The 57,068-nt window shown below is 63.6% G+C and carries 53 protein-coding genes (1 of these 53 only partly in view); 32 read left to right on the top strand and 21 right to left on the bottom strand.

What is annotated here, in order from left to right:
• The first annotated feature begins 22 nt into the window (after positions 1-22).
• The 3 genes from IVB50_RS39535 to IVB50_RS39525 all read left to right on the top strand — a co-directional run bounded on the left by IVB50_RS39535 (position 23) and on the right by IVB50_RS39525 (position 2,134).
• Positions 23-772, top strand: coding sequence for a sulfite exporter TauE/SafE family protein (locus IVB50_RS39535; protein WP_018458517.1), 750 nt, complete (start codon positions 23-25; stop codon positions 770-772).
• 238 nt (positions 773-1,010) lie between these two features.
• Positions 1,011-1,604, top strand: coding sequence for a hypothetical protein (locus tag IVB50_RS39530; RefSeq protein ID WP_039800453.1), 594 nt, complete (start codon positions 1,011-1,013; stop codon positions 1,602-1,604).
• Positions 1,605-1,633: 29 nt separating this feature from the next.
• Positions 1,634-2,134 (top strand): heme-binding protein, encoded by a 501-nt coding sequence (locus IVB50_RS39525; RefSeq protein WP_026233603.1) that lies wholly within the window; start codon positions 1,634-1,636, stop codon positions 2,132-2,134.
• A 113-nt stretch (positions 2,135-2,247) separates the two neighbouring features.
• Here IVB50_RS39525 and IVB50_RS39520 read toward each other — a convergent pair whose 3' ends face one another.
• The gene (locus IVB50_RS39520; RefSeq protein WP_083926524.1) at positions 2,248-2,508 is read right to left on the bottom strand and encodes a DUF1127 domain-containing protein; all 261 of its coding nucleotides are present in this window, start codon (positions 2,506-2,508) and stop codon (positions 2,248-2,250) included.
• Between the two features lie 408 nt (positions 2,509-2,916).
• On the opposite strand from IVB50_RS39520, the gene IVB50_RS39515 reads away from it, so the two are divergent.
• The 3 genes from IVB50_RS39515 to IVB50_RS39505 all read left to right on the top strand — a co-directional run bounded on the left by IVB50_RS39515 (position 2,917) and on the right by IVB50_RS39505 (position 5,963).
• Positions 2,917-4,878 (top strand): PAS domain-containing sensor histidine kinase, encoded by a 1,962-nt coding sequence (locus IVB50_RS39515; RefSeq protein WP_247300173.1) that lies wholly within the window; start codon positions 2,917-2,919, stop codon positions 4,876-4,878.
• A gap of 236 nt (positions 4,879-5,114) precedes the next feature.
• Entirely contained in the window at positions 5,115-5,303 is a 189-nt protein-coding gene (locus IVB50_RS39510; protein ID WP_018458521.1) for a hypothetical protein, read from the top strand.
• A 264-nt stretch (positions 5,304-5,567) separates the two neighbouring features.
• On the top strand, positions 5,568-5,963 hold the full coding sequence (locus IVB50_RS39505; RefSeq protein WP_085352290.1) for a response regulator: 396 nt from the start codon (positions 5,568-5,570) through the stop codon (positions 5,961-5,963).
• A gap of 36 nt (positions 5,964-5,999) precedes the next feature.
• Here IVB50_RS39505 and IVB50_RS39500 read toward each other — a convergent pair whose 3' ends face one another.
• From IVB50_RS39500 to IVB50_RS39490, 3 genes are all read right to left on the bottom strand, one after another.
• The gene (locus IVB50_RS39500; RefSeq protein WP_026233604.1) at positions 6,000-6,194 is read right to left on the bottom strand and encodes a hypothetical protein; all 195 of its coding nucleotides are present in this window, start codon (positions 6,192-6,194) and stop codon (positions 6,000-6,002) included.
• Positions 6,195-6,851: 657 nt separating this feature from the next.
• The gene (rnk, locus tag IVB50_RS39495; protein ID WP_039800433.1) at positions 6,852-7,265 is read right to left on the bottom strand and encodes a nucleoside diphosphate kinase regulator; all 414 of its coding nucleotides are present in this window, start codon (positions 7,263-7,265) and stop codon (positions 6,852-6,854) included.
• Between the two features lie 9 nt (positions 7,266-7,274).
• Entirely contained in the window at positions 7,275-7,766 is a 492-nt protein-coding gene (locus IVB50_RS39490; protein ID WP_018458525.1) for a GreA/GreB family elongation factor, read from the bottom strand.
• A gap of 478 nt (positions 7,767-8,244) precedes the next feature.
• Between IVB50_RS39490 and IVB50_RS39485 the strand changes: the two genes are divergently transcribed.
• The 9 genes from IVB50_RS39485 (at position 8,245) to IVB50_RS39450 (ending at position 16,257) form a co-directional block, all read left to right on the top strand.
• Entirely contained in the window at positions 8,245-8,400 is a 156-nt protein-coding gene (locus IVB50_RS39485) for a hypothetical protein (RefSeq protein WP_018458526.1), read from the top strand.
• A 163-nt stretch (positions 8,401-8,563) separates the two neighbouring features.
• Positions 8,564-11,485 carry a monovalent cation/H+ antiporter subunit A gene (locus IVB50_RS39480; RefSeq protein ID WP_247300171.1) on the top strand — a complete coding sequence of 974 codons (2,922 nt, stop codon included), beginning with the start codon at positions 8,564-8,566 and terminating at the stop codon, positions 11,483-11,485.
• Positions 11,485-11,826: a Na+/H+ antiporter subunit C gene (locus tag IVB50_RS39475; protein ID WP_018458528.1), complete on the top strand. Its 342-nt coding sequence runs from the start codon at positions 11,485-11,487 to the stop codon at positions 11,824-11,826. Before IVB50_RS39480 ends, IVB50_RS39475 begins: the two co-directional genes overlap by 1 nt.
• Positions 11,823-13,454: a monovalent cation/H+ antiporter subunit D gene (locus IVB50_RS39470; protein WP_018458529.1), complete on the top strand. Its 1,632-nt coding sequence runs from the start codon at positions 11,823-11,825 to the stop codon at positions 13,452-13,454. Before IVB50_RS39475 ends, IVB50_RS39470 begins: the two co-directional genes overlap by 4 nt.
• Positions 13,451-13,939 carry a Na+/H+ antiporter subunit E gene (locus IVB50_RS39465; RefSeq protein WP_018458530.1) on the top strand — a complete coding sequence of 163 codons (489 nt, stop codon included), beginning with the start codon at positions 13,451-13,453 and terminating at the stop codon, positions 13,937-13,939. Before IVB50_RS39470 ends, IVB50_RS39465 begins: the two co-directional genes overlap by 4 nt.
• Complete coding sequence (locus IVB50_RS39460; protein WP_018458531.1) at positions 13,936-14,217, top strand: K+/H+ antiporter subunit F; 282 nt, start codon at positions 13,936-13,938, stop codon at positions 14,215-14,217. Before IVB50_RS39465 ends, IVB50_RS39460 begins: the two co-directional genes overlap by 4 nt.
• Positions 14,214-14,564 carry a monovalent cation/H(+) antiporter subunit G gene (gene mnhG / locus IVB50_RS39455; RefSeq protein WP_018458532.1) on the top strand — a complete coding sequence of 117 codons (351 nt, stop codon included), beginning with the start codon at positions 14,214-14,216 and terminating at the stop codon, positions 14,562-14,564. The genes IVB50_RS39460 and mnhG overlap by 4 nt, the downstream gene beginning before the upstream one ends.
• A 408-nt stretch (positions 14,565-14,972) precedes the next feature.
• Positions 14,973-15,101 carry a hypothetical protein gene (locus tag IVB50_RS42520; RefSeq protein WP_018458533.1) on the top strand — a complete coding sequence of 43 codons (129 nt, stop codon included), beginning with the start codon at positions 14,973-14,975 and terminating at the stop codon, positions 15,099-15,101.
• A 253-nt stretch (positions 15,102-15,354) separates the two neighbouring features.
• On the top strand, positions 15,355-16,257 hold the full coding sequence (locus IVB50_RS39450; RefSeq protein WP_018458534.1) for a universal stress protein: 903 nt from the start codon (positions 15,355-15,357) through the stop codon (positions 16,255-16,257).
• Between the two features lie 81 nt (positions 16,258-16,338).
• Here the strand turns inward: IVB50_RS39450 and IVB50_RS39445 are convergent, their stop codons facing one another.
• From IVB50_RS39445 to IVB50_RS39430, 4 genes are all read right to left on the bottom strand, one after another.
• Entirely contained in the window at positions 16,339-16,515 is a 177-nt protein-coding gene (locus tag IVB50_RS39445) for a hypothetical protein (protein ID WP_018458535.1), read from the bottom strand.
• A 424-nt stretch (positions 16,516-16,939) separates the two neighbouring features.
• Positions 16,940-17,524: a DUF1254 domain-containing protein gene (locus IVB50_RS39440; RefSeq protein WP_018458536.1), complete on the bottom strand. Its 585-nt coding sequence runs from the start codon at positions 17,522-17,524 to the stop codon at positions 16,940-16,942.
• Complete coding sequence (locus IVB50_RS39435; RefSeq protein ID WP_018458537.1) at positions 17,521-18,099, bottom strand: DUF1214 domain-containing protein; 579 nt, start codon at positions 18,097-18,099, stop codon at positions 17,521-17,523. Before IVB50_RS39435 ends, IVB50_RS39440 begins: the two co-directional genes overlap by 4 nt.
• Positions 18,100-18,107: 8 nt before the next feature.
• A complete protein-coding gene (locus IVB50_RS39430; RefSeq protein ID WP_085352296.1) occupies positions 18,108-20,396 on the bottom strand; it encodes a PBP1A family penicillin-binding protein in 2,289 nt (762 codons plus the stop codon).
• A gap of 295 nt (positions 20,397-20,691) precedes the next feature.
• Here IVB50_RS39430 and IVB50_RS39425 point away from each other — a divergent pair, with 295 nt between their 5' ends.
• A complete protein-coding gene (locus IVB50_RS39425) occupies positions 20,692-21,207 on the top strand; it encodes a YcgN family cysteine cluster protein (RefSeq protein WP_026233606.1) in 516 nt (171 codons plus the stop codon).
• A gap of 155 nt (positions 21,208-21,362) precedes the next feature.
• Positions 21,363-22,943, top strand: coding sequence for an MDR family MFS transporter (locus IVB50_RS39420; RefSeq protein WP_018458540.1), 1,581 nt, complete (start codon positions 21,363-21,365; stop codon positions 22,941-22,943).
• A gap of 6 nt (positions 22,944-22,949) precedes the next feature.
• On the opposite strand, the gene IVB50_RS39415 is transcribed toward IVB50_RS39420, so the two are convergent.
• The 3 genes from IVB50_RS39415 to IVB50_RS39405 all read right to left on the bottom strand — a co-directional run bounded on the left by IVB50_RS39415 (position 22,950) and on the right by IVB50_RS39405 (position 27,835).
• Positions 22,950-25,451 (bottom strand): GAF domain-containing protein, encoded by a 2,502-nt coding sequence (locus IVB50_RS39415; RefSeq protein ID WP_018458541.1) that lies wholly within the window; start codon positions 25,449-25,451, stop codon positions 22,950-22,952.
• Positions 25,452-25,565: 114 nt separating this feature from the next.
• Positions 25,566-27,200 (bottom strand): thiamine pyrophosphate-requiring protein, encoded by a 1,635-nt coding sequence (locus IVB50_RS39410; protein WP_018458542.1) that lies wholly within the window; start codon positions 27,198-27,200, stop codon positions 25,566-25,568.
• A gap of 215 nt (positions 27,201-27,415) precedes the next feature.
• Entirely contained in the window at positions 27,416-27,835 is a 420-nt protein-coding gene (locus IVB50_RS39405) for a hypothetical protein (RefSeq protein WP_026233607.1), read from the bottom strand.
• A 198-nt stretch (positions 27,836-28,033) separates the two neighbouring features.
• On the opposite strand from IVB50_RS39405, the gene IVB50_RS39400 reads away from it, so the two are divergent.
• Complete coding sequence (locus IVB50_RS39400; RefSeq protein WP_247300169.1) at positions 28,034-29,479, top strand: hypothetical protein; 1,446 nt, start codon at positions 28,034-28,036, stop codon at positions 29,477-29,479.
• Position 29,480: 1 nt separating this feature from the next.
• Here IVB50_RS39400 and IVB50_RS39395 read toward each other — a convergent pair whose 3' ends face one another.
• The 7 genes from IVB50_RS39395 to IVB50_RS39365 form a co-directional block, all read right to left on the bottom strand.
• The gene (locus IVB50_RS39395; RefSeq protein WP_018458546.1) at positions 29,481-30,164 is read right to left on the bottom strand and encodes a class I SAM-dependent methyltransferase; all 684 of its coding nucleotides are present in this window, start codon (positions 30,162-30,164) and stop codon (positions 29,481-29,483) included.
• Positions 30,165-30,172: 8 nt separating this feature from the next.
• Complete coding sequence (locus IVB50_RS42855) at positions 30,173-31,168, bottom strand: glycosyltransferase family 2 protein (protein WP_018458547.1); 996 nt, start codon at positions 31,166-31,168, stop codon at positions 30,173-30,175.
• Positions 31,169-31,343: 175 nt separating this feature from the next.
• A complete protein-coding gene (locus tag IVB50_RS39385) occupies positions 31,344-32,906 on the bottom strand; it encodes a hypothetical protein (RefSeq protein WP_018458548.1) in 1,563 nt (520 codons plus the stop codon).
• A 185-nt stretch (positions 32,907-33,091) separates the two neighbouring features.
• Complete coding sequence (locus IVB50_RS39380; protein ID WP_018458549.1) at positions 33,092-33,256, bottom strand: Flp family type IVb pilin; 165 nt, start codon at positions 33,254-33,256, stop codon at positions 33,092-33,094.
• A gap of 192 nt (positions 33,257-33,448) precedes the next feature.
• On the bottom strand, positions 33,449-33,631 hold the full coding sequence (locus tag IVB50_RS39375; protein WP_018458550.1) for a hypothetical protein: 183 nt from the start codon (positions 33,629-33,631) through the stop codon (positions 33,449-33,451).
• A 169-nt stretch (positions 33,632-33,800) separates the two neighbouring features.
• Positions 33,801-34,037 carry a hypothetical protein gene (locus IVB50_RS39370; RefSeq protein WP_018458551.1) on the bottom strand — a complete coding sequence of 79 codons (237 nt, stop codon included), beginning with the start codon at positions 34,035-34,037 and terminating at the stop codon, positions 33,801-33,803.
• A gap of 57 nt (positions 34,038-34,094) precedes the next feature.
• Positions 34,095-35,078: a Ku protein gene (locus tag IVB50_RS39365; RefSeq protein WP_018458552.1), complete on the bottom strand. Its 984-nt coding sequence runs from the start codon at positions 35,076-35,078 to the stop codon at positions 34,095-34,097.
• Between the two features lie 233 nt (positions 35,079-35,311).
• On the opposite strand from IVB50_RS39365, the gene IVB50_RS39360 reads away from it, so the two are divergent.
• From IVB50_RS39360 to IVB50_RS39295, 14 genes are all read left to right on the top strand, one after another.
• Positions 35,312-35,467, top strand: a complete 156-nt coding sequence (locus IVB50_RS39360; protein ID WP_007593402.1) for a hypothetical protein — start codon at positions 35,312-35,314, stop codon at positions 35,465-35,467.
• A gap of 231 nt (positions 35,468-35,698) precedes the next feature.
• Entirely contained in the window at positions 35,699-36,370 is a 672-nt protein-coding gene (locus IVB50_RS39355; protein WP_018458554.1) for a response regulator transcription factor, read from the top strand.
• 121 nt (positions 36,371-36,491) lie between these two features.
• Entirely contained in the window at positions 36,492-37,868 is a 1,377-nt protein-coding gene (locus tag IVB50_RS39350) for a sensor histidine kinase (RefSeq protein ID WP_018458555.1), read from the top strand.
• Between the two features lie 158 nt (positions 37,869-38,026).
• Positions 38,027-39,427, top strand: a complete 1,401-nt coding sequence (locus IVB50_RS39345) for a hypothetical protein (RefSeq protein WP_018458556.1) — start codon at positions 38,027-38,029, stop codon at positions 39,425-39,427.
• 100 nt (positions 39,428-39,527) lie between these two features.
• Positions 39,528-39,797 carry a hypothetical protein gene (locus IVB50_RS39340; protein ID WP_007593394.1) on the top strand — a complete coding sequence of 90 codons (270 nt, stop codon included), beginning with the start codon at positions 39,528-39,530 and terminating at the stop codon, positions 39,795-39,797.
• A gap of 131 nt (positions 39,798-39,928) precedes the next feature.
• Positions 39,929-41,044, top strand: a complete 1,116-nt coding sequence (gene ccmI / locus IVB50_RS39335; protein WP_026233608.1) for a c-type cytochrome biogenesis protein CcmI — start codon at positions 39,929-39,931, stop codon at positions 41,042-41,044.
• 37 nt (positions 41,045-41,081) lie between these two features.
• On the top strand, positions 41,082-41,591 hold the full coding sequence (gene ccmE, locus IVB50_RS39330; RefSeq protein ID WP_026233609.1) for a cytochrome c maturation protein CcmE: 510 nt from the start codon (positions 41,082-41,084) through the stop codon (positions 41,589-41,591).
• Positions 41,588-43,570 (top strand): heme lyase CcmF/NrfE family subunit, encoded by a 1,983-nt coding sequence (locus IVB50_RS39325; protein WP_018458559.1) that lies wholly within the window; start codon positions 41,588-41,590, stop codon positions 43,568-43,570. Before ccmE ends, IVB50_RS39325 begins: the two co-directional genes overlap by 4 nt.
• Positions 43,571-43,574: 4 nt before the next feature.
• On the top strand, positions 43,575-44,057 hold the full coding sequence (locus IVB50_RS39320) for a cytochrome c-type biogenesis protein (protein ID WP_026233610.1): 483 nt from the start codon (positions 43,575-43,577) through the stop codon (positions 44,055-44,057).
• A 233-nt stretch (positions 44,058-44,290) separates the two neighbouring features.
• Positions 44,291-45,874 carry a Do family serine endopeptidase gene (locus IVB50_RS39315; RefSeq protein WP_018458561.1) on the top strand — a complete coding sequence of 528 codons (1,584 nt, stop codon included), beginning with the start codon at positions 44,291-44,293 and terminating at the stop codon, positions 45,872-45,874.
• A gap of 283 nt (positions 45,875-46,157) precedes the next feature.
• Positions 46,158-46,838: a response regulator transcription factor gene (locus tag IVB50_RS39310; protein WP_035969420.1), complete on the top strand. Its 681-nt coding sequence runs from the start codon at positions 46,158-46,160 to the stop codon at positions 46,836-46,838.
• Complete coding sequence (locus IVB50_RS39305) at positions 46,822-48,276, top strand: ATP-binding protein (protein WP_018458562.1); 1,455 nt, start codon at positions 46,822-46,824, stop codon at positions 48,274-48,276. Before IVB50_RS39310 ends, IVB50_RS39305 begins: the two co-directional genes overlap by 17 nt.
• Positions 48,273-51,263 carry a bifunctional [glutamine synthetase] adenylyltransferase/[glutamine synthetase]-adenylyl-L-tyrosine phosphorylase gene (locus IVB50_RS39300; protein WP_247300167.1) on the top strand — a complete coding sequence of 997 codons (2,991 nt, stop codon included), beginning with the start codon at positions 48,273-48,275 and terminating at the stop codon, positions 51,261-51,263. The genes IVB50_RS39305 and IVB50_RS39300 overlap by 4 nt, the downstream gene beginning before the upstream one ends.
• Before the next feature lie 152 nt (positions 51,264-51,415).
• Positions 51,416-52,309: a LysR family transcriptional regulator gene (locus tag IVB50_RS39295; protein ID WP_018458564.1), complete on the top strand. Its 894-nt coding sequence runs from the start codon at positions 51,416-51,418 to the stop codon at positions 52,307-52,309.
• 3 nt (positions 52,310-52,312) lie between these two features.
• On the opposite strand, the gene IVB50_RS39290 is transcribed toward IVB50_RS39295, so the two are convergent.
• The 3 genes from IVB50_RS39290 to IVB50_RS39280 all read right to left on the bottom strand — a co-directional run.
• Complete coding sequence (locus IVB50_RS39290; RefSeq protein WP_018458565.1) at positions 52,313-54,643, bottom strand: PAS domain-containing sensor histidine kinase; 2,331 nt, start codon at positions 54,641-54,643, stop codon at positions 52,313-52,315.
• 227 nt (positions 54,644-54,870) lie between these two features.
• On the bottom strand, positions 54,871-56,244 hold the full coding sequence (locus tag IVB50_RS39285) for a cation-efflux pump (RefSeq protein ID WP_085362399.1): 1,374 nt from the start codon (positions 56,242-56,244) through the stop codon (positions 54,871-54,873).
• A 214-nt stretch (positions 56,245-56,458) separates the two neighbouring features.
• Positions 56,459-57,068, bottom strand: the 3' portion of a protein-coding gene (locus IVB50_RS39280) for a zinc-binding dehydrogenase (protein ID WP_018458567.1). 359 nt of this gene lie beyond the right edge of the window; the window shows 610 of its 969 coding nt (coding positions 360-969); the start codon falls outside the window, past its right edge; its stop codon occupies positions 56,459-56,461.

Raw genomic sequence — 57,068 nt, 5'->3', positions numbered from 1 at the left:
ACCTCGATCCGGGGACGATCATATGGACGCACTTGGCTTCGCTATCTTTGCTCTTGCCGCCCTTGCCGGTGGCTTCGTCAGCGGCTTCTCTGGCTTCGCGATGGGCCTGGTCGTCTCTGGTGTCTGGCTGCACATCATCACGCCGATCCAGACCGCCACTTTGATCGCGGGGTACGGTCTGCTCACCCAAGGCTACGGCATTTATAGGCTGCGACATGTCCTGGATCTGCGCAAGGCATGGCCTCTCGCGCTTGGAACAGTCATCGGCATTCCGATTGGCGTTGAAATTCTCGTCTATCTCAATCCCCTCTATCTGAGGTTCGGAGTCGGTGTGTTGTTGATGATTTACTCCATTTACGGCTTGGCGCGCCCTGTGTTCGCGCCCATGAGAATCGGCACCGGAGCAGACATCGCAATAGGCATCTCGAATGGGATGCTTGGCGGGTTGACGGGGCTCGGCGGCGTGATCTCCACGATATCGTGCCAATGGCGCGGTTGGCCGAAGGATTTGCAGCGGGCCGTGTTTCAGCCGGTGCTGTTCATCGCCTTCGTGGTCATCTCCTTGTCCCAGGCAGCGGCCGGCTCCATTACCAGGGAAACACTGGTGCTGTACGCGTTGGGCGTTCCCTTCATGGTCGCCGGCCTTTGGTCCGGCTTCAAGATGTTCGGGACCATCCAGGACGAGACCTTTCGCAAGGCTGTGTTGGCACTGTTGCTGTTGGCGGGGCTCTCGCTGGTCGTCTCGACCCTCCCTTTTTCTGCTGATCGATAAGGGCATCATGCTATTGAAGCGACTGGGCGCCATCGCCATCCCGAACGGACTGAACAGCGATTTCGATCACGCCGCGTTCGATCCGAAGACGCGCCGCGTCTTCACGGGGGCCTCCTCGCATTCTCCGATGAGTGATGAGTGCAGATCGAGCGCGGCAGGCCGCGCGCGAATTCAATCTTCTGCATGGGCCAGGCTTGCGCTGCCATCCATGCTGGCTTTGTTGATGGGAGGAAATGCCATGGCCGAGACCCTGAATTTCGACAGCGCTGCTGTCGGAACTTCGCCCGACGGGTGGACTTTGACGATGACCGGCAAGGGACAGCCGAAATGGACCGTCGAGGCCGAGGCTACGGCGCCAAGCAAGCCGAACGTTCTCAAGCAATCCGGACGGGCGACGTTTCCCCTCGCCATCAAGCGCGATACGTCCATCCGTGACGGCTTCGTCGAGGTGAAATTCAAGGCCGTTGCCGGCTCCGAGGATCGCGCCGCGGGAGTCATTTGGCGTGCGAAGGATGCCGACAATTACTACGTGGTCCGGGCTAACGCGCTGGAGGACAATGTCGTTCTCTACAAGACGATCAATGGCGTTCGAATGTCGCTCGAGATCGTGGGTCGCAGAGGCGGCTATGGCGTCAGCGCGCCGGTGTCGTCCGGGCAATGGCACCTGCTGCGCTGCGACTTTGCAGGAAGTCGGTTCAAGGTGAGCTATGACGGAAAGCAATTGTTCGAGGTGGAAGACGCCACCATTCCGGACGCGGGCATGATCGGCCTGTGGACCAAGGCAGATAGCGTGACCCTGTTCGATGATCTGACATATGGTGAGAGCAAATAGGCCTTTGGTCACCTATGCCGGAGATTGCCATGAACGTTCGATGCCTGTCGGTCGCGACGGCCCTGCTGATTGCGTCCATCTGCCCAGTACGGGCGGAGGAAGGTCTGGTCGCCTACAAATCGCTCGGTCCAGAACTGGCGCTCGATCTTGCGCGCGCTGCGTTGGCGAACTGCCGCACCCGTGGATACCAGGTTGCAGTTGCCGTCGTCGATCGCTTCGGCGTCACGCAAGTGATGTTGCGCGATCGCTTTGCAGGCCCTCACACGCCCTCGACGGCAGCAGGCAAGGCGTGGACAGCAGCCTCGTTCAAGACCAGCACGACCGAGCTCAATGCGATCAGCCAGCCGGGGATGATGCAGGCGGGCATTCGCAACCTTCCCGGAGCGGTCGTCATTGCCGGAGGACTGATCGTTGAAGCCGGCGGCTCCCTGGTCGGAGCGGTCGGCGTGTCCGGCGCGCCGGGCGGTGACGCGGACGAAGCGTGCGCGAAAGCCGGAATTGATGCCATACGCGACAAGCTAGACTTCTGAGAAGACGTCAAGATCGCGGTCAAAAAGTCCTTCGGCCTTTCACGAGCCTGGCGGCCGTCTGATCCACAGGGACAAGCAGACGCGCCGCCTTCGCACGCGCAGGTGTGGGGCGCTCACCGACAGGAATCGACAATATCCGATTTGTCGCGCCAACCTGAGAAGTAACACCGTCGAGCTTCCCCAACGATTGTTCTCGACAAGCCGATGTCCGCGAGAAGCCGGTCATCCAGTTCGAGAAGCTCGTCGTATTGGCGGCGCCGTGTGATGCCGTCCAGCAGCGCGAGCGTGAGTTTCCAGAACCATGCAGGGCTTGGAGAAGGAACGAAGGCTGCGCTGGATGTGCCGATTGAGCCAGTGGTGCTGTCGCAAGACATGTTTCACCTCCATAATGGAGCGAAACAACGCTTGGCTCGAAAGCTGGTCGGGCGGTTGTGTTTGACCCGATGGCCTTTTCTATCATGCTCGTCTCTGCCGCACAAGCGATCCGCTGATCTGGAAGCTGGAGGCGTCGCTGGAGTGCCGGTCATGCTGAAAGGAACGTTCGGCGCCGCCCGTCCACTGGATCAAGCTGACCGCAACGCGAAGCATCACACCCTGCAAATGAGTGTATCCGACCGAGGAGCACTGATCGGAGCGCCGCCTGATGGTTAAGATCCTCGCTCCCTCAGTGGTGCAACTGAGATCCAGATTCCGACAGAGGCATGCAACGCACGAAGCAGCACCACGGAACAATAAAAAGACTTCGCGGTTAAACGGTCTCCCCCGACACCGGAGTCGACCATTTGCAAGCCCATCAGTCAAAACTTGACGGGATCGACGATACTGCGCGCCTTCAACTGCTCATCGACGCAATCGTTGATTACGCCATCTACATGATCGACCTCGACGGCACAGTCCGCAGCTGGAACTCCGGTGCCCAGCGGTTGAAGGGCTACTCGCCCGACGAAATCATCGGCAAGTCGTTCGCATCCTTCTATACGCCAGATGATCGCACCAATGGGCTTCCAGAGCGCGCCTTGAGCGTCGCAGCACGAGAAGGCCGCTTCAGCGCCGAAGGATGGAGAGTCCGCAAGGACGGAAGCCGTTTCTGGGCATCGGTCATCATCGATGCCGTCCGCAATCAAGCCGGCGAAGTGATCGGCTTCGCCAAGGTCACGCGAGATGTTACCGAACGTCAGGAAGCCCATGAAGAGCTTCTCAATAGTGAGCGGCGCTATCGCCAGCTAATCGAGGCCGTGGTCGATTACGCGATCTTTCAGCTCGACCCACTGGGCAACGTGACAACCTGGAATCCCGGAGCAGAGCGGATCAAGGGCTACGCGCCGCCGGAGATCATCGGTCAGCATTTTAGCGCTTTTTACACGCCCGAAGACATCGAACTCGGTGTGCCCAAGCGTGCGCTTTCAGAGGCGGCGGAGCATGGTCGCTTCGAGGCGGAAGGCTGGCGTTTGCGAAAAGACGGCTCCCGCTTCTGGGCGTCGGTCATCATCGATCGCATCACGGACGAGGCCGGAAACATCGTCGGGTTTGCCAAAGTCACGCGCGACGTTACGGACCGGAAGCGCGCCGAGGACGAGCTCAAGCACGTTCAGGAGCAACTCGCCGCATCCCAAAAGCTGGAAGCGGTGGGGCAACTCAGCGGTGGCATCGCGCACGACTTCAACAATCTGCTCATGATCGTCCTTGGCAATCTCGAAACAGCTGAGCGGCACGCCAAGGCGCCCGGAGCCAATCTGAACCGGGCGCTCGCAAACGCGAAGCGCGGCGCACAGAGAGCCGCGGCGTTAACCAGTCGCTTGTTGGCATTTTCGCGCCGACAAGCGCTCGATCCCAAGCCAATCAACGTAAACAACTACGTCAATGGCCTGCAGGAATTCCTTCAGCGCACGCTCGGAGAGCGCATCGAAGTCCAGACCGTCGGAAGTGCGGGTCTTTGGGAAATCGAAGCCGACGCCAATCATCTGGAGTCAGCCATCGTCAACCTGGCAATCAACGCTCGTGACGCCATGCCCGACGGCGGAAAGCTGACTTTGGAAGCAGCCAACATCTCCGCCGACGATGATTACTGCCGGCTCAATCCTGAACTGGCGCCCGGTCAGTACGTCGCCATTTGCGTGACTGACACCGGAGGCGGAATGTCGCGCGACGTTCTCAGTCACGCTTTTGAGCCCTTCTTTACGACAAAGGAGCCGGGCCACGGCACCGGCCTTGGCCTGAGCCAGGTCTACGGCTTCGTCAAGCAATCCGGAGGCCACGCAAAAATCTACAGCGAGGTGGGGCAGGGCACCACCATCAAGATGTACTTTCCGCGCTTCTCCGGAAGCACACGGCCCGAAGAAATCGCACCTGAGGAAATTGCCGAGGGTGAGCTATCCGAGACCGTTCTCGTCGTCGAGGACGATGAGGATCTGCGCGTCTATATTTCTGACGTCCTGCGGGATCTCAACTATCGCGTCCTCTCGGCCCGCAGCGCTCAGGCCGCTCTGACCATTCTCCTGCAAGACGACTCGAAGGTGGACCTTCTTCTCACTGACGTGGTCATGCCGGGGATCAATGGTCGCGAACTCGGCAGGCGCGCGCATCAAATTAGACCGGGACTGAAGATCCTGTACATGACGGGCTATTCGCGTAATGCCGTGGTCCATCAGGGAAGGCTTGATGAAGGTGTCAACCTGCTGGAGAAGCCAATCTCGCAAGCAAAACTGGCGCTGAAGGTGCGAGAGATTCTGGATCAGTTTGAATGACCAGGGTCTGACCAGCGGTACTATCCTGACCGCTGGCCGGCGGCGGCCACCGTAGCACCGTCCGTTCTCTGGGGCCTTAGCCGTCATCCCTTCCCTGACTGCCTGGTGCCTCAACGGGCACCAGGATTCCCATACTGCGCTCACCCTGAGGGAGTGGATCGGTAGCCGGACTTCCCCGCTTGACCTTTTTTCGCGCCGTGAGATTTTTAAGGGTCCGAAAAAAGCCGGGGGCGGCGATGAAACTGTTGAACGAATACCTGGAGCGTGCCGTCGGTCTGGAGAAATTGGCGGCGGGCGAGCAGGATTCGACCTTCAAAACTCAGCTGTTGAACCAGGCCGCGGCTTACAGAAAGCTGGCGGCAAAGCGCGCCTTGGAATACGGACTGCCGCCACCAAGCCCGCCAGAAGACCCGCCGCAGCCCTGAGAGAGTTAAAAGATCGATCTGGATCAGGGCCGCCTGCGGCCGTGCGGCTGGTCAGCGAGGGCGACGAGGCCCGGTGACGCATCCTCCAAGAGTATGTCGCGGGCTTTCGCGAATTGATCGGGAAGTTGCGCAAGAAGCTGCACTCCCGAAGTCGAGCTGACATCCGTTGGGCGGGGGACCCTTGCTCCCTGTGTTCAAAATGGAACATAACTCTTTATCGCGAGTTCCTTCCCGATCGCACAGCGGGGTGCGCAGGGGGCCAGCATGCAAGGGACGGGAGTTACTATCCTCGTCGTCGAAGACGAACAGCTTATCCGCGACATGGTGGCCGACGCATTGTCAGATGGCGGCTTTGAAGCCGAAGTCGCCGTCAGCGGGGAGGATGCAGTTAGTCTTCTGCAGGGCAACCAAACCAAGTATCGCGCACTCGTTACCGATATAAATTTGTTCGGAAAGCTCGATGGCTGGCAAGTCGGCCATCGCGCCAGGGAGCTAAATCCGGACATCTCTGTGATTTACATGACAGGCGCGGCGGCCGATCAATGGCCCGCCCACGGCGTGCCCAACAGCATCTTGCTGACCAAGCCATTTGCACCTGCGCAAATCGTGACCGCCGTAGCTCAACTTCTGAATACCGGAACTCCGCCCGCTCAGTCCTGAGGGGAGTGGACGAAGCCTTCTCCGACCGAGGCAGCCTTAGTTCTTCGTCAAGGGCTTGGGCGGCTCTTCGGCCATGGCCTCGACATCAATGGCAGGAAGCTCGCCAGTGCGGTCTTTCAGGTCTGCCGCACGCTGGACCAAGCCAGCAGCGACCGTGGGATTTTTTGTTGTTTTTGCCATGCGCAGCAATGCCGCTGCGGCCTCACGGGCGAACTGATTTAAGCGCGACACGGTTGGACATCCGACACTTAGCTGACGTGGAATGATTCAAGGGTCGAATATTCGTTCCGAATTCGGCTTAAAAATGCGCGCACGACACAAGAAGGGCTTCAGCTCGGGGCTGGGCCAGCTGAGGTCCTTCGTGTGTCGGCACCACGTTATTGGAGCGCGGTTCCGAACGATGCCCAACTAAAGAGGTGGTTCTTGGTTCCCGGTTATCAGCCCAAATTTCGAGAAAAAAACGGGCCCCAGCTCGCGGGGCTATTGGGGGGCATGGAGCTGGGGCCACTCGGGGTCGCCCTTGGGGAAGGGCATCGGGAAAACTTGGCAATCGCAGGAATGTTCCTGTCTTTTCCAAAGAGCGAGTGTGTAGATCAACCGCACGGCCGCGACTTGAGACGTCCTCGTGAAGGACTTCATGACCCCCTGAGCCCCGGTCCTCCGGGGACACACCGCGTTGCAAACTCGCTATGATGGATCGAAGCCGCGCAGAGTCGTTGGGCGACCAGTCCTGCAATAGTGAGAGGCGCGGTGATCCACAGCGCTACGAAACCAAGGCGTGTGCGCTGTCGAATTCATACGAAAGGGCCAGATCCGGGCGCGACGCCCCCGGGACTACGCGCCCACATCGCAAGACGGCGATGCTCGGTCTGACTTAACGTACGTGCCTTATTCGGACACAGCGAGAACGGTCAGGCCCCTGGTGCGCTTGTGGGGCGTCTCGAAGTCGATCCGCTGCCCCGGCGATAGGCCGATCAAAGCCGCTCCAACAGGCGTCAGGACCGAAATCCGACTGAGCTCGATGTTTGCCTCATGCGGATAGACCAGCACGATCTCTCGGCTCGCACCCGTCTCGTCATCGCGATAGGTCACTTTCGATCCCATCCTGATCACGCCTCGCAAGTTGTTCTCGTCCGTCACCGTGGCACGTTCCATCTCTCGAGCCAGAAAATGGGCCACTCGCGGAAACAGATCCATGCTCGAATTGGCCAAGGAACTGAGGCGCCGTGATTCGTCCTCAGTAATCTTGATCGGCGGCAACGCCGACTGTTCTCGCCGGCTCTCAGCTTCGAAATTGCGCATTGGTCGCTCCTATGCTGCAGTTGGTCCGGGGTCGTCATCGAACGGGTTGCCTGACCGCGTCGGCCCTCTCCGGAAGAATGGGACGACCTTTGAATCCGATGGGGTCAGGCTTTGGACCCTGACGACATTCAGACATCCGGCGACGAAGTACGGCATCTGATCGCCGACCCGCAGTCCGATCAAAGCTGTACCCAGCGGGGTCAACACCGAAATGCAGGCGGGATCCGACCAGCACTCCTCGGGCCAGACCAGTTGCACGGTGCGACGCGGAACGCCCCAATTCGTGCAATGGGTGACCCATGATCCGATCGTCACGAAAGGACGGACGTTGTCCGTTTCGTCCGCGACGATATCGGCGCGGTTGATTTCGCCCATGAGGAATATCCCGTCCAAATCTCCTTTTTGGACGGCGAGGCGGGCGAGCTGTTCGAGCCGCGGATAGTCTGATGAGGTCAGTGCGATTTTCGGAAGAGGCAGCACGGCGCACTCCTTCTGCTTCAAGACGACCTCTCGAGTGGAGGTCACGAAAGCTGGAAAAGAGCCCGGACGGCGCGAACACCGTCCGGCTAACCGCCTGCTTGGAGGCGGCCGGCGTGAAGAGCAAAACGCGCGGTGCGCGCATCAATGTCGATGTCATAAGCCATGTTGCTCTGACTATAGTGGTTCATTTCCCTGGAAACATTGCGACGAAACCGCACAGCACCTGTACACGCGAAATATCGAGAGGAGACAAGGAGCGTCATTGAAGTGAGACATCGAACAATCACGCGGGTCTACCCAGCTGCGCAAGAACGTGCGTCGAAGATTACATCGCGTGGGATGGACAGGCTGACGTTGCTGCAGGCGAACGCTCTTGTCGCACCGGTAGGCCCCGGGCGGCGGTTTGACGTGAATGTGAGCCGTAGTTCTACAGAACCATTATTATAGTCGGCATCGATCGCTTGCACCTGGCGATGGAACACTGAACGGGCGCCATGACATGCGATACCGCTTCGAGGTCAGCCCAGCTGAGGACACCGAGCCGGTCGAGATGAGTGGCTGGCGGGGGATCGCGCTCTGCGGATTCTGTGCGTTGCTGGGCGCTCTCGCCGCCGTCGTTGCCGCCGCGACTGGCACCCTTCCACACTGGATCTGAACCGCTCGATCGCGGAGCCAGTGTCCGCGGGAATGGCGGTTTCCGGCCAAACCATCACAATGGCGCTAAAATCTAGCAGTGGAGATATCGATCCGCCTCGGCTAAGCAATTGAGGATCAGCGAAAGCATCTCTCCACCTCGCAGCCTGGGGCAATGAACGCAAATGTTCCTGCTTGCCGTTCTCGTCCTTCCTTTCGCGGGAAGCTTTATTGCGGCACTCTTGCGGGTCAATGCACGCAACGCTGAGGCATGGCTCGCTGGAGCGGTCGCACTTACAGCTTTTTGCCTCATCGGCGCGGCTTATCCGAACGTGACGAATGGTGGCGTTGTCGGGTGGCGAACGGACTGGGTCGCTGAACTTGGACTCGCATTTGTGCTGAGGCTTGACGGGTTCGCATGGGCCTTCGCCATGCTGATCACCGGCATCGGTTTTCTGGTGGTGCTGTATGCCCGGTACTACATGTCACCCAGTGATCCCGTTCCGCGGTTCTTCTCCCTGCTGCTCGCCTTCATGGGAGCAATGCTGGGAATCGTGCTCTCCGGCAACCTGCTCCAACTGGTTTTTTTCTGGGAGCTGACCAGTCTCTTTTCATTCCTGCTGATCAGTTACTGGCACCACAACGCGGCGGCGAGAGACGGCGCGCGGATGGCGCTGGTGATCACGTCGACGGGTGGGCTTTGCCTCTTCGCCGGCGTGCTGCTCATCGGGCACATCGTCGGCAGCTATGACCTGGAGCAGGTGCTGGCTTCCGGAAACGCGATCCGTTCGCACGCGCTTTATGTCCCCGCACTCGTTCTGATCCTTCTCGGCGCTCTCACAAAAAGCGCCCAGTTCCCGTTTCATTTCTGGCTGCCGCACGCGATGGCCGCTCCAACTCCCGTTTCAGCTTATCTCCATTCGGCAACAATGGTGAAGGCCGGAGTGTTCCTTCTAGCGCGGCTCTGGCCGGCAATGGGTGGAACGAATGAATGGCTGTGGCTGGTGGGCTCGATCGGCCTGATCACGTTTTTTCTGGGCGCCTTTCTCGCCGTGTTCCAGCAGGATCTGAAGGGGCTATTGGCCTACTCGACGATCAGCCATCTCGGATTGATCACGCTTTTGACCGGACTCGATACCCCATTCGGACAGATCGCGGCGATTTTCCATATCATGAACCACGCGACCTTCAAGGCATCGCTGTTCATGGCGGCCGGCATCATCGATCACGAAACCGGCACGCGCGACATCCGCCGCCTTAGCGGGCTATGGGCCTTCATGCCGATTACGGCGACGCTGGCCATGGTGGCTGCCGCGGCAATGGCGGGAGTGCCGTTGCTGAATGGTTTTCTGTCGAAGGAAATGTTTTTTGCCGAGACGATCGAGGTCCATGACAATTCCCTCGTCGATCAGGCGCTGCCGTACATCGTCACTCTCGCCAGCACGTTCACGGTTGCCTATTCGCTGCGCTTCATTCGCGACGTGTTCTTCGGCCCGGCTCCAACCGGCTTGCCACGCGTTCCACATGAGCCGCCCCTGTTGATGCGACTTCCGGCCGAACTGCTCGTGCTGGCATGCCTCATCGTCGGTGTCGCGCCGGCTCTCACAGTGGCGCCGATCCTCGATACGGCTGCCCGGGCGGTTCTCGGCTCCGCGATGCCGGAGTACAGCCTTCGTCTCTGGCACGGAATTACGCCTGAACTTCTGATGAGCATCGTAGCGATGGCCGGTGGGTTGGGCGTCTACGTCATGCTGCGCTCCTACCTGCTCGCGCATGAGGGACCGCCCTTGCTCGGTCGCATCAATGGCAAGCGGATCTTTGACTGGGTGTTGGTGACATTGTCCTGGCGGTTTGCGCGATGGCTCGCCACCAATCTCGGCACGAGGCGTCTCCAACCACAATTGAGACTGTTGGCTGGCGTGGCGTTCGTCGCTGCTCTGCTGCCCCTCTACGCCCGCGGCCTCTCGCTGACGGGACCGTCAAGGAGGGAATTCGACCTCGTCTTTGGACTACTCTGGGTGGTGGGCGTTGGCTGCGCGGTGGCGGCCGCGGTCCAGGCCAAATTTCATCGGGTGGTGGCGCTGATACTGCTCGGGACCGCGGGTCTCGTCACCTGCGTCAGCTTCGTCTGGTTATCCGCTCCCGATGTCGCGCTGACGCAGATCGTCGTTGAGACGGTTACGACGGTTCTCCTGTTGCTCGGCTTGCGGTGGCTGCCGAAACGCATCGCGCGACCAGGCCCGGCAGAGGCGCCCGACAGCATTCGGTGGCACCGCGTTCGCGATTTCTCCATCGCGCTCCTCGCCGGGCTCGGTTTGGGCACGCTTGCGCTGGCGGCCATGCAGCTCCCGGACAACCACAGCATTTCGCGATACTTCGTGGAAAACGCCTACACGAAGGGGGGCGGAACCAACGTGGTGAACGTCATCCTGGTGGATTTTCGCGGGTTCGATACGCTCGGCGAGATCACCGTGCTTGCGGTCGTCGCACTGACCGTCTTTGCGCTTTTGCGCCGTTTCCGTCCGGCCCCCGAAAGCATTCCCGTTCCCGAACAGCAGCATGCCCAGGATGCCCACGACGAGGCTCATCCCGATCGACAGAAGGGCGACACTGCCAAAGACACGCTTGCTACCGCGGCATTGATGATGGGGCTGCTGTTTCCCGTGATCGGCGTCGTGGCCATTTTCCTTCTCTTGCGCGGGCACGACCTTCCGGGCGGCGGCTTCATCGCCGGCATCGCCATGGCAACAGCATTCATCCTGCAGTATATGGCTCGCGGCACGGTGTGGGTGGAAGCTCGTCTTCACGTCATGCCGGTGCGTTGGATGGGTTTCGGCCTCTTGCTGGCAGGGTGTGCGGGAGCTGCCGCCTGCGTTTTCGGACACCCCTTCCTGACCTCGTACTTTGCATATGCCGAACTGCCTCTGCTCGGTCGCGTCCCCACGGCCAGCGCTCTTCTCTTCGATATCGGTGTGTTCTCGCTCGTCGTCGGCGCCACGGTATTGATGCTCATCGCAATCGCGCATCAATCGCTGCGTCGCTATGGCGTGCCGCTCCAGGCGGGGCAACGCGCGCACGATGAGCGAGCGAAAGAGGAGTTGGTGTAATGGAGCTTAGCCTGGCCATCGGCATAGGTGCGCTTACGGCGTCCGGAGTGTGGCTGATCCTCAGGCCGCGCACGTTTCAAGTCATCATCGGGCTTTCGTTGCTCTCTTACGCCGTCAATCTCTTCATCGTGGCCATGGGACGGGTGCGGACGGGAGCGCCGGTGCTGATCGCAAAGGAGATCGGGGATGCAACGAAACATGCTGACCCGCTACCACAGGCGCTCGTACTGACTGCAATCGTCATCAGTTTTGCGACGACGGCGTTGTTCCTTGTCGTTCTCCTCGCGTCGCGCGGCCTGGCTCGCACCGATCACGTCGATGGTCAGGAGCCCGAGGCGTGAGCGGAATCGCAAATCTCGTCGTTGCGCCTATCGTCCTGCCCCTGCTTGCCGGCGCAGGCATGCTGCTCTTGAATGGAGAGCGGCACCGCAACATCGTGGCTGCGGTCAATGTCGCCGCAACGGTTGCACTCGTTTGCGTCGCGGTGATCTTGCTCGGAATGTCTGATTCGGGTCACCCCGGAATCAGGGAAGTCTATCGCCTGGGCGATTGGCCTGCTCCGTTCGGAATTGTCCTCGTTCTCGATCGGCTCTCCGCGCTCATGCTGCTCCTGACCAGCATCCTGGCGTTGGCGTCGGTTGTGTTCTCTCTTGCCCGTTGGCACCGGACAGGCGCGCATTTTCATCCGCTCTTTCAATTTCTGTTGATGGGCCTCAATGGTGCCTTCCTGACCGGCGATCTCTTCAACCTGTTTGTCTTCTTCGAGTTGTTGCTGGCCGCTTCGTACGGACTTCTGCTGCATGGTTCCGGTCTTGCACGGGTGAAGGCCGGGTTGCACTACATCGTCGTGAATCTGGTCGCGTCTCTATTGTTCCTGATCGGGGTCAGCCTGATCTATGGCGTCACCGGGACGCTCAATATGGCGGACCTCTCGGCGCGGATACCTGCAATCGCTGCGGAGAGCCGCGGTTTGCTCGAAGCAGGCGCCGGCATGCTGGCCGTGGCCTTCCTGCTCAAGGCCGGCATGTGGCCTCTGTGTTTCTGGCTGCCGACGGCCTACGCATCTGCGAGTCCACCGGTGGCGTCGATCTTTGCGATCATGACCAAGGTCGGCGTATATATCATCCTGCGTCTATCGCTGTTGCTTTTCGGTGAGGGCAGCGGCGCGTCAGCGGGCTTCGGCAGTGACTGGCTGTTGTGGGGCGGGGTGGCGACGATCGCCTTCGGAGCAATCGGCACATTGGCATCCCAGGACACCGCCCGTCTCGGCGGCTTTTCGGTGCTCGTATCCTCCGGAACCGTGCTGGCAGCCACCGGGACCGGGCAAGTCAGTGTCGCCGGCGGAGCACTGTTTTACCTGGTCAGCTCGACTCTCGGCATCAGCGCGTTCTTCCTTCTGGCCGAACTCATCGAGCGCGGCCGCGAACCCGGAGCTGACGTGATCGCCGTCACGCGAGAAGCTTACGGAGAAGACCACGGTGCGGACGATACCGAAGAGGAAGTCGGCATGGCCATTGTGGCCACGATGGGATTGCTCGGCGTCGCCTTTATCGGATGCGCCCTGGTCATCGCCGGGCTTCCGCCGCTGTCGGGGTTCATAGCCAAATTCGCGCTGCTGACGGCGGCGCTTCATCCTTCAGACATGCATCCGGGCGGTGCCGTTCCCGGCAGTGGATGGGCGCTCCTGTTGGCGCTCCTCGTGTCCAGTTTTGCGGCGTTGGTCGCGCTGACCCGAGCAGGTATCCGCTCCTTCTGGGCCTCGCCAGATCGCACCGTGCCGCGTGTGCGCCTGATCGAAATGGCGCCCATCATGTTCCTGTTGATCATTTGCGCGACCCAGACAGTGCTCGCCGGTCCGGTGATGCGTTTCATGCAGGCAACGGCGCAATCGCTGCACGCCCCGGCGGGCTACGTCAGCGACGTCCTGGAGATCAGCGTCCAAGGCAGCCGAAAGGCGGGTGGCGAATGACGCGATTCCTGCCCTTTCCGCGGGTGAGCTTCTGTCTTCTCGCATTGTGGCTGCTGCTCAATCAAGCAGTCACGGTCGGACATGTCCTCCTCGGTTGTGTGATCGCGCTCGTCGGCGGGCGGATCCTCACCGTGCTGGAGCTGCCAAGCACGCACGTCAGGCGACCCGGCGTCCTTCTCCGCCTGTTGGGATTGGTAGCGATTGATATCATCCGCTCCAACTTGGCGGTTGGCCGGATCATTCTCGGCTTTGGGCGCCGGCAGCGAAAATCCGGGTTCGTGAACATTCCGCTCGACATGCGCAATCCCTACGGACTGGCCATGTTGGCTTGCATCATCACCTCGACGCCCGGAACGCTGTGGGTGAATTTCGATGCACAGAAGGGCTTGTTGATGATCCATGTTCTCGACCTGGTTGATGAAGCCGAGTGGATCCGCACGATCAAGCAGCGCTACGAACGCCATCTGCTGGAGATATTCGAATGAGCCAGCTCTTGCTGATCTACGCGCTTGTCGCCGCACAGGTACTTCTGGTGTTGGCTATCGGCTGTGGCGCGGCTCGCATCTTTCGGGGGCCGCGAGCACAGGATCGCGTTCTGGGTTTCGACACGCTGTCCGTGAACGCGATGTTATTGCTTCTGACGTTCGGGATTCGATCCGGCGAAACGCTCTATTTCGAGGCGGCTCTGGCCATGGCCCTCTTCGGTTTTGTTGGTACGGTTGCGCTAGCGAAGTTTCTGCTGCGCGGCGAGGTGATGGAATGAACGGCATCGAACACCTGCCGCCCTGGGCTGCGGCTCTCACGGCATTTCTCCTTCTTGTCGGCGCCGCCGCCACACTGGTCGGTTCGCTGGGCCTTTTGCGGTTCGGCACATTCTACGAGCGGGTCCACGCGCCGACGCTCGGGACAACGCTGGGCACCGTATTCATTGCAGCTGCTTCAATCGTTTGCTTTTCGGTACTTCAGAGCAGGCCCGTGCTGCACGAAATCCTGATCATCGGGCTTGGCGTGGTAACCACGCCTATTGCGCTGACCGTATTGGTGGGCGCAGCGCGATTTCGCGATACCGCCGAAAAGAGTGCGCAAGTTCGCGGACCAGAGGGCAATTAGCGCGAGACGCGCGATTTTTTGGTTCCTTGACCGGCCAGTCGGTCAATCCAGGCTAAATGTCGCATTTGATTTCCTGCATCGCATGCCCACCTCTAAGTACATGATGCATGACGCTGAGTAGTAGGCGAGTTCGCCGAAGTCTTTGCATGTTGGCCGCCTGATCGGAGGCAATCAGCCCCGAACTCAGTCCATGCCGCGTTCGCGAGGGCTGGAAGCTCGGTGCCCGGCAGAGCGAGCAATGCACATGCCGCTCGCAAGCGAGCCGCACCGCAAACAGAGGCAGTGATGACTACAACGCTACGACGCCGGATTTATAGGACCCAGCTGCAGATCCGCCGGTAACCCGGACGATTCAGATCGTCCGGGATGGTACCTCAACATTTCTGCAACCAAAGCCGGGAGTTTCTCATGTCGGTGTTCTTCGCGCTGCTCGTCCTGACCTCATGGGTCATGTTCATCTGGATTTCAGATCCCGATGGCTTCCGCGAGGCATTCGCTCGCCGCCGAGCGCCAATTCCTCACGATCCTAAAAGGTGACGTTGGGAGGTTCACCTCCGTCACCGCGTACAACAGTTGCTTATGAGCGAGAAAGATATCGTGCGCCGCATGTTCGCGGGGCGCGATGCTTGGTTGCTTCTCGGCTCCAGATCGTCGGTCCAGGCCAAACCGGACGAACGAAGCTGGCAGGCAACAGCGTCATAGGCCCTCCGCAAGGCAACCGAATTGCCGCGCTGGTCGAGCTTGGCAGGCCATCGGGCCGGCGGCCGTTCGCAATTGTAAGGATTCTGACATGAATATCGTCGCTGCGACAGATTTCTCGACGCGGTCCAATCGCGCTTTGCGGCAGGCCGGCCTCCTGGCGCGCTCCCCTGATGCAACTCTGCACCTTGTTCATGTCGTCGACGAGGATCAGCCAGCCGAGCTGATCCGCATCGAAGAGCGTGAGGCACAGCGGGTGCTGGTTGAGCAGATCGCATCCATGCCGGAGCTGCAAAACGTTCAGTGCTACCCGATCGTGGTCAAGGGCCATCCCTTTGACGGGATATTGCGAGCGGCTGCAGCAGCCGACGCGGATCTCGTTGTAATGGGAGCCCATCGTAAGCAGTTTCTGCGCGACATCTTCACAGGCACCACAATCGAGCGTGTAATTCGCGGAGGAAGGTATCCGGTTCTGATGGTGAACAACGAGGCGCAGCGGCGCTATGAACGCGCTCTGGTGCCGGTCGATATGTCGGATACATCCGCCGATGCAATCCGCGTGGGGCTGTCCACCGGACTCTTGACACAGGGCGCAACAACGATCCTTCACGCCTTCTCGCCGATGACGAAAGCGCGATTGGTCCGCTCCGGTGCGAGCGCGGCCGTCATCAGCGGATATGTCGATAGCGAGCGTCTGAAGGCAACGGAGGAGCTGACGAAGTTTCTGGTGGCGAACAAGCTCGGCACGCAACGATGGTCTCTCCAGGTCGGCGAGGGCGGGCCCATGCAGGTCATCACCCGTGCTGTTTCGGAGAGGCAGCCTGACATGCTGGTGATGGGGACGCACGGGCGATCTGGATTGGTTCGGGCCTTGATCGGGAGCGTAACGGAAGAAGTCCTGCGTTCGTTGAGTGTGGACGTTCTCGTTGTTCCTCCCGCCGGCTCTGAACGCACAATGTCAAATCCGCTGATCGGCACCGACCCGAAGGCGTGACGCGTACCGCGGCTCATCGCTCGCCGGCGAACCCTTCTTTCCGCGAGACCACGGCTCCCGCTCTGTCGGCTGATCGATAGACTAGCGGCGCCGTCGTTCGCTGTCGCGCGCAGCCGGCTTTGCTGCTTGTGGTTTGGTTGAGCCCCGCGTGATCTTCAGCGGATCGCTGGCCGGAAAGGTTTGCTGCAATTGCCGGTCCAATTCCTCGTCGAGTTCCCGCTTCTCCCGCTGCTTCGATGTTTCGTCATGCTTTGGCATTGCTCAATCTCCGCGTTTAGCACTTGGTGACCGGCCGTCCGTGATCGGGAACAGTTGACGCCAAACCGAGCGGAATTGAGGATTTGGAATCAGCACGGATCTTGAAGTAACAGACCGGTGCTCGGGACATCAGCGTCGCTAGTCCCGCCCCCACGGGGGACAATAGTGTTTCTCGATCATGGCACCTGCGCTCCGGCATGAAAAAACCCGCGGCGGATTGCTCCGCGCGGGTGAACTTTCGATGATGCCATTCTGCCAGTGTTTTGCCCGACGTGTCAAAGCTGAACAGCACGACGGGCAGGGATGTATCGGTTCGGCAAACGCCTAGTTGGTGCAATCAAAATGGCTAATGATTTCAATACCCCCGCTACTGTGCATGGGGTTGTTTTTCGTTTTTTTGTTTTTGCGCCGCCGAAGCCGCACCTCAGCGCCGTCCGCGCGGTGCTTCCGCCTTGGCCGGCGGCTCGGTCTGCGGTCCGCAGCTCGCGGCAGCGAGGGTTGACTGCGCTTGCGGCATCAGGCCGGGCTCGGGGGCGAGCGCCTTCATCACGATCAGGCCGGTGGTGCTGGGGGAATCGATGATCAGGCGGTCGGCGGCGGTGATCTCTTCGTCTTCGGGCAGCTCGTTGTGCTGCGGCTCGGTCATCAGGTCGAGCTCGATCACCTTCTTGCCGGCCGAGCGGTCGTTGATGGCGTAGTAGGCGATCTCGTTGCGGGTGTAGAACGACACCGACGTGTAGGCCTGGCTGACGGGGACCGTCAGCTTGATCGGCCCGTTCGACAGATCGTAGCGGCAGATCGCGAGCGCAAAGGCCGGGTCCATGAACGGCATCGGCGAGGTCTGCGGATCGGCGAGCGGAAGCTGCGTGACGGCGTTGAGTTTCGTCATCGGCGTCAGCCGCGAATAGGCGTCCTGGGTCGCGATCCGCGGCAACGCCAGCACGCTGACGAGATGGACCACGAGGCCCAGCACCACGCCGGCAACGATGGTGAACAACAGCCGGATCATGAGCAGCCCGCCGTCGTGATCGTGGGCATCGGCGCGTCGCGCTGGGTGCGCGTGGCAACGCCGACCGGGGTGTCGTAGAGCCGCAGCATCAGCGTGTAGCGTTCGATGCCGCCAGTCGGCAGCCAGTTGCCGGCGCGCGAGCGCGAGGCGATGCGGATCTCGAACGAGCCGTCGGACTGCCGCACGATCTCCTGGCTGGTGAAGCCGTAGCGCTGCAGCGAATTGGGAACGAGATGACCCTTGCGGTCATAGAGCGTCAGCGTCCAGAACCGTGCCGGCGGTGTCACGCCGGAGACCACGACGTCGCAGCGGCCGTCGAGCACCTTCTTCTTGTCGTCGGCGGTGGCGGTGAAGGCGACGCCGTCGCCGGTGCCGATAGGCAGCTCGCCGTTGCGCACGATGGTGGCGCGCGAATAGGGATCGACGTCGGCGGTGCCGGTGCGCGGACGCGCGGTCCAGGGGCCGATGGTCAGCGCGCCGATCTCGGTGCCGCGCGTCGTCGTCATCCAGGTCGCGCCGACGCCCACCACGGTTGCGAGCAGAAGGGCCGTCAATGTGATCAGGATCAGCCGCACTTGTTCGGTCAGTTCTTGCGCGGGGCGGATGCGTTCGCATTCTCTTCCGCATAGTTCTGCGGGAAGGCGAGCGCGCTCGTGGACGATGCCGGTTTGGCTTGCTTGGGGTCGGTGGCGGCCGCTTTGGCCGCGGTCCTGGCCGCGTCATCCAGCAGCTTCTCGACGCGCACCAAAACGTCGGCGCCGCGCTTGGTCAATACGGGCGGCGGACCGGGCTTGGTCTCCAGCACCTTCGGCGCCGCATTGGCCTGTGCGTTGGTGATCCGCTCGGGCGGCAGCTTCTGGCCCATGCCGATACCGGCGATCTCCCGGACCTCGACGCCCTGATGCGCCGCGAGCATGATGTCGTGCCAGGTCTGCGCCGGCAGCGAGCCGCCGGTCATGCGGTTGGTCGGCGAATAGTCGTCATTGCCGTACCAGACCGCGCAGGTGAAATTGCCGGTGTAGCCGACGAACCAGGCGTCGCGATACGCATTCGTCGTGCCGGTCTTGCCCGCGGTCGGAATGCCGTCGAGGGCTGCGCGGCGCGCGGTGCCTTCGCTGACGACGTGGCTCATCATGCCGGCCATGTCGGCGGCTACGGAGGCGGGAATCGCCTGGCGCGGCTTCGGCCCGTCGCGGTCCCAGCGCCAGACCGGATCGCCCGCGCCGGTGCGCACTTCCAGCACGGAATGCGGCGTCACTGCCTTGCCGCGGTTGGGGAAAGTCGCGTACGCCACCGCGTGCTCGAGCACGGTGACTTCGTCCGAGCCGATCGGCAGCGACGGCGTGTCGGGCAGCGGTGCCTTGAGGCCGAAGCGGCGCGCGACCTCGACGATCTTGGCGCGGCCGATCTTGGCCGGGTTCGGCGCCTTCGGCTGCTCCTTCTGGCCGATCGCGATCGACAGCTTGACGGGTACAACGTTGATCGAGCGCGTGATCGCCTGCGTCAGTGTCACCGCGCCGGAATAGGAATGGCCATAGTTCTGCGGGCACCAATTGCCGATGCAGACCGGGCCGTCGACCACGATCGAATTCGGCGTGAAGCCGTTGAGGAGCGCGGTGGTGTAGACGTAAGGCTTGAACGACGAGCCCGGCTGGCGATAGGCGTCGGTGGCGCGGTTGAACTGGCTGGCGCCGTAGTCGCGGCCGCCGACCATGGCGCGGATGCCGCCGTCGAGATCGGAGACGACGGTCGCGGCCTGCGTCGCGTGATAGTCGCGGCCGAACTGGCGCAGCTGGTTCTCGACCGCGTCCTCCGCCGCCTTCTGCACGTTGGTGTCGATCGCGAGCCGGACCACGAAGACGCGCTCAGTGTAGGATTTCGGGAAGGTGTCGACCAGCTTGCGCATCTCGTCGAAGGCGTAGTCGAGATAATAATTCGGCGACGCCTCGTAGCGGCGGTCGACCGCGAAGGCGGGGTTGCGGCGGGCGCCGAACACCTGGCCCTCGGTCATGAAGCCGGCGTCGACGAGATTGTCGAGAACGACATTGGCGCGGGCGCGGGCGGCGGGCAGGTTGATGTGGGGCGCGTATTTGGTCGGCGCCTTGAACAGGCCGGCGAGCATCGCGGCTTCGGCGAGCGTCACGTCACGTGCCGACTTGTTGAAGTAGAAATGCGCGGCGCCGTCGACGCCGAAGGTGCCGCCGCCCATATAGGCGCGGTCGAGATACAGTTTGAGGATCTCGTTCTTGGTCAGGCGCCATTCCAGCCAGACCGCGAGGAAGGCTTCGTTGACCTTGCGCTCGATGGTGCGCTCGTTGCTCAGGAACAGGTTCTTGGCGAGCTGCTGGGTGATCGAAGAGCCGCCCTGGCGGACGCCGCCGGCCTGGGCGTTGGTGACGAGCGCGCGCGCGGTGCCGGCGATGTCGATGCCGAAATGCTCGTAGAAGCGGCGGTCCTCGGTCGCGAGCGTCGCCTTGATCAGCACGTCCGGAAAATCTTCCAACGGGATCGAATCGTTGTGCTTGATGCCGCGGCTGCCGATCGGGTTGCCGTAGCGGTCGAGGAAGGTCACCGCGAGGTCGGACTTCTTCAGCCAGTCCTCGTCCGCGGTCTCGCGGAAGGCGGGGATGGCGAGGGTCAGCATCACAACCAGGCCGCCGAGGCCCAGCGTCGCGGCCTCCGACAGCGGCTCGATGAACACCCAGCGCTTCCAACGCCCGACATAGAAGCGGTCCATGAAGGTCGAGTAGCGCTCGTAGAGCTCGCGGATGCCCTTGGCCGAGGAGAACAGCGAGGAGTCGATGCGCGCATCGAGGTCCAGGAAGAAATTCCGGATCCGGGCCTTCCAATGCGGTGGTATGATCTGGCGCACCTAGAACCCTTGCGGCTTGGTTCGAAAGCGTTCAAGCACCCGGCCGGGGGCGGCATCGAGACGTCTTGCGGGAGTGTTGCGGCAAACCCAAGGCGCCCGGCCAGCGACGGTGGGGACTCGCTGTTCCTTCTAGCCGAGCAGGGCCTATAAACCAATGGTCACGCTTGCGATTTTGAACAACAGGCCTAATTGACCCCGGTTCATTACGGGCCTCACGCGGGCGTTGCTTGCAGCCCCACGGCCGCACGCCCTAGATGGCACCAACCGTAGCTCTTTCGAACTTTTGTTGAGGCGCATGACCGCAGCTCCCAAACGACCTTCAGGCCAGGAAGGATTCTTCTGGAAAACCAAGACGTTGGAAGAGATGTCGGGGCCCGAATGGGAGAGCCTGTGCGACGGCTGCGGCCGCTGCTGCCTGAACAAGCTCGAGGAAGATGGCACCGGCGACATCTATTTCACCCATGTCGGCTGCAAGCTGCTCGATGGGGTGACCTGCGGCTGCAAGGACTACGCGAATCGTTCCGACAAGGTTCCGGACTGCGTCCGCCTGACCCCGGCCAATGTCCGCACCCTGAACTGGCTGCCGCCGAGCTGCGGCTACAAGCTTGTTGCGGAAGGCCGCGACCTCTATTGGTGGCATCCCCTGGTGTCAGGCGATCCCGACACCGTGCATGACGCGGGCGTCTCCGTACGCGGACGGGTCGAAGGCAGCGAGGTCGAGATTCCGGACGATGAGCTCGAGAACCACATCGTGCAGTGGCCGGCGCAGCTGCCAAAACGGGCGCGCCTGAAGCGACGTCCGAAGGACTGATCCGCCGCACCAGGTAGATCACGTCCTCGCGATGGCCGTGGGGTGGGATGCTCCCATGCGCCGCGGTGCCTGCCTGAGAAGAACTTTGCTGTCTACATTGACTGCATAGAACGAATCCTTCGCGGTGTTGCGCCGCCTCATGGCTTCCGGTCGAGATGAACAAGTTCGAGCGGCAGAGCAGTTCTGCCGACACCCAGACATTGCCCGACGACATCGCCGAGGAATTGTCGCGCCTTCCGAGCGAGGTCTTGAGCGTCGATGACGCTCCTTCGCTCGCGCCGCCGGCGCCGCTGTCGCAGGACGAGGTCCGCACCATCGTCATCAGCCTGATGTTGACGATGTTCCTGGCCGCACTGGACCAGACCATCGTCGCCACCGCGCTGCCGACCATCGGACGCCAGTTCCACGACGTCTCCAATCTCTCCTGGGTCATCACCGCCTATCTGCTCGCCTCGACCGCGGTCGCGCCGGTTTTCGGCACGCTCAGCGACATCTACGGGCGCCGTGTGATGATCATCATCTCGCTCAGCCTGTTCGTCGCGGGCTCGGTGCTGTGCGCGATCGCTCCGAACCTGCCGATGCTGATTCTTGCACGCGGTCTCCAGGGACTGGGTGGCGGCGGCATCATGCCGGTGGTGCAGACCGTGATCTCCGACGTCGTGAGCCCACGCGAGCGCGGCCAGTATCAAGCCTATTTCTCCAGCGTCTGGATGGTCGGCGGCATTCTCGGCCCGGTCATCGGCGGCGTGTTCGCCGAGCATCTGCACTGGTCGATGATCTTCTGGATCAATGTGCCGCTCGCGGCGGCGGCGATCGCGTTGCTGCTGCCCAGGATGAAGAAGATTCCGGTGTTCCACCGCAAGCGCAAGGTCGACTGGATCGGCGGCGTGCTGCTGATGGCCTCTGCCGTCGTCTTCATGCTGGTGCTGACCTGGGGGGGCACGCGCTTCCCGTGGCTCTCGCCCACCGTGCTTGCGATGGTGGGCGGCGCTGTAGCGCTCGCGGTCACCTTCGTGTGGCACGCGCGCCGGGCGGAAGAGCCGTTCCTGCCGCTGCCGCTGCTCGGAGGATCGGTTGTGCCGTTCGGGCTGACGGCCGGCGGTTGCGCGCTCGGTGCGATCACGGGCCTCACGGTGCAGCTGCCGCTCTATTACGAGGCGGTCTATCACCTCAGCGCCAGCGAAGCGGGCCTCGCGCTGATTCCGCTCGCGGCGGTCTCGACCTGCGGCGCGGCCATCGCTGGTCGCACCATGGCGCGGGCCAAGCACTACAAGCGGGTCGCCATCGTAGGAACGTCCTGGGCAGCGCTGTGCGGCCTCGGCCTCACGTTGACGACGTTGCCGCTCTGGGCGCTGCTGACGCTGATGGCTGCGTTTGCGCTTGGCCTCGGCACCACCTTTCCGGTCTGCGTCGTCTCGGTGCAGAATTCGGTCGCCCGTCCGCAGGTCGGCACCATCACGGGCGCGTTGAACTTCTTCCGCTCGCTTATGTCCTCGTTCACGGTTGCGGCGTTCGCGGCCATCCTGCTCATCGCGCTCGGTGCCGACGTTCCGCTCGCCGGCGAGCATCACGGCGCCGTCAATGCGATCCCCGCGGACGACATGCGGCATGCGTTCCGCTACGTCTTCGGCGCCGCCACCGCGCTGATGGCTGGCGCCGCGCTCTGCCTGATCATGATGGAGGAGCGGCCGCTGGCCGGTCCGTCCACGACGCAACCCGTCGAGATGGCGGAATAAGAACCGCTAGCCGCGGCGTCCGTCCGGAAAGCTGCTGCTTCGCGGCAATCGAATCGTGAACTCGGTGAACGCGCCGGGCTCCGTCGCGACGTCGATTGTGCCGCCGTGCTGCTTCACCACGATATCGTGGCTCATCGACAATCCGAGGCCGGTGCCTTCGCCGGCCGGCTTGGTGGTGAAGAACGGATCGAACATCTTTTCCTTCACCTCGTGCGGAATGCCGGTGCCATTGTCGCGGATGCGGATCTCGATACTGTCGCCCCGGTCGCGTGTCGCGGCGATCACTACCGGCTCGTAATCGGCGGCGCCGTCATCCGACTTGCGCTTGGCGACCGCGTGGAAGCCATTCGAGATTAGGTTCAGCAGCACCCGGGTGATCTCCTGCGGAAACACTTCCGCTTGTCCGGCCGCCGGATCGAGCTCGCGCTTCAGCGTCACGTCGAACTGTGGCTTCTCGGCGCGGGCGCCGTGATAGGCGAGGTTGAGGCTCTCCTCGACCAGTGCGTTGATGTCGCTCAGCCGATGCTCGCCGCCGCCCTCGCGGGAATGCAGCAGCATGTTCTTGACGATGGAGTCGGCGCGCCTGCCATGCTGCACGATCTTCGCGAGATTGTCCTTCAACAGTCCGGTCAGCTCGTCGACCTCGCTACGAACGTCGTCCGCGAGCGGGACAGGCGCGAGCGCCGCGTTCAGCTCGTCCGTCAGCTCGGCGGAGAGCGATGCAAAGTTGTTGACGAAGTTGAGCGGGTTCTTGATCTCGTGCGCGATGCCGGCGGTGAGCTGGCCGAGCGAAGCCAGCTTCTCGGTCTGGACCAGCCGGTCCTGGGCAGCGCGCAAATCGTCGAGCGATTTGGCGAGGTCCCGGGTGCGGTCCTGCACCTCGTTGAACAGGCGCGTGTTCTCGATGGCGATCACGGCCTGGTCTGCAAAGGTCTTGAGCAGGGCGATCGCCTTGTCCGGGAAAGGACCGGCCTCCGGCCGCGTCACGCCGATGGTGCCGATCGCGACGCCGTCGCGTAGCATCGGGATCACGAGGATGCTGCGATAGCCTCGCGTCCGCGCCAGCTCTCTCATGGCGTCCGTGAGGTCGGGCTCGTTCTGCATGTCGCTGCGGAATGCGAACTCTCCGCTTCTTGCCACCCGGCTGTGAATGCCGGATGCCGACAGCGGCACCGGGAACGAATTGAGCAGCTCTTCATTGCCGGCTTCGTTGTCGGTGCTGAAGGCGGCCAGGTGCAGCAGGTCGTCGATGACGCGCGTGACGGTGGAGGAATGTCCGCCGACCAGGGACTTGGCGCTGTCGGAGATCGCCTGGAACACCGGCGTCACATCCGCGGGCGAGGCCGCGATCACCTTGAGGATGTCGGCGGTCGCGGTCTGCCGTTCCAGCGCTTCCCTCGTGGTGTTGAACAGGCTGACATTCTTGATCGCAATCACCGCTTGGTCAGCGAAGGTCTGCAATAGCCGCACGTGATGCTCGCCGAACGCGCCGGTCGCGCGCCGCGTGGCGATGATGACGCCGATCGCCGCGCCGTCGCTCATCAAGGGCGCGAACAGCATGCTGCGGTAGCCCCGGGCGCGCGCGATGTCGCGGGCTGCGGGTTCGACTTCGGTGTCGGGCAATTGCGCCGCCACACCATTGGCCACGAGCCGGTAGGGCGGGAACTGCGCGAATGGCACCGGGAACGAGGCCTGCAGCACGCGATCGCCGGCCGGATCGGTCGGCGTGAACGCCGCAAGGTGCGCCGCGCCCCCAATGTAGCGCAGCACCGCGGTGGAGAAGCCGCCGATCAGCCGGTTGGCATTGGCCGCGATGGCGTCGAACACCGGCTGTACGTCGGACGGCGAGGCGGCCATCACTTTCAGAATGTCGGCGGTGGCGGTCTGACGCTCCAGCGTCTCGCGTGTCTCGTTGAACAGGCGCGCATTCTCGATCGCGATCACTGCCTGATCGGCGAAGGTCTGGAGCAGCTGGACGTGGTCGGCTGCGAACGCGCCGGGCTCGGCGCGCGTGACGCTGATCATGCCGACTGGCGTCGCCCGATTCATCAGGGGCATGAACAGCACGCTGCGGAAGCCGCGCAGCCGCGCAAGGTTCCGATTCAGCTCCGGGACCTCCGCGGCTTCGCTATCGGGAAACTGGATCGTCTCGCCGCCACGCACCAGCGCAAAGGTCGGAAAGTCGGCAATCTTGCGCGGGAACGACGCCTTGAGCCCTTCGTCCGCCTCGGGGCTCGTTGGTGTAAACGCCACGAGGTGGAGCTCGTCCTCGATGAACTGAAGCACGGTGGCGGAGAAGCCGCCGAGCAAGCGCCGGGAGCTGGACGCGATCGCCTCGAAGACCGGCCGGGCATCGGACGGAGAGGCCGCGATGGTGCGCAGAATCCCGGCGCTGGCGTTCTGACGATCGCGCGCAATCGCGAGCTCGCTGCGAAGCTGCGCGTTCTCGGCTGTGGCCGCCTGCAACAGGCGTTTAAATTCCGCGATGTCGTTGGAAGGGGCGGTCATTCGCAATCCGGCTTGATGCCGCGACAAGCGCGGCACCGAGGCGGATTATCACATCTCCTGCGGCCGGAGCCAGCCTCCGCGACAGCGAGTTTTGCTGCCGGAATCCGGCCCGCTTCACGTGCCCGGCCGCGACACCTCGGTCTCCTTGCTGGTGATGAACTCCAGCAGCACGGGAACGCCTTCCTGCGTCTTCTGGATGCCGCGCCTGATCGCGGGGGTGATGTCCTCAGGTCTCGTCACCCGCTCTCCATAGCCGCCGAAGGCGCGCGCCATCGCGGCGTAGTCTCCGGAAATGTCGGTCGAGCGATATTTCTCGGTCGAGACCGGCATCACCTTCAATTCGATCGCCATTGAAAAATTGTTCAGCAGGATCGACATGATCGGGATGCGCTCGCGCACCGCGGTCTCGAAATCCATGCCGGTGAAGCCGATCGCGGCGTCGCCCCAGACATTGATGCAGAGCTTGTCAGGCTTTGCGAGCTTTGCGCCCATGGCCAGCCCAAGGCCGTAGCCGAGTTGCGTCGTCTTGCCCCAGCCAAGATAGGTGAGGGGCTCGACCGACTTCCAGAACGGCGAAAGCTGGTCGCGGGGGCTGCCGGCATCGTGGGTGATGATGGTGTTGCGGATGTCGACGGTATGTTGCAGGTCCCACAGCACGCGATAGGGGCTCAAGGGCGCATCATTGCTGGTGAGCTTCGGCATCCATTTCGCCAGCCACTCCTTGTGCGAAGCCGCGATCTCGGCTGCCACCGCCGACGCGTCGCGATCCGCGCTGACGGTCTTGCCGATCTCCTCCAGCAGCGCGTCGAGCACAAGCCCGGCATCGCCGACGAGGCCAATCCTGGCTTCCACGTCCTTGTTGAGATGGTTCGGATCGAGTGTGGAGTGGATGATGGTTTTGTCTTTGGGCATCGCGATGCCGAAGCTTGTTTCAGTGAAGGAGCAGCCGATGCCGAAAATGAGGTCGGCCTCAGCCAGAAACTTCGGCACGGCGCGCGGCACCGCAAGGCCGCCGGAGCCGAGCGAGAGCGGATGCGTTTCCGGGAAGGACGATTTGCCCCCAAGGCTGGTCGTGACGGGAATGGCGAGCCGTTCGGCCAGCCGCTTCAGTTGTGGCCACGCCTGGGCGTAATGCACGCCCTGGCCGGCATAGATCGCCGCGCGCTTGGCGTTGACGAGCAGGTCGGCCGCCTCCTTCATATGAATGGGATCCGCGCCGTAGCGGGTGCGCAGCACAGGCGTGTAGTTCAGCGGCTCCGGCACCTCCTCGTTCCACATGTCCGCAGGGATCTCGACGATCACAGGGCCGCCGCGGCCGTTCTTCAGCTTGGTAAAGGCGCGGCGAAAAATGTTGGCGACTTCCGCGGCCAGGATGATCGGCTCCGACGATTTCGAAAACGCCTTCATCGCCTCGCTGGAATTGAAGTTCGGCTCGATATGCGCAAGCCTGCGCTGATAGCCCATTGGCAGCACCAGTACGGGAACGGATTCGCCGTAGCATTGCGCAACGCCGCCCATCGCATTCTCCGCACCGGGGCCATGCTGCATGCAGAACGCGCCGATCGAGCGTCCCGATGTCACCCGCGAGATCGCATCCGCCATGTGGATGCCGACGCGCTCCTGCCGCACCATCACCGGCCGGATATCGGCCTTGGCCGCATGCTCGATCAGATGGTTGACCGGATAGCCGCAGAGGATCCCGATCCCCTCGCGCTTCATGATTTCCGCAATCGCGGTGCCGAGCTTCATGGCGTCTCTCTCCCTGGCGTAGGCCGGTTGCTCCGGCCGATTAGGGGAGAGAGGATCAGGAAATCCGGGGAGGGTAAAGCGCGGACGATGAGAGTCGCGGTGGGTCAGCTATGCAGCGAGTGCCATAGCCCGGATGGAGCGCAGCGCAATCCGGGGCCGTTCCACCCGGATAGACCAGTGACGAATTTCGCTGCGCTCCATCCGGACTACGACCGCTACTTGCAGCTTTGGCAGATCATCAGCTTGCGTTTCAGCGACTCGTCTTCTTGATCGATCAATTGCTCAGCGGCGCCTTTCGCACCCGGATCGGCCCTGGAGCCCTTCGCATTGCGTGACCTCACAGGCGGGACTACCTGGCTCGAGGTGTCGTTGCCGTCGCCGATACCTACGCTGAAGCCATCGTAGTCGGCAGCTGGGTTCGGCGCCGATGGAAGCCCGCCGATCACCGGCGGCGAAGCTTCTCTGATGGATGCTGCCGGCGGAGGTCTGGAAGTTTTGGCGCCCGCATGCGGCGGCGATGCATTGGGCGGAGAAAGCGAAACCGACGGCGCGGCCGAAGTCTGCCCTCTCGCGCTGTCCTGCGACCAGACGCCAACAAAGATGAGGCTGAAAGCCAAGAGCATCACGCTTCTCATCCGCATCCTTCAAGCCGCCGTGGTTCGTCGATTGACAGTGTGAAGCGTATCAGGACCCGCATGGTCGTCAAAGCGCCGCAGCCCGGATTTCGCTACCGGGAATATAGTTCACAAAGCGTGACCGGCCCGCCGCGCACCAAGCCAGGCCCTGTCAAGTCAAAGAGGAATTTAACGCTTGCGCCCTAACTTGCGCTCGCCATGAGTGACCAGGTCGTCCACAGCGAGGTTCAACCGTTTTCGGCGCGTGCGGCGCTTCCCTGGCTGGTGAGCCTTGGCGTCTATGGCCTGCTGCTGATCCTTGGACCGCGGCTGCTCAATGATCCCGACAGCTATTCCCACATCGAGGTCGGGCGCTGGATCATCGCGCATGGCACGCTGCCAGCGACCGACCCATTTTCCTTTTCGAGGCACGGCGCTCCCTGGATCACCTTCGAATGGCTCTCGGAGGTGATCTACGCCGCAGCCTACGCGCTCGCCGGCTGGCCAGGCGTCCTCGTCGTCGGCGCCGCGGCGATAGCGCTCGCCTTTGGCCTGTTCACCTTCTTCCTGCTGCGCGAGCTTTCGCCGACCCAGACGCTGCTCATGGTGATCGTGGCCGTCATCCTCTTGGCGCCGCATATGCTGGCGCGGCCACATGTACTGGCGCTGCCGCTGATGGTGACCTGGGCGGCGGCCCTGGTACGCTGCATGGATTGTCGAGGGCCTCCGCCGTACTGGGCCCTTCCGCTGCTGGTCGTGTGGGCCAATCTGCACGGCAGTGTGGTGCTGGCGCTTGGACTGATCGGCCCTGCAGGGCTCGAGGCGCTGCTCTGCGAGGAGCGTAGTGAATGGCCACGCGTATTCCTGCGTTGGCTGCCGTTCACGGCGCTTGCGGTCGCGGCGTCCTGCCTGACCCCCTACGGGCCGGAACCGCTGCTGATGCCGCTGACCACGCTCGGCCTCGGCCCCGCGCTCGGTTGGATCGCGGAATGGCGGCCGCAGGATTTCAGCCATATAGGCTTCTTCGAGCTGTTGCTGCTGGCCGGGATCTTCGCGCTCTCGCGCGGCGTGACGCTGCCGGTGGTCCGGGCCTTGGTCGTGATCGGCTTGCTGCATTTCGCGCTGGCCCAGATCCGCAATGCGGATCTGCTGGCCATGCTGGCGCCGCTCTATCTGGCGGCTCCGCTGGGGCGAAAGTTCGGCGGACCGATTGGGAAAGATGCGGCCGGCTCGTCGCGCCGCCTGAACCTGGCCGCCCTCGGTGTGTTGATTGCGGTGAGCGGGGCGACGCTGGCCCGTGATATACGGCCGGCTCCGGCCATCACCCCTCAGGCTGCCATCGCTGAAGCCAACCTCGCCGCAGCGGGGCACGTGCTCAACGATTATACCTTCGGTGGCTATTTGATCTTTGCCGGCATTCCCACCTTTATCGACGGTCGCGGTGAACTGTACGGGGGAGCGTTCATCAACCGCTACAATCGCGCCCTGGCGCTCGTCGATCTCGGCGACTTTCTCAGATTGCTCGACGAATACAGCATCGGCGCGACGTTGCTCGCGCCGGGGACGCCGGCTATAGCGATGCTGGACCGGCTGCCCCAATGGCAGCGCGTCTACAGCGACGACGTGGCGGTCGTGCACAAGCGGCGAGATATACCGCAAAGATAGATCAAGCGGTCCCGTAGGCGGCGTATTGGCCGCCGAGCGGCACGCCGCTCAGGGTCGCTTCGAGACGCCGCGACGGCTTGGTGTCGCAGGGCAGCAGCAGGAAATGGCGCGCACCGATCTCGCGCAAGCCGCCGGCAGCCATCAATTTTCGGGTTGTGCCGGCCCCGAGCAAGACGGCGTCCCGGTCGAACTCACAACGCGCGACGGCAAGACGGGTCAGCGGGTTGTACGGATTGTGCTCGATGACGCAGACGAGTCCACCGGGGCGCGTCACGCGCCGCATCTCCGCGATGAATTGCGCCCATTCCGTTGGCACGAGATGGTGCATCACGCAGACGGCCGTGACCAGATCGAAGCTGGCATCGTCGAAAGGAAAGGTGCGGCCGTCGAACTCACGGTAGTCGACCCTGCCGTTGTCAGCGCGCGCCTGCGCCAGGCTGGCCGACGAGACGTCGATGCCGCTCAAGCGGCCGACCATGCCGTGCAGCAGTGGATGAAGGCTGCCTACGCCGCAGCCGACGTCCAGCATGTCGGGCCTCTCCGTGTCGAGCCGCTGCGCGATCAGGTTGCCCAGCAGATCGGCCTTGGCGCGCATGAAGAAATGATGCGGCAAGCCGGAGAAGTCGATCGAGGATTGGACCACGTCACGGTAGTTGTCGTGATAGCCGTCGAAGAGCTCGGTCATGCGCTGTGTCACTCGTTGACGGCGTGGATCGCGGGTGCGGCTGCCGCCTCGTTGCGGTCGAAGCCAGCGCGGGTCTGCACCACGTAGAGCGGTCGACGTTTCACCTCGGCATGGATGCGGCCGACGTAAAGCCCCACGATACCCGTCATCAGCATGTTCATTCCACACAGCAGGGACATGACGACCATCGTCGAGGACCAGCCGGTCACGAGATGACTATCGTTGCTGAGCCACAACAGGATCACCCAGCCGCCATAGAGCAGTGCCAGACCTGAGACCGTCAATCCGCACCAGATTGCCAGGCGCAAGGGCAGATCGGAAAAGCCGAGCGCGGCGTTCATCGCGAGCCGCAGCATCTTGAACAGCGGATATTTGGTCTCGCCCGCTGCTCGCTCGAGGCGGTGGAAGGTGACCTCCGCCTGCCGGAAGCCGAGCCAGGCGATCATGCCGCGTACGAAGCGGTCCTGCTCCGGCATCTGCCGAAGCGCGTCGAGCACCTTGCGATCGATCAGGCGGAAGTCGCCGACGTCGGCGGGGATGCCGACCGAGGACATCCTGCCGAGAAGCCGGTAGAACAGATGCGCGGTCGCGCGCTTGAATCGGCTTTCGCCGTCGCGCGACAGGCGGCGGGCGTGGACGATGTCGTTGCCTTCCTGCCATTTTGCGATCAATTGCTCGATCACTTCGGGCGGATCCTGCAAATCGGCATCCATGACGATGATCGCTTCACCTTGCGCGGCGTCCATGCCGGCGGTGATGGCGATCTGATGCCCGAAATTTCGCGACAGGCCGATATAGCGAAAGCGCGGGTCGCGCGTGGCGAGTGCCTGTAGCACGATCGAGCTGGAATCGCTGCTGCCGTCGTCAACGAAGATCGCCTCTGCCGGCCCGTCGAGCCGGGACAAGACGAGGTCGAGCCTGCGCAGCAGCACCGGCAGCACGGCTTCCTCGTTGAACACGGGGATGACGAGGCTGTAGCGGATCGACTGGAAATTGGCCGCCATGCGAGAGAGTCCAACTCGTTGCAGGAGCGGAAGTCTATGCCGGCGGTGGTTAAGGTCGCCTTGCCACAACCATTAAGGATATGGGGCACCGCGGTGGCTTCCAAAAGGCGGGTGCAGATGGTGATGCCCGATTAACCACGCTGGGCAGCCGCGGCTTCGGCCTAGGACTTGCGGTCTAGGACTTGCGGCGGATCTTGTAGAGAACAAATCGCTCAGAGGTGTCCAGCGCTTCCAGCAGATCCGGCAGCGGGTTTGCGGCTCGCGGCCCGAGGACATAGAGATAGTCGAAGTCCTGATGCCAGGTGCGGACGAACGGCGGAACGCCTGCCGGCGGCCGGCTTGCCGCAATCGCGGTAAGCACGCCCAGCGGCACCGGCCCCCCGTAGGGAATGGCAAGACGGCGCACGTCCTCGCGTGGCCGCACGGGCTGCTTGCCCGCTTCCGTGAATAGATTGGGCACGAACGCGTTGGCATAGTGCACGGCCAGCGTAGGTGCATAGTACATCGGATATGAGGTGAGGTCGGCGAAGGGCGGGTCTCCATTGTCGTCCGTGCTGGCGACGAGGATGCGCGAGCCGCGATCGATCTTGTGGAACGACTCGACGATGGCCGCATAGTCGGTGCGGTAAGGCAGCCACACCGTGAGCACGACGGCGAGATTGATCAGTATGACGCCACTGATCGCGGCGAGCGCTGCCATTCTCCACGCCCGGCTGGGCAGCGTCAGCGAGCAGAAGGCCGGCAGGATCAGAGCCGCAGCGGGAATGACGCGCAGGTCGACGAACGAGGTTCCGAACAGCTTCGAGGGAATGACGACGTAGAGCAGCGCGAAGCCGATCGCGAGCCAGGTCCCGGCTGTTTCGAGCTTGAGGACGCCGCGTCTTGCGGCGAAGAACAGCGAGACCATCAGCGTAAGCCCGGTCGCCGCTGCGATTGTCAGATTGTAACCGTTCATGATGCGCAACGGCCAGATCGGCTTGAATCCGATGAACCAGCTCGTTCCTTCGCTTCCGATCGATCCCGCGGTCATGCGCATGATCCCAAAGAGGGCAAGCGCCGGTATGGCCAACGCGCCGAGCCGCGCGGCGGCGACCCCGTACGACCTTCGCCCATGGCGGATGCGCGAGAGCTCGTAGACGCCGAGCGTCGCGCCATAGACGCCGAGGGAGAAGAAATGTGCTGCAAACAGCGCTGCGACGAAGACCATGTTGACGACGAAACGCAGTGGCCATGGGCGCTCCGCGAGCATCAGATAGACGGCGATGCCGCAAAGAGCGAGGCCCAGTCCGAACTCGAAATTCACGAAGCCCCAGCTGAACGGCAGACAATAAAGGAAAGCGAGCGCCGCAAAGCCGGCGAGATGGACCCGTCCCTTCCGGGCCCATTCGAGCAAAAGCGCGCCTCCGACGATCAGCAATTGGCTCAGGAGCAGAAACAGGCGCGTGGCGTTCTCGACGTTGATCAGCCGCGCCATTTGCGGGACCAGCAGATCCATTCCAAGGTTGGGATAGAATGCCCAGGCCACTTCGTAATACGGATTGGCATTGGGAGTGCCGTTCTGGCTCAGAATGTACATCCGGGCGAGATGATTGGGATAGTCGACCATCGCGGGGATAGCGGTCAGCAGCACCGGAAGAAACGACAGGGCCGCCAGGACAGCAAGAACGCTGATCGGCGTCGATCGGTCCGAGCCAAGACGAGCCCAGATTGTCGAGGTCGGCTTGTCGGAAGGAATCATGTCATAGGGCCGCTAGAGTTTGAGCTTACGCTCTACGACAGCGCAACCGCGCGACACAACGCCAATAATGCGAACTTCGCGAAAATCAAACTGGGGTCGCCGCCGCATCGGAAGGAGGAGCCTATCATCCGGCGCGCTGCACGCGGATTCGTGCTGATGCGATTGCGGCGCGCCGGCTATGCCGGCTACTTCATCGCCGCGCTGATCGAGTTGAATTTGCTGCTCAGGAGTGCGCTGCCCGTGTTGTTCACGGCCGTGATGATCGCGAACGCGATGCCGGTGGCGATCAGACAATACTCGATGGCGGTGGCACCATTTTCGTCGGCAAGAAATGACTTGAGCAAAGTCATCGTCAACTCCTGTTCATCCGTCCAACCTAGGCCGGTGCCGTTTTCGGAATGGTAAATTGATTCACTAAGTTTTCGTGAGCGCGCCAAAACGCAGGGCGGATGGTCCTCACCTGCCGTTTGATATGGTGACATCGATTGACTTAAGGTTTCGTCACCCAATTCGGACGCATTTGGCGATGTCGTCATCCCGTCTCAGGACGAGATCTGGCGTTCCGGTGCGGCCTTGCTGGAGCGTTTCAGCACTATCGCCAGACGTCCGACCAGATAGCTGACCACGGACGGCTGCGCTCGCGCGGAGCTGCCGGCCAGGCTTTCTTCCTCGGCCGCGTCGTTGACGATGCCGATGTAATTCTTTCTGGCGTCCTGCTGCTTCACGAGCCTGCAACCCCGAGTTCAATCGAGGGGCGACGATGCTGCGCTGAGCGGGAAGCGTCGGTTAATTTTGTCTTCCGTAGGATTACGTGCCCTCCGGCCGCAGGCAGACGCTGAAAGCGCGGCTTGACTTAACGGATTGTTGAGCCTGTTCTCGAGCGGGGCGCCCGGCTCACTCGCGCCGACCGTCCGCATTCAGCGCCCGCAACACCGCGATGCGGGCGAACATCATCCAGCCGCCGCCGGTCTCGGCCGCGTTGATCAGGGTTTCGATCGCGGTCTGCCAGTGGCTCGCATCCTGCGTATCCTCGGGCAGTCGCATGATGTGATCGGCAGCTTCTTGCAGCGTCCGCAGCTTGCGCCCGCCACGTAACGAGATGGGTTCGTCGAACGCGGTCGACCAGGGCATGTCAGGTCGGCCGATCGACGAGGGGCAGCATCACGGCGTCGGCGCTGTGCGATGCCGCTAGCCGGCCTTCTTCGCCCGGGCCGGCGCGCGCACCGGCTTGTCCGCCTTTTTGGGAGCGGCTTTCGCAGCAGTGTCCTTGCCGCCCTTGCCGGTGATCGGCAGCAGCATCTCACGCTGGCCTTCGACGCGCTTCTTCGGCTTCTTGCCCTTGACGGCGTCCTTGGTCACGTCCTTGGCCACCTTCGCCGCGGGGCCTGCGTCCTTCTCGTTCGCGATGCTCTTCTTCAGCGCGTCCATGAGGTTGATAACGTTGCCGCTGGTCTTGGGCGCGGCCTTTGCTGCGATGGGCGCGCCGCTGCGCTTCTTGTTGATGAGGTCGATCAGTGCGGTCTCGTAATGGTCCTCGAACAGCTCAGGCTCGAACGCGCCGGACTTCTTCTCGACGATGTGCTTTGCAAGGTCGAGCATGTCCTTGGTCAGCTTCACGTCCTGGATGTCGTCGAAATAGTCCTTCTCGCCGCGCACCTCGTAGGGGTAGCGCAGCAGCGTCCCCATCAGGCCGCTCCCGAGCGGCTCCAGCGCGATGATGTGCTCGCGGTTGGTCAGCACCACGCGGCCGATCGCGACCTTGTCCATGCTCCGGATCGTCTCGCGGATCACCGCAAATGCGTCGTGGCCGACCTTGCCGTCGGGCACGAGATAGTAGGGGCGGATCAGATAGCGGCTGTCGATGTCGGTCTTCGGTACGAACTCGTCGATCTCGATCGTGTGGGTGGACTCCAGCGCGATGTCGTCGAGCTCGTCCTTGGTGACCTCGATATAGGTGTCGGTGTCGACCTTGTAGCCCTTGACGATGTCCTCCGAAGTCACCTCGTCACCGGTCTCGGCGTCGACCTTGAGGTACTTGATCCGGTGGCCGGTCTTGCGGTTTATCTGGTTGAACGAGACTTTCTCGGTATCCGAAGTGGCCGGATAGAGCGCGACCGGGCAGGTCACGAGCGACAAACGCAGAAAACCCTTCCAATTGGCGCGGGGGGCCATGGGCTACTCCAAACGCAACGGGGACAGAAGACGAAGATACCATCGGGGAACACCGAATCATAGCAAGGCGGATCGCTGAATCTTGCAACTGCGTTAATCGGCCGCCCGGCGCGCGGTTGCAGCCCGATCCGGCTGCAAAAACCGGAACATCATATCCGATCATGCGTTGCCACTGGACATTCGCCGCGAGGAGTCGCGGCCATCCGATGCGACGGCCAGAAATTGAGGTCACCATGGCAACCACGCGAGACCAACGTCAGATCGTGGAAACTCCGACGGAGGCGCGCCAGGGCGAGCCTGGGCCGTCGGTGGCGGCGCTGCTCGCCATATCAACCGGGCTCGCGATCCTGATCCTCGCGGTCATCTGGTTCGTGTTCTTCCGGACCTGATCGGCAGATCGACCGGACGGTTTGCACCTTCCGACTCGCCGCGTAACGCGGCACATTGCGCCCGCCATGCCGTCGGTTCGTCCGGTGGCATGGCGGGCGCAGTGCGTTGACTGCGAACTGGTCGGATATGACCAAAAAGTAACGCGGCCGGTTCCCCGGTGTTCATATTCAGTTCACGCCGGAATTGCTCATCTGTGCAGGTGTTCATGCGGCCTAATTCTGGAGAGAAGCGTGCGCCTGCTCGTCGTTGAGGACGACCCCGATCTCAATCGCCAGCTTACCAAGGCGCTGACCGACGCCGGCTATGTCGTCGATCGCGCCTTCGACGGGGAGGAGGGGCATTTTCTCGGTGACAACGAGCCCTACGATGCCGTGGTGCTCGACATCGGCCTGCCGAAGAAGGACGGCATCTCGGTGCTGGAGGCCTGGCGGCGCAACGGCCGCACCATGCCGGTCCTGATCCTCACCGCGCGCGACCGCTGGAGCGACAAGGTCCAGGGCTTCGATGCCGGTGCCGACGACTATGTCGCAAAGCCGTTCCACCTGGAGGAGGTGCTGGCGCGGATCCGCGCGCTGCTGCGCCGCTCCACCGGCCACGCCCAGAGCGAGCTGACCTGCGGCCCCGTCACGCTCGACACCAGGACCGGCCGGGTCAGCGTGTCGGGTAATCCCATCAAGATGACGTCGCACGAATATCGGCTTCTGGCCTACTTGATGCACCATTCGGGGCGTGTCGTGTCCCGTACCGAGCTGGTCGAGCATCTCTACGACCAGGACTTCGACCGCGACTCCAACACGATCGAGGTCTTCGTCGGCCGCATCCGCAAGAAGCTCGACGTCGACATCATCCAGACTGTCCGTGGCCTCGGCTATCTCCTGACCCCGCCGGCCCCCGGCGCTTGAAGCGCGGTGTCTCGAACTATCTCGTCTAGACGTATCTTGGCTTGACGGGCGGCGCAGCAGGGGCCTTGTTCGGGTCATGAGTTCCGACGCCATGCCACCCCGCGCCTCCGGGATCATTCCGATGCCCGCCAGCTCGCTTGCGAACCGCCTGTTTCTGTCGGCGACCGCGTGGCTCGTCGTGATCCTGGCCATCACCGGCGTGGTGCTGTCGTCGGTCTACAAGAACGCCACCGAGCGCGCCTTCGACCGCCGGCTCAATCTCTATCTCCGCACGCTGATCGCCGAGGTCGCCACCCCCGACGAGCCGCCGGACCGCCAGTTCCAGTCGCTCGGCGAGCCCTTGTTCGAATTGCCGTTGTCCGGCTGGTACTGGCAGATCACGCGGACCGACACCGAAAAGCCGGAGGTGCGCTCCTCGCGCTCGCTCTGGGACAAGAAGCTGCCAAAGCTTGAAGAGCAGGGCACCGAGCTCACAGCCGCGGGCATCCGGATCGCTTATGTCGACGGTCCAGAGGGACAGAACCTGCGCATGGTGGAGCGGCCGGTCGATCTCGGCGCGGACGGCAAATTTCTCGTCAGTGTCGCCGGTGACGACACCGAGATTTTCGACGAGACGCGCAGTTTCGATTACTACCTCGGCGGCACCTTCACCGCGCTCGGTATCGTGTTGCTGCTGACCACCGTGTTTCAGGTCCGCTTCGGTCTCGCGCCGCTCAAGCGCATCTCCGAATCCATCGCCGACATCCGGTCCGGGCGGGCGGAGCGGCTCGAGGGCGAGTTCCCGGTCGAGATCGCACCGCTGGCGCGCGAGACCAACGCGCTGATCGACGCCAATCGCGAGATCGTGGAGCGCGCGCGCACCCATGTCGGCAATCTCGCCCACGCCATCAAGACGCCGCTCTCGGTCATCGTGAACGAGGCCGGCGCGCATGCCACCGATCCGTTCGCGGCCAAGGTGATGGAGCAGGCCGACGTGATGCGCGACCAGGTCGCCCATCATCTCGAGCGCGCGCGCATCGCGGCGCGGGTCTCGGTCGTTGCGACGGTGACGGAGGTGGCACCGGCCATCGAGGCACTGCGGCGGACCATGGAGAAGATCCACCGCGGCCGCGGCATCGTGGTCGAGGCCGAGGCCGATCCGTCGGCGAAATTTCGCGGCGAGCGGCAGGATCTGGAGGAGATGGTCGGCAACCTCGTCGACAACGCCTGCAAATGGGCGGCGTCGCGGGTCTTCATCGAAGTTCTGGCGGAAGCGCCGCAGCAGGCGAGCATCGGTCCGCGGCTGCATATCATCGTCGACGATGACGGCCGCGGCCTGTCGGAGGCCGAGCGCACCCAGGTCTCACGGCGCGGCCAGCGGCTCGACGAGTCCAAGCCCGGATCGGGCCTGGGACTGTCGATCGTGACCGAGCTCGCTGCGCTCTATGGCGGCAGCCTCTCCCTCGGCCGCGCACCGACGGGGGGCCTGCGGGCGGAGCTGGTCCTCCCCGGAATATAATCCCTTGTTCCGACGCGACTATTTGGCTTGCGGCACCCCGATCCGGACGAAACCAGGGGTATTCGGAGCGACTTCCTAAACGGCTTCTTAAGTGGCCCCACCTATGATCGAGGAGGACGGATCCCACGTCCGCCATTTACCGTTCATTACCCGGGCGCATGAGCCAGACATCGATCGAGCGGCTGAGGGACTATCTCGCGCAGCTCCCGCCGCAGGCGCAGGCGCTGCTGATGCGAGAGTTCGAGCGTGCGCTCGAGCGCGGCCAGGACACGGCCGTGGCAACCCTCGTGCTCGATCAGCTGCGCAAGATTGTCCGCAAGACGGAAGCCGACGAGGCCGCACCGCCGCGTACGGACGATCTGTCGCGGCTGCTGTTCCAGGTGCTGGAACCATTCCTCGTCGAAGCAGGCGCTCCGATCCGGGTCGGGCAGGTCCGCCGCTCCTCGCTGGCTCCGATCTGGCAATGGCTCGGCCGCGACGGTGCTCCGGACAAGCTGAAGGAACTCGAGGCGGCGCTGGCGCGCACGCCGGCCGACAGCGCAGGCCAGGTCGAAGCGCTGACCTCGAAGCTCCAGGCGGTCGCTGCGGATGCCATCTTCGAGCTGACGGGGCCGGGCGGGGGCGACAAGTCGCGTGCGCTCGCACGCGTTGGCCCGCCCAACGTGATCGAGGACTTCTATTCGAGCGGGGCGGTGCTCGCGGTCCGCGACGCCATTGCCACCTTGAACGAGAAGCTGCCGCGCTCTTTGCGCGCCTTCGGCGATGCCCAGATCGCATCGGTGACTGCAGCGCTCAACATTCCCGTCCTCCAGACCCCGCAGATGCTGCCCTTCGCGCTCTCCATCGTCGTGCAGCGGATGACCGCGCCGTGGCAGATCATCCGCCTCGCCATCAAGATTGCCGCATCCGACGACGAGATCCGTGTTGCGGCAACGCCCTATGGCGTCGCCGTCACGATCGCGCTGCATGATCTGTCCTGCGTGGCGGCCATCCTGCGCATGGACATCAAGCGCGGCCATTTCGACAATGTCGCCGCCAATCTCAAGACGCTGCACGACGGCGTGCGAGGCCTGCGTACCGAGCTCGACCTGCGCAACGATTCCGCCTGGGGCAAGCAGTTGACCTCGATCCGGGCCGACATCTCTAACGCGCTGCAATCCGAGATCGACAGTGTTCCCGGCCGCGTCCGCCGCATCCTGCGCCAGCGCGCCGAGAAGGACATTCCGCCGGGCGCGCGGATCGACAGCACCGAGGTCGAGGAAACCGTCGCGCTGATCGATTTCGTCGCCACCTGCCGCAATTATGCGAGCGAGCTTGCGATCAACGAGGTGACACTGCGCACCTATTCCGACCTCCAGCAATATGTCGAGCGTTCGACTGAGCAGCTGGTGCAGTCGCTGCGCGGCGCCGATCACAAGGTCCGCACCTATCGGCAGCAGCAGGTGCAGGCCGCGATCCGCTTCTGCCAGGTGCTGTTCGGCGATGATTATGCCTCGCTGATGAGCCGCGCCGCGGAGAACGCGGCCACGGGCGAGCGCAAATCGTCGCGCGCTAGCTGATCCAGGCGCATATTTCAGTAGTCACAATTTCAGGTTGACGGTGTCGGTGGCTGGCCCTACGGTCGCCGTGCAGGTTTTTTATATTTCTATCTGTGGGCGCATGAAATCCGTTATCAGTTCCATCGAAATCGAGAATCGCGTCGTTGTTGCCAAATATCAAAGGCTGATGGTCGGCGCGAAGGTGGTGCTGGTCGAGAAGGCAAGCGGTCGGCAGCTTCCTGAGACCGTCACCAGGGTTGCATCACCCGTTCCCGTCGGGGCGTTGCGCATCAGATTGCCCGACGCTATCGAGCCGGGAACATATTTCCTGAAGGCCTTCAACGGGCATGGCGAGGACGCCGCTCAAAGCGCGGACTTCGAGATCGGCTAAGCCGTTGGATTTTCACCATTTCGGGACTGTGCGCGGTCGCGCCGAATTGACAATTGTCAATTGCCGCATCGTCCGGCCGTGGTGTAAAGCGACCTGTGGGCGCGGCTTGCGCGCTGCCGGAAGCTTGCCAGATGATGCTATGGTTCGTGTTCGCGCTGATGACGGTCGCGGCGATCTTCGCCGTGCTTTTGCCGCTCGGCCGTAGCGGACGCGCGCAAAATCAGGGCAGCGAGGTCGCGGTCTACAAGGACCAACTCGCCGAGATCGAGCGTGATCTTGCCGCAGGGCTGATCGCCGCGCCCGAAGCCGAGGCCGCGCGCGTCGAGGTCAGCCGCAGGCTGCTTGCCGCGGCCGGCAGCGAGCCCGCAACGGCACCGAAATCCAGCCTCAAATGGCGCCGCGCGGCGGCCGTGCTGGCGCTTGCCGGCCTGCCGCTGGTTGCGATTGGTGTCTATGTGCCGCTCGGCTCGCCCAGGCTTCAGGACTTTCCACTGGCGCAGCGGGAGCGCGGATCCGGGTCCGGCATGGCGCAGTCGCTCGAGAATCTGGTCGTACAGGTCGAGCAACATCTGGAAAAGAATCCGACCGACGGGCGCGGCTGGAACGTGATCGCGCCCGTGCTGGAACGGCTCGGTCGCTTCGACGACGCCGTGCGCGCCTATCGCAACTCGCTCACCTACAATGGCGAGAGCGCGGAGCGCCGGTCCGATCTCGGCGAAGCGATCTCGGCCGCCGCCGGCGGCGTCGTGACCGCCGAAGCCAAGACCGAGTTCGAGCGCGCGCGCGCGCTCAGCGCCGACGACCCCAAGGCGAACTATTTTCTCGGTCTCGCCGCCGAGCAGGACGGCCGCAAGGCCGATGCCGCCAATATCTGGCGCGCGCTGCTGGCGAAAGCGCCGGCGGATGCGCCGTGGCGACCTCTGGTGCAGACCTCGCTCGCGCGGGTCGGTGGCGGTGGCGCGACGATGCCGGCGCTGTCGGATGAGACCCTCGCAGCTTCCAAGGACATGAAAGAGGTCGATCGCAACGCGATGGTTCGCGGCATGGTCGAACGGCTCGCCACGCGCCTCAAGCAGAACGGCGACGACGTCGAGGGTTGGCTGCGCCTGGTGCGCGCCTATCTCGTCATGGGTGATCGCGACAAGGCGGTGGGGGCATCGACCGATGCCCGCCAGGCGGTTGCCAACGATGCAGCACGGTTGCGCCAGCTTGATGAAGGCCTCAAGACACTCGGGCTCGACGGATGATGATGTCAGGACGAGACGGGCAGGGAATGGATACGCCATGACGCGCAAGCAGCGACGTATGACCATCATCGGCGGCTCGCTTGCCGTGCTCGCCCTCGCGGCCGCGCTGGTGCTCAACGCTCTGCGCGATTCCATCGTGTTCTTCTCGACGCCGACCATGGTCGCCGAGAAGCACGTTGCGCCCGGCAAGCGGTTTCGCCTCGGCGGCCTGGTGCAGCCCGGCTCGCTCCAGCGCGGCGACAATCTCGCTGTGACCTTCGAGGTCGCCGACGGCGGCGCAAAGCTTCCGGTCGCCTTCAAGGGCATTTTGCCCGATCTGTTCCGCGAAGGGCAGGGCGTCGTCGCCGAAGGCGCGCTCGATGCTGACGGCGTGTTCAAGGCCGACACCGTGCTCGCCAAGCACGACGAGACCTACATGCCAAAGGACGTCGCCGATGCCCTGAAGAAGCAGGGGCACTGGAAGGATGATTACGGCGCCAAAGCTTCCGACGGCGTCAAGCCCGCGGCCACGACCGCGCAGGGCAATCCGCAGGGAGCAGTTCGGTGATCGCGGAGTCAGGACATTACGCGCTGGTGCTGGCGCTCGGACTGGCACTGATCCAGTCCATCGTGCCCCTGATCGGCGCGCGGCTGCGCGATGACGCGCTGATGAATGTGGCGCGCTCCACTGCGCTGGCGCAGCTTCTGTTCGTCGGTGCGTCGTTCATCGCGCTTGTGATGCTGCACGTGGAGTCGGACTTCTCCGTCGTCAACGTCTACGAGAATTCCCACTCCATGAAGCCGCTGCTCTACAAGATCACTGGCGTGTGGGGAAACCATGAAGGCTCGATGCTCTTGTGGGTGTCGATCCTCGCGCTGTTCGGCGGATTGGTCGCGGCCTTCGGCAACAATCTGCCGCTGTCGCTGCGCGCGCACGTGCTGGCCGTACAGGCGTGGATCGCCAGCGCCTTCTATCTCTTCATCCTGGTGACCTCCAACCCGTTCCTGCGCATCACCAACCCGCCGATCGAGGGACGCGATCTCAATCCGGTGCTTCAGGACATCGGTCTCGCCGTGCATCCGCCGATGCTCTATCTCGGCTATGTCGGCTTCTCAATTTCGTTTTCCTTCGCGATCGCGGCGTTGCTGGAGGGGCGGATCGATGCCGCCTGGGCGCGTTGGGTGCGGCCGTGGACGCTGGTCGCCTGGATCTTCCTGACGCTCGGTATCGCCATGGGCTCGTACTGGGCCTATTACGAACTGGGTTGGGGCGGCTGGTGGTTCTGGGACCCGGTCGAGAACGCCTCGCTGATGCCTTGGCTTGCCGGCACCGCGCTGCTTCATTCGGCTCTGGTGATGGAGAAGCGCAACGCGCTGAAGGTCTGGACCATCCTCTTGTCGATCTTGACCTTCTCGCTATCGCTGCTTGGGACCTTCCTGGTGCGCTCGGGGGTCATCACCTCGGTGCATGCCTTCGCGACCGATCCAACCCGCGGGGTGTTCATTCTCCTGATTCTCTGCCTGTTCATCGGGGGCAGCCTGTCGCTGTTCGCGGGGCGCGCGACGTCGTTGAAGCAGGGCGGCCTGTTTGCACCGATCTCGCGCGAGGGTGCGCTGGTGCTGAACAATCTGCTGCTCACTGTGGCCTGCGCGGTGGTGCTGTTCGGCACGCTCTATCCGCTGGCGATGGAGATGCTCGCCGATTTCAAGATGTCGGTCGGCGCGCCGTTCTACAATCTCACCTTCGCTCCGCTGTTCACGCTATTGCTGCTCGCCGTGCCGTTCGGGCCGATGCTGGCGTGGAAACGCGGCGATCTGCTAGGCGTCACCCAACGCCTGCTGGCGGCCGGCGTTGCCGGGCTTATCGCCGTCGCGATGGTCTGGGGCTGGGTGCGCGGCGGCAGCGCGCTCGCGCCATTGGCAATCGGACTTGGCGTCTTCGTCATTGCCGGCGCCGTCACGGATCTGGCCGAACGAACCGGCTTGTTCCGGCTGCCGTTCGCGACGACGCTGCATCGTGCCCGCGGTCTGCCGCGCTCGGCCTGGGGCTCGGTATTTGCGCATGCCGGCCTCGGCGTTGCGCTGATCGGAATCGTCTGCGAGACCACCTGGAACAGCGAATATATCGCGACGATGAAGCAGAACGACGTCGCCCATGTCGCCGGCTATGACGTCAAGCTGGACGGCCTGTTTCAGCGCCAGGGACCGAACTTCCACGAGATGATCGCCGAATTCAACGTCAGCCACGACGGCGAGATGCTCAGCGTGATGACGCCGTCCAAGCGCAGCTTCACCACCCGCGGCTCCTCGACCACCGAGGCCGCGCTGCTGACGCGCGGCGCCAGCCAGCTCTACATCTCGCTCGGCGACGCCACTGCCGAAGGCGCCATTGCCGTGCGCATCTATCACAAGCCGCTGGTGCTGCTGATCTGGTGGGGACCGGTGCTGATGGCGTTCGGCGGCGTGCTATCGCTGTCGGACCGGCGCCTGCGAGTCGGCGCGCCGAAACCGGCGCGTGCCAAGCAGCGCCTGCAGCCGGCGGAGTGATCTGATGCGCCGAATGATGGTCGCGTTCATCGCGCTGATGCTGCTGGCCTTGCCTGCGGCGCATGCCGTGCAGCCGGACGAGATCATGTCGGATCCGGTGAAGGAGTCGCGTGCACGCGATCTGTCGCGTGAGCTGCGCTGCATGGTCTGCCAGAACCAGTCGATCGACGATTCCGATGCGCCGCTGGCGCGCGATTTGCGGCTCCTGGTGCGCGAGCGTATCGCGGCCGGCGACAGCAATTCGCAAGTGCTCGATTTCCTGGTCGCGCGCTACGGCGAGTTCGTGCTGCTCAAGCCGCGCTTCGAGCGCCAGAACATGCTGCTGTGGCTGCTCGCGCCGTTGCTGCTGATTGGCGGCAGCCTGGCGCTATGGCTGCAAATCCGCCGGCGCGCGCGAAATGGTGCAGACCTACCGGCTCCGCCGCTCACGCCCGACGAGGAAGCGCGGCTCGCCGCATTGATGGCGGATGAAGCCAAATCCAGCTAGCTACGTTGCTGCGCGCATCAAGCCGGCACTGCGCGGGGGTTCCTGGAACTTGGTTAAGTTCCTGCAGGTTCACTAGTTTTTGGCCGCGATAAACTGCCGCATCCGCATGTCCGGTTCATTACAAAAGTTTAACCCCGCCGCCAGCGCACGGTAAGGCGACAGCCCCCATCTTCAGGTCCGTAAGGTGCCGCCGTCAGGCGCCAAATGGATTTCAAGGCCCTGGAGATCTCTGCATGACCGACCGTTCCGACCTCTCGAACCTTCCGTCCTACCGGCAGCCCCGCCGGCCCGTTTTCTCGGCCCGCAAGATCGCGCTGATGGCCTCGGTCGTCGCCGGCCTCGGCGCCGCCGTCTACGGCTTCGGCACGTCAACCTCGCCCGCCGACCTGTTCTCGACCCCGGCGCTTGCGCAGGTCAACAACGAGGTCCGCAAGGTCGAACGCCCGATCGGTTTCGCCGACATTGTCGAGCGCGTGAAGCCGTCGGTGATCTCGGTGAAGGTCAACATGAAGGAGAAGACCGCGAGCAACGACGACGGCGATGATTCCTCCTCGCCGTTCCAGCCGGGCTCGCCGATGGAGCGGTTCTTCCGCCGCTTCGGCGGTCCGGATGGCGTCCCGGGCCTGAAGGGTGGTGGCGGTCGTGGCCGCGTCGTGCAGGGCCAGGGCTCCGGCTTCTTCATCTCGGCTGATGGCTTTGCCGTGACCAACAACCACGTGGTCGACGGCGCCGACAAGGTCGAGGTCACCACCGACGACGGCAAGACCTACACCGCCAAGGTGATCGGTACCGACCAGCGCACCGACCTTGCCTTGATCAAGGTCGAGGGCAGCTCGAACTTCCCGTTCGCGAAGCTTGCCGACGGCAAGCCGCGGATCGGCGACTGGGTGCTCGCGGTGGGCAACCCGTTCGGCCTCGGCGGCACCGTGACTGCCGGCATCGTTTCGGCCAGCGGCCGCGACATCGGCAACGGCCCCTACGACGATTTCATCCAGATCGACGCCCCCGTGAACAAGGGCAATTCCGGCGGTCCCGCGTTCGACACCAATGGTGAGGTGATGGGCGTCAACACCGCGATCTACTCGCCTTCCGGCGGCAGCGTCGGCATCGCGTTCTCGATCCCCGCCAGCACCGTGAAGAGCGTGGTGGCGCAGCTCAAGGACAAGGGCTCGGTCAGCCGCGGCTGGATCGGCGTGCAGATCCAGCCGGTGACACCCGACATCGCAGACAGCCTCGGCATGAAGAAGGCCGAAGGTGCGCTGGTTGCGGAGCCGCAGGCGAATGGTCCGGCGGCCAAGGCCGGCATCGAGTCCGGTGACGTGATCACGTCGGTCAACGGCGAATCGGTCAAGGACGCGCGCGAGCTCGCCCGCACCATTGGCGGCCTGGCGCCCGGCGCGACCGTGAAGCTCAACGTGCTGCACAAGGGCCAGGACAAGGTGGTGAACCTCACCCTCGGCCAGCTGCCGAACACGATCGAAGCAAAGGCCGACATCGACAAGGACAGCGGCAAGGGCGCGAGCCGCGGCACCGACGTGCCCAAGCTCGGCATGACCGTCGCGCCCGCCGATTCCGTGGCCGGCGCCGGCAAGGAAGGCGTCGTGGTCACCGAAGTCGATCCGAAGAGCGCCGCAGCCGAACGCGGCTTCAAGGAAGGTGACGTGATTCTCGAAGTCGGCGGCAAGAGCGTGAGCACCGCCGGCGAAGTTCGCGACGCCATCAACACGGCGCGGACTGACAACAAGAACAGCGTCCTGATGCGGGTGAAGAGCGGCGGTCAGTCGCGCTTCGTCGCCGTGCCCATCGCGAAGGGCTAACCAAGGGCTCGGCCTCAGGAGGCCTCCGAGATGAAGGGTGTCGCCGGCATCAGTCGCCCCCGCCGACGGCGCCCTTCGGGGGAGCAGCGCAACGTTTGCTTCCCCTATCTACCTTCCGGTGGAATACGCCCCCCTCCGTCGGAAGGCCTAGGGCGGTGAAGTCCCCCCAGCTTCACCGCCCGCCTTTTTCTCGATGCCAGAGTCTCTCACTCGGCTTGCATGCGATTGCCGCTCGCGCCATGTTTAGAGAAGGTTCACTCCCTTGACCGTTGCCGAACGCACGATGCGCCTCCTCATCATCGAAGACGACCGCGAATCCGCCGACTACCTCGTGAAGGCTTTTCGTGAGGTCGGGCACATTGCCGACCACGCCGCCGACGGCGAGGAAGGCCTTGCCATGGCCGAGAACGGCGATTACGACGTGCTGGTGGTCGACCGCATGCTGCCCAAGCGCGACGGCCTGTCGGTGATCGGCGCGCTCCGCGACAAGGACGATTCGACGCCAGTGCTGATTCTCTCGGCGCTCGGCCAGGTCGACGACCGCATCAAGGGCCTGCGCGCTGGCGGCGACGATTATCTGCCGAAACCCTATTCCTTCGCCGAGCTGTTGGCCCGGGTCGAGGTGCTGTCGCGCCGCCGCGGCGGTCCGGCCGAGGACACGCTGTACCGCGTCGGCGATCTCGAGCTCGACCGGCTCTCCCATCGCGTCGCGCGCGGCAAGGACGAGCTGACGCTCCAGCCGCGCGAATTCCGCCTGCTCGAATACCTCATGAAGCATGCGGGCCAGGTGGTGACCCGCACCATGCTGCTGGAGAACGTCTGGGACTATCATTTCGATCCGCAGACCAACGTCATCGACGTGCACATTTCGCGGCTGCGCTCCAAGATCGACAAGGGTTTTGAGCGGCCGCTGCTGCACACGATCCGCGGCGCGGGATACATGATCCGTGACGGCATTCGGTAAACTCGTCCGCACCACGGCATTCCGGCTGACGCTGGTCTATTTGCTGTTGTTCGCGATGTTCGCGGCCTCGCTGCTGGCCTATTTCGCCTGGAATACGCGGCGGCTGATCACCGAGGAGATCACGCAGACGGTCAATGCCGAGACCTCGGAGATCAGCGAGATCTACGGCCGCCGCGGCTTGCGCGCTCTCGTGCTCGCGATCGAGTACCGGGCGCTGCGTCCGGGTGCCAACCTCTATCTCGTGACGACGCCGACCGGGCAGGCGATCGCCGGCAATGTCGGCTCGCTGGCGCCCGGCGTGATGGCGAAGCGCGGCTGGTCCGAGACCGCCTACCGGCGTATCGAGGACACCGACGATCGCGACCACCTTGCGCTCGTCCGCGTCACCGAACTGGAAAACGGCTTCCGGCTTCTGATCGGACGCGATCTGGCCGAACGGCGACGGCTGTTCGGCATCGTGGCGAAGGCCGCGCAATGGTCGATCCTGATCGTCGTTGTGCTCGGCCTGGGCGGCGGCATCTTTGTGGCGCGCAGGGTTTTGAGGCGCATTGATGCGATGAGCGGCACCGCCCATCGGATCATGACCGGCGATCTCAGCGAACGCCTGCCGGTAGGGCGCAGTGGCGACGAGCTCGACCGCCTCGCCGAAAATCTCAACGCCATGCTGGAGCGGATCGAGGCGCTGATGGCGGGGCTGAAGGAGGTCTCCGACAACATCGCCCACGATCTCAAGACGCCGCTGACGCGACTTCGCAACCGCGCCGAGGAGGCGCTGGCGAAATCCGGCGGCGAGGCCGATTACCGCGCCGCGCTGGAACGGACCATCGAGGAATCCGACGGGCTGATCCGTACCTTCAACGCGCTTCTGATGATCGCGCGCGCCGAGTCCGGGCAGGCGCGCGGCAACATGGATGATTTCGACGCGGCCGATGTCGCCAACGGCATTCACGAACTCTACGAGCCGCTGGCCGAAGACGACGGCATGACTTTGAAGGTCAGGTGCGAGCCGACCCCGGTTCACGCCAACCGCGAATTGATCAGCCAGGCCCTCGCCAATCTTGTCGAGAATGCGATCAAATACGGCAAGCCGGTCGCGCAATCCGCGGGAACCGTGGTCAGCATGGAGGGCAGGCAGATCACGATCGAATCGAGGCGCGAGGGCGATCAGGTGCTGCTCAGCGTCACCGATCGCGGTCCCGGAATCCCCGAAGGCGACCGCAAGCATGTGGTGGAACGATTCGTGCGGCTGGAAGCGAGCCGCACGCTGCCTGGATCCGGCCTCGGTCTCAGTCTCGCCTCCGCGGTCGCGACATTGCATGGCGGTGAGTTAAGGTTGGGTGACGCCCAGCCCGGTCTTGTCGCCACGCTGGTGCTGCCGGCGCGCGCGGGCGACAGGGTTGCTCCGCCAATGCCGGATGTGCCACAGAAGGTGGCATGAACCACTCCGCGCCGGGAAACGCGGACAAGCATGGTGAGAGACTTGCCGCACGCTTCGCGGAGGCTCCCCATATTGCCGCTTCCGTCACCGACCAAGGACGTTTTGAAAGCTGGCTGGCCGAGCTCGAGCCAGCGCAATTCACCCGTCTTGAAACGCTGCTGGCTCACCGCTTCGCGCGGGACATCCTGGCCGGCATCGCGGAATTCTCGCCTTATCTGTTTGAGCTGCTGCGCGCTGATCCGCAGCGCCTGATCCGGCTGCTGGAATGCGATCCGGATGCGCATCTCGCCACGCTGATCGCGGAGGCGAACGGCGCCGTGCTCGCGGCATCCGATGAAGCCGAGGTGATGCGGCTGCTTCGCCGCATGAAGGCGGAGGCCGCGCTCCTGATCGCACTGTGCGACATCGGCGGGGTCTGGCCGGTGATGCGGGTGACCGCAGCGCTCACCGATCTCGCGGTGGCCTCGGTGCGGGCGGCGCTTCAATACCTCCTGCGGCAGGAAGCCGCGCGCGGCAAGCTCTCGCCGCCCAATCCCGAGGCGCCGGAGGAGGGCTGCGGGCTGATCGTGCTTGCGATGGGCAAGATGGGCGCAGGCGAGCTGAACTATTCCAGCGACATCGATCTCATCGTGTTCTTCGATCCCGACAATACGACGCTTGCCGCGGATATCGAACCCCAGCCGTTCTTCGTGAGGGTGACGCAGGGGATGGCACGCATTCTCCAGCAGCGCACTTATGACGGCTACGTCTTCCGCGTCGATCTGCGCCTGCGTCCCGATCCATCCTCGACGCAGGTGGCGATTTCGCGCGATGCCGCGCTGAACTATTATGAGCGGGAAGGGCGTACCTGGGAGCGCGCCGCGATGATCAAGGCGCGAGTCTGCGCCGGCGATCCCAGGGCGGGCGCGGCGCTACTCGCGGAGATCGCGCCCTTCGTCTGGCGCAAGCATCTCGACTTTGCCGCGCTTGCCGACGTTCACGACATGAAGCGGCAGATGCAGACCTATCGCGGCCAGAGCGAGGTTGCGGTCGAAGGGCATAACGTGAAGGTCGGGCGCGGCGGAATCCGCGAGATCGAGTTCTTCGCCCAGACCCAGCAATTGATCGCCGGGGGGCGACATCCCGAACTGCGTGTGCGGCCGACGCTCGCCGCGCTCGGCGTGCTTGCTTCCAGCAACTGGATCACGGTTTCGGCGCGTGACGAGCTGACCACGGCCTACCAATTCCTGCGCCGGGTCGAGCATCGCCTCCAGATGATCGCAGACGAGCAGACCCACACGCTGCCCGAGGACAAGGAGGCGGTCGAGCGTTTCGCCTGGTTCTTCGGCTATCCGGATCGCGAGGCCTTTGCCCGCGACCTTCTGCGGCAGCTCGAGATCGTCCAGGGCCACTACGAAAAACTGTTCGAAGGCGACGATCCGACCGGCACGGCCAAGCTGCCGGCGCTCGACTACAGTGCGGGTCCCGACGATCCGCGGCTGCTTCAGTATCTGGCCACGCTCGGCTTCAAGAAGCCTGCCGCCGTCGCGCAGACCGTGCGTGACTGGATCACCGGCGAGTACCGCGTGTTCCGCGTCGAAGCGACGCGCAACGCATTCGTCGAATTCGTGCCGGCTCTCATCGACGGTCTCGCTCATGCCGAGGAGCCGGATCGGGCCGTCGTGGCGTTCGACCATTTCCTTGGAGCGCTTCAGCGCGGCGGCCGGCTGATCACGCTGCTCGGGCAGAACCGCGATCTCGTCGCACTGGTCGCCCTGGTGCTGGGCGCGGCGCCCCGACTCGGCGAGATGCTGGCGCGGCAGCCGCAGCTCATGGACGGCCTGATCGATCCGCGCTTCTTCGGTGCCATGCCCGACAGGCAGGAATTGTCGGGGCGGCTTGCGAGCACGGTGCAGGATGCCGGCTCTTACGAAGAGTTCCTCGACCGCCTGCGCCTGTTCGGGCAGGAGAGCCTGTTCCTGATCGGCACGCGCATTCTCTCGGGCACGGTCTCGGCGCAGCAAGCGAGCACGGCCTTTGCTGACGTCGCCGAGGGCATCGTCCATACCGTGCATGGCCTCGTCGCCGACCGCTTCGCCGCCCAGCATGGCCGGATCAAGGGGCAGGAGACCGCGATCATCGCGATGGGCCGGCTCGGCAGCCGCGAGATGACCGCGTCGTCCGATCTCGACCTGATCCTGCTTTACGATTTCGACGGCGACAGTCCGGACTCCGACGGTGCGAAGTCGCTGCAAGGTGCACATTACTTCGCGCGTTTCACCCAACGCCTGATCAGCGCGTTCACGACGCGCACCAATTACGGAGTGCTCTACGAGATCGACATGCGGCTGCGCCCCTCGGGGCGTGCCGGCCCTGTGGCCTCGAGCCTCGTCTCGTTCGCGGACTACCAGGCCAACGAGGCCTGGACCTGGGAGCACATGGCGCTGACGCGCGCGCGCGTCGTGTCCGCTTCGCCCGAATTCCGGGAACGGATCGAGCGCGTCATCCGCGATGTCCTGACCCGCCGCCGCGATCCCGGAATCATCGCCAACGATGTTGCCGACATGCGGCGCGCGATCGCCCAGGAGAAGGGCGAGGCCGATTGCTGGGATCTCAAATATGCCGCCGGCGGCATGGTCGACATCGATTTCATCGCGCAATATCTCCAGCTCGTGCATGCGCACGAGAAGCCGGAGATTCTCGACGCCGGCACCATGCAGGTGCTGGAAAATGCATGCAGGCTGGGCGTGCTGGCGCAATCGGAGACCGAGATATTGCGGGCCGCGGCGCGGCTGTATCACGACCTGACGCAGATCCTGCGGCTCTGCGTCAGCGACCGGTTCAAGCCGGAGACCGCCGGCACCGACCTTCTGCGCGTGATGGCACGCGCCGGCGATGCGCCGCATTTCTCCTCGCTGGAGGCGCGCGTGAAGGAGACGCAGAGCGAGGTGCGCCGTGTCTTCAGGGCGCTGCTGGAAGGGACGTCGTCGTCGGCTTCAGCGAGGTGAGCGCCTCCCGCACGTTCGGCTCCAAGCCCGCGCCGCGGGCGTCGCGGCGACGCGCTGGATGCAGCGCTAGGCATTCGTGGCGGTTTTTGCGTGTCGCAAGGGGTAGGGCATGCTAGCTTGCATGCCACCATACGATCCGAGGGAACGAACGGTTGCTCGACAAGCTTGAACTATTGCTGGCGCTGGCGAAGGAACGGCATTTCGGCCGGGCCGCCGAAATGTGCGGCGTGACGCAACCGACGATGTCGACCGGGCTGAAGCAGCTCGAGGAGATCCTCGGCGTGATGTTGGTCCAGCGCGGCTCCCGCTTCCAGGGTTTTACGCCGGAAGGCGAGCGGGCGCTGGATTGGGCGCGGCGGATCGTGGGCGATGCCCGCGCGATGCGTGACGAGATCAACGGGCTGAAGCATCAGCTCTCCGGCGAGATCCGAATTGCGGCAATCCCGACCGTGCTCGGTATGGTCGCTGCGCTGACGACGCCGTTCCGCGCCAGGCATCCCGAGGTGCGTTTCCGCATCCAGTCCACCACCTCATCCGAGGTGCTGGGGTTGCTCGAGAATCTCGAGGTGGATGCAGGCCTGACCTATATCGAGAACGAGCCGATCGGCAAGGTGCGCACCATTCCGCTCTACAGCGAGAGCTATCGTCTGCTCACCGCGCCGGATGGAATGTTCGGTGATCGCGAGACGGTGACGTGGCGGGAGGTCGGACAGGTGCCGCTGTGCCTGCTGACGCCCGACATGCAGAACCGCCGCATCATCGACCGCGCGTTACGTTCGGTCGGCGCCGAGGCGACGCCGACCTTGACCTCGAATTCGCTGCTGGTGCTGTTCACGCATGTGAAGACGGGGCGCTGGGCCAGCGTGATGCCGGCCAAGCTCGCCGAGACGCTCGGCCTGTCCGATACGGTGCGCTCGATCCCGATCATCGATCCCGATGTCAATTACAGCATCGGCATGGTGATCCCGCAGCGTGATCCGATGACGCCGCTGATCGCGGCGCTGGTCAATGTCGCGCGAGAAGTCGCGCCGTCGCTGCAATCGTAGAATTCAGGCCGCGGCCGATATTCCGGACGCCGACTTGATCGCGTTGCGGGGCAGGGTGACGCGCACGACGGTGCCGACCTCGAGTTTGGAGCGCAGCCGCATCGAGCCGCCATGAAGCTGCGCCAGCGAGCGGGCGATCGCCAACCCCAGTCCCGAGCCGTGATAGGTCTTGGTGAGCTGGCTCTCGACTTGCTCGAAGGGGCGGCCGAGCCGCGCCAGCGAATGCGGCGCGATGCCGATGCCGGTGTCGGCGATCATCAGCACGATCCTGTCGTCGAGCTGCCGGCTGCGCACCACGATGCGTCCGCCGTCGGGCGTGAACTTCACGGCGTTGGAGAGCAAATTGACGATGATCTGCTTGGTGGCGCGACGGTCGGCGACGACGGAGATGGACTTTGCGATGTCGGCGTCGAGCGTCAGGTGCTTGTCCTGCGCGCGGCCGGTGACGACCCGCAGGGATTCCGCCAGCGTCTGCGCCAGGTCGAGCTCTTCCATGTCGAGCTTCATGCGGCCGGCCTCGATCTTGGACATGTCGAGGATGTCGTTGATGACTTCGAGCAGGTAATGCCCGCTGGTCAGGATGTCGTGGCAGTATTCCTGGTACTTCTCCGAGCCGAGCTCGCCGAACATGCCCGAGCCCATGATTTCGGAAAAGCCGATGATCGCGTTCAGCGGCGTGCGCAGCTCGTGGCTCATATTGGCGAGGAATTTCGACTTGGTCTGGTTGGCTTCCTCGGCGCGGGTCTTCTCGCGCTGGTATTTCTCGGCGAGATCGGCGAGTTCGCCCGCCTGGCGCTCCAGGGCTGCCTGCGAGCGCTTAAGGTCGATGACGGTGGCGCGCAGGCGTAGATCGTTGTCGACCAGCTTCTGCTCGTGCTCCTTGATGCGGGTGATGTCGGTGCCGACCGAGACGTAGCCGCCGTCCTTGGTGCGGCGCTCGCTGATGTGCAGCCAGCTGCCGTCGTCGAGCTGCGCCTCGAAGGTCCGCGCACCGGGGCCCTGGCTCGCAGTCTCGTTGTGCCGGGTGCGAACCTCCGGCATGCGGCCGACCTCCAGCACGGTCTCGTAGGAGGTGCCGGGGATGACGGCGCTGTCGGGCAGCTTGTGCAGGCGCTGGAAGTGCGAATTGCAGAGCACCAAGCGGTCGCTGGCGTCCCACAGGACGAAGGCTTCGGGAATGGTCTCGATCGCGTCGCGCAGGCGCAAATCGGCTTCCACGGTCCGCTCGGCGAGGCTCTTCTGCTCGGTGATGTCGACCGCGATCCCGATCAGGTGAACGCTGGAATCGGTCGCGCCGCTGGTCTTCTCGCAGCGGACGCGGAGCCAGATCCAGTGGCCGTCGACATGCTGCATGCGGAAGGTCTGGTCGATGTGGTCGATCTTCTCGGAGATGAGCTGGTCGGCGATCTCGAACAGGTCGATGTCGTCGGACTTCACCAGCGCGTTGACCTCGCCGAAGGTGAGGAGCTCGTTGCGGCCGTCGAGGCCGAGCATTGAAAACATTGACTGCGACCAGAAGATGCGGCCGCGCGACAGGTCCCAGTCCCACAGCCCGCAGCGGCCGCGGTTGAGCGCGGTGTCGATCCGGCCGCGCACGGCGTCGTTGATCAGGTCGCCCTCGCGGGCACGGGTGGACTGCCAGTGGAAGGCGAAGCCGAGGATCAGGACCACGAAGCCGGTGGTGGCCGACAGCGTCACCGATAGCGCGGCGTCCGAGCCCCAGATCGGCTCGTTGCGCTCCTGGATCACGGTCACGAAGCCGGGCAACGATTTGATCTGCCGCGCGGTCGCCATTGCGGCGTTGCCGTTCGGCAGCGTCATATCGGAGATGTTGTCGTCGCGCGGCGGTGCCGCCAGCAGTTGCGCCGTCGTGATTGCGTCGAGCAGGCGGTCGTTGCCCGAGGGATCGCTGTCGATCGGGATGCGAGCGAGGATGCGGCGGTCGATTCCAGCCGAGGTGACGATGACGTGGCGGCCCGAGGCGGTGCCCCAGGTTGGAATGAGGTCGGGCAGCAACGCCGGGAGGCTCTCGATGTTCTTCAGCCGCTCCTGTCGCCCGGAGGTGAGGCGGTCGATACGCTCGGCGAGCAGGTCGGCGAGCGCCGAGATGTCGTGGCGGATCACCAGCCGCTTCTGGCGCGTCTGGTCGACGACCTGCACGAACGCGCCGAGGCAGATCGTGATCAGGAATGCGATGATGAGCGTCGGCACGGCGCGGCGCAGCGCAGGCTCCGCTATCAGGAGCCGATGATAGGCAGGTTTCGCGATCGATTGCGCCAATCCTTTGATCGAATCGGATTGGACGCACGCGTTCGCGGCGTCTGCACGCGACATGCCTAAAGCCCCCTGGAAACCTGCTTGCAACTGGACTTCGGAAGCAGCCCCACATCGCTTCCGAATCATGGTCGATTTGAATCCAGATTTCGCGGGCTGTCGAGAGTCAACGAATCGTTAACGCGAATTTATTCTTATCCAACGCGCAGTTTGTGCGTCGTGCGTCCGCAAACTTACGTGCGCGGCGAGTCCGAAACGAGAACGTGTGACTCCTCGCACATTCTCTGTCACGCGCGCGGCGGTTCGGCGTGACTGATGACGCGCTTCACGCTCGGGAACGCGCGCCGCAACGCGCGCTCGATCGCATCGACATGCTCGTGCACCTTGATCACGCTCATCGACGGCTCGGCGCGGCAGTGGAAATTCACGATCTCGCCGGCGTCGGTGTTGCGGACGCGAACATTATGGATGTCGTGGATCTCGCCGCTGGCGGCATATTCCGTCAAGGCTGCGGCGATGGCCCGCACCCGTTCCGGTTCGGCATCGACCCCGAACGGCAGTTCCGGTTCCAGCGGCTCGATGTGGACGTCGACCTCGACATCTGCGCCGAACTCTTCCTGGATGTTGCGTTCCAGCGTGTTGGCGACGTCATGGGCGGCGTAGAGCTGCATCCCCCCGTCGACCTCGAGGTCGATGCTGACGATCAGCTTGGCGCCGAGATCGTGCACGGTGACGTGGTGGATGGCGAGGCCCGAATTGTGGGCGATGACCATGATGCGGTCGCGCACGGTCTCGTTGTCGCGCGCCACGGGGACTGCGGTGAAGGTGAGGTCGGTATCGCCGAAGGCCGTCTCGACGGCTGCTTGCGCGTTGCGCTTGATGTCCTCGACCCGGTCGATGGGGTAGGTCCGCGGCACCTTTGCGATCGTGTCGATAAACGTGGTGGCACCGACCATGCGCACGCGGAGCCGCTCGATGTCGATCACGCCCGGCACGCTGCGGATCGCGGCCGTGGCCGTCTCATGCGCGCCTTCCGGAGCGCGGTCCACCAGCGTCTGCACGGTCGAGCCGGCCATGCGCAGGCCGAGCAGGGCGATCATCACGGCCACTGCGGCGGCGGCAGCCGCGTCGCCCCACCAGAAGCCGAGGCCGGCGAGGATCAGGCCCACGATCACGGCGAACGAGCCCATCACGTCGGAGGCGAAATGCAGCGCATCGGCGGCGAGCGCCTGGCTCCTGGTCTCCCGTGCGGCACGGTGCAGGGCACGGGCGCGCCAGAAATTGACGGCGATGTCGATCACCAGCACGACGAAAGGGACGGCGGAGATCGTCGGCGGCGCAACTCCCTCTCGGAGATGGCTGTAGGACTGGACCAGGATTCCACCGGCGAGCACGTAGAGCAGGGCGGTGACGCCCAGTGCCGAGACACTTTCGAGCTTGCCGTGGCCGTAATGATGCTCTTCGTCCGCCGGCTTGTCGGACACCCGCACCACCGCCCAGGTGATGATGGTGGCGACCAGGTCGATCGACGAATGCAGCGCCTCGGAGATTAGCGCCAGCGAGCCGATCGCGATCCCGACCGCGAACTTGGCCGCCGCCATGCCGCCGCTGGCGAATATCGAGATCGCTGCGACTGAGGTCTTGTTGTGTTGGGAGCTCATGGCGGGGATTTAGCAGGCCGCGGGTGAACATCAAGCGACGATCCACAGGCGTAGACGCTAGTGAGTTGCAGGAGCGGGTGAACTCCGTCGTGCCCGGACTTGTCCCGGGCATCCACGTTCTTCGGAGCGACAAAGACGTGGACGGCCGGGACAAGCCCGGCCATGACGAGTGGAGAGACTGGTGCGCTGCCGCTCTCTCTGGTCGTCGCGGCCACTACACCGTCACGACGATCTTCCCCAGGTGCTTGTTGGCCTCCATGTGCTCGAAGGCCTTGTCGATGTCGTCGAAGGCAAACACCTTGTCGATCGGCAGCTGCAGCTTTCGCGACTCGACGGCGCCCCAGATGTCCTTGCGGACCTCCTCAAAAATCTCACGGACCTCCGCGACGGTGCGGGTGCGGAAGGTGACGCCGACATAATCGATGCGGCGGGCCGCGTGCAGGTCGAAGTTGAAATCGGCATGGGTGCCGCCGAGCCGGCCGACATTGACGATGCAACCCTTGACCTTGGTCGCCGCGAGGTTCTGGTTCGCGACCTTGCCCGAGACCTGGTCGACGATGAGGTCGACACCTTCGCCGTTCGTCGCCTTCAGCACCTCGTCGACCCATGAGGGGTCAGAGGAGTCGACCGCAAGATCGGCGCCATACTCCTTCAGCCGGCTGCGGCGATAAGCATCGGTCGAGGAGCCGATCACGAGCCTGGCGCCCTTGAGCTTCGCAATCTGCATCGCCATCAGGCCGACGCCGGAGCTTGCGCCCTGGATCAGCACGGCTTGCCCGGGCTGCACGCCGCCGATGGTGACGACGGCGTTGTGCATGGTCGCG

The sequence above is a fragment of the Bradyrhizobium sp. 87 genome (assembly GCF_023073015.1).
GTDB lineage: Bacteria > Pseudomonadota > Alphaproteobacteria > Rhizobiales > Xanthobacteraceae > Bradyrhizobium > Bradyrhizobium canariense_D.
This window is presented reverse-complemented; position numbering and strand designations above follow the sequence as displayed.

Coding starts and splice junctions, on each gene's coding strand:
- IVB50_RS39535 (WP_018458517.1), top strand. CDS start 23: ATGGACGCACTTGGCTTCGCTATCTTTGCTCTTGCCGCCCTTGCCGGT.
- IVB50_RS39530 (WP_039800453.1), top strand. CDS start 1,011: ATGGCCGAGACCCTGAATTTCGACAGCGCTGCTGTCGGAACTTCGCCC.
- IVB50_RS39525 (WP_026233603.1), top strand. CDS start 1,634: ATGAACGTTCGATGCCTGTCGGTCGCGACGGCCCTGCTGATTGCGTCC.
- IVB50_RS39520 (WP_083926524.1), bottom strand. CDS start 2,508: ATGTCTTGCGACAGCACCACTGGCTCAATCGGCACATCCAGCGCAGCC.
- IVB50_RS39510 (WP_018458521.1), top strand. CDS start 5,115: ATGAAACTGTTGAACGAATACCTGGAGCGTGCCGTCGGTCTGGAGAAA.
- IVB50_RS39505 (WP_085352290.1), top strand. CDS start 5,568: ATGCAAGGGACGGGAGTTACTATCCTCGTCGTCGAAGACGAACAGCTT.
- rnk (WP_039800433.1), bottom strand. CDS start 7,265: ATGCGCAATTTCGAAGCTGAGAGCCGGCGAGAACAGTCGGCGTTGCCG.
- IVB50_RS39485 (WP_018458526.1), top strand. CDS start 8,245: ATGCGATACCGCTTCGAGGTCAGCCCAGCTGAGGACACCGAGCCGGTC.
- IVB50_RS39480 (WP_247300171.1), top strand. CDS start 8,564: ATGTTCCTGCTTGCCGTTCTCGTCCTTCCTTTCGCGGGAAGCTTTATT.
- IVB50_RS39475 (WP_018458528.1), top strand. CDS start 11,485: ATGGAGCTTAGCCTGGCCATCGGCATAGGTGCGCTTACGGCGTCCGGA.
- IVB50_RS39465 (WP_018458530.1), top strand. CDS start 13,451: ATGACGCGATTCCTGCCCTTTCCGCGGGTGAGCTTCTGTCTTCTCGCA.
- IVB50_RS39460 (WP_018458531.1), top strand. CDS start 13,936: ATGAGCCAGCTCTTGCTGATCTACGCGCTTGTCGCCGCACAGGTACTT.
- mnhG (WP_018458532.1), top strand. CDS start 14,214: ATGAACGGCATCGAACACCTGCCGCCCTGGGCTGCGGCTCTCACGGCA.
- IVB50_RS42520 (WP_018458533.1), top strand. CDS start 14,973: ATGTCGGTGTTCTTCGCGCTGCTCGTCCTGACCTCATGGGTCATGTTC.
- IVB50_RS39450 (WP_018458534.1), top strand. CDS start 15,355: ATGAATATCGTCGCTGCGACAGATTTCTCGACGCGGTCCAATCGCGCT.
- IVB50_RS39445 (WP_018458535.1), bottom strand. CDS start 16,515: ATGCCAAAGCATGACGAAACATCGAAGCAGCGGGAGAAGCGGGAACTC.
- IVB50_RS39440 (WP_018458536.1), bottom strand. CDS start 17,524: ATGATCCGGCTGTTGTTCACCATCGTTGCCGGCGTGGTGCTGGGCCTC.
- IVB50_RS39425 (WP_026233606.1), top strand. CDS start 20,692: ATGACCGCAGCTCCCAAACGACCTTCAGGCCAGGAAGGATTCTTCTGG.
- IVB50_RS39420 (WP_018458540.1), top strand. CDS start 21,363: ATGAACAAGTTCGAGCGGCAGAGCAGTTCTGCCGACACCCAGACATTG.
- IVB50_RS39415 (WP_018458541.1), bottom strand. CDS start 25,451: ATGACCGCCCCTTCCAACGACATCGCGGAATTTAAACGCCTGTTGCAG.
- IVB50_RS39410 (WP_018458542.1), bottom strand. CDS start 27,200: ATGAAGCTCGGCACCGCGATTGCGGAAATCATGAAGCGCGAGGGGATC.
- IVB50_RS39405 (WP_026233607.1), bottom strand. CDS start 27,835: ATGAGAAGCGTGATGCTCTTGGCTTTCAGCCTCATCTTTGTTGGCGTC.
- IVB50_RS39400 (WP_247300169.1), top strand. CDS start 28,034: ATGAGTGACCAGGTCGTCCACAGCGAGGTTCAACCGTTTTCGGCGCGT.
- IVB50_RS39395 (WP_018458546.1), bottom strand. CDS start 30,164: ATGACCGAGCTCTTCGACGGCTATCACGACAACTACCGTGACGTGGTC.
- IVB50_RS42855 (WP_018458547.1), bottom strand. CDS start 31,168: ATGGCGGCCAATTTCCAGTCGATCCGCTACAGCCTCGTCATCCCCGTG.
- IVB50_RS39385 (WP_018458548.1), bottom strand. CDS start 32,906: ATGATTCCTTCCGACAAGCCGACCTCGACAATCTGGGCTCGTCTTGGC.
- IVB50_RS39380 (WP_018458549.1), bottom strand. CDS start 33,256: ATGACTTTGCTCAAGTCATTTCTTGCCGACGAAAATGGTGCCACCGCC.
- IVB50_RS39370 (WP_018458551.1), bottom strand. CDS start 34,037: ATGCCCTGGTCGACCGCGTTCGACGAACCCATCTCGTTACGTGGCGGG.
- IVB50_RS39365 (WP_018458552.1), bottom strand. CDS start 35,078: ATGGCCCCCCGCGCCAATTGGAAGGGTTTTCTGCGTTTGTCGCTCGTG.
- IVB50_RS39360 (WP_007593402.1), top strand. CDS start 35,312: ATGGCAACCACGCGAGACCAACGTCAGATCGTGGAAACTCCGACGGAG.
- IVB50_RS39350 (WP_018458555.1), top strand. CDS start 36,492: ATGCCCGCCAGCTCGCTTGCGAACCGCCTGTTTCTGTCGGCGACCGCG.
- IVB50_RS39345 (WP_018458556.1), top strand. CDS start 38,027: ATGAGCCAGACATCGATCGAGCGGCTGAGGGACTATCTCGCGCAGCTC.
- IVB50_RS39340 (WP_007593394.1), top strand. CDS start 39,528: ATGAAATCCGTTATCAGTTCCATCGAAATCGAGAATCGCGTCGTTGTT.
- ccmI (WP_026233608.1), top strand. CDS start 39,929: ATGATGCTATGGTTCGTGTTCGCGCTGATGACGGTCGCGGCGATCTTC.
- ccmE (WP_026233609.1), top strand. CDS start 41,082: ATGACGCGCAAGCAGCGACGTATGACCATCATCGGCGGCTCGCTTGCC.
- IVB50_RS39320 (WP_026233610.1), top strand. CDS start 43,575: ATGCGCCGAATGATGGTCGCGTTCATCGCGCTGATGCTGCTGGCCTTG.
- IVB50_RS39315 (WP_018458561.1), top strand. CDS start 44,291: ATGACCGACCGTTCCGACCTCTCGAACCTTCCGTCCTACCGGCAGCCC.
- IVB50_RS39310 (WP_035969420.1), top strand. CDS start 46,158: ATGCGCCTCCTCATCATCGAAGACGACCGCGAATCCGCCGACTACCTC.
- IVB50_RS39300 (WP_247300167.1), top strand. CDS start 48,273: ATGAACCACTCCGCGCCGGGAAACGCGGACAAGCATGGTGAGAGACTT.
- IVB50_RS39290 (WP_018458565.1), bottom strand. CDS start 54,643: ATGTCGCGTGCAGACGCCGCGAACGCGTGCGTCCAATCCGATTCGATC.
- IVB50_RS39285 (WP_085362399.1), bottom strand. CDS start 56,244: ATGAGCTCCCAACACAACAAGACCTCAGTCGCAGCGATCTCGATATTC.